At 37.7% G+C, this 41,298-nt stretch carries 35 protein-coding genes; 26 read left to right on the top strand and 9 right to left on the bottom strand.

Annotated features, from left to right (window positions below):
* Positions 1–101 precede the first annotated feature (101 nt).
* Both BM179_RS23435 and BM179_RS23430 read right to left on the bottom strand, forming a co-directional pair.
* Positions 102–1,229 carry a DUF4932 domain-containing protein gene (locus BM179_RS23435; protein ID WP_092019610.1) on the bottom strand — a complete coding sequence of 376 codons (1,128 nt, stop codon included), beginning with the start codon at positions 1,227–1,229 and terminating at the stop codon, positions 102–104.
* Between the two features lie 149 nt (positions 1,230–1,378).
* Entirely contained in the window at positions 1,379–2,467 is a 1,089-nt protein-coding gene (locus BM179_RS23430; protein ID WP_092019609.1) for a helix-turn-helix domain-containing protein, read from the bottom strand.
* A gap of 340 nt (positions 2,468–2,807) precedes the next feature.
* Between BM179_RS23430 and BM179_RS23425 the strand changes: the two genes are divergently transcribed.
* Positions 2,808–3,650 carry a hypothetical protein gene (locus BM179_RS23425; protein ID WP_143095306.1) on the top strand — a complete coding sequence of 281 codons (843 nt, stop codon included), beginning with the start codon at positions 2,808–2,810 and terminating at the stop codon, positions 3,648–3,650.
* 41 nt (positions 3,651–3,691) lie between these two features.
* Positions 3,692–7,045 (top strand): trifunctional glycoside hydrolase family 18/polysaccharide deacetylase/glycosyltransferase family 2 protein, encoded by a 3,354-nt coding sequence (locus tag BM179_RS23420; protein WP_092019607.1) that lies wholly within the window; start codon positions 3,692–3,694, stop codon positions 7,043–7,045.
* Between the two features lie 7 nt (positions 7,046–7,052).
* Here the strand turns inward: BM179_RS23420 and BM179_RS23415 are convergent, their stop codons facing one another.
* Positions 7,053–7,691 (bottom strand): class I SAM-dependent methyltransferase, encoded by a 639-nt coding sequence (locus BM179_RS23415; RefSeq protein ID WP_092019606.1) that lies wholly within the window; start codon positions 7,689–7,691, stop codon positions 7,053–7,055.
* A 484-nt stretch (positions 7,692–8,175) separates the two neighbouring features.
* Entirely contained in the window at positions 8,176–9,660 is a 1,485-nt protein-coding gene (locus BM179_RS23410) for a serine hydrolase domain-containing protein (RefSeq protein WP_092019605.1), read from the bottom strand.
* Positions 9,661–10,062: 402 nt separating this feature from the next.
* Between BM179_RS23410 and BM179_RS23405 the strand changes: the two genes are divergently transcribed.
* The 18 genes from BM179_RS23405 to BM179_RS23315 all read left to right on the top strand — a co-directional run bounded on the left by BM179_RS23405 (position 10,063) and on the right by BM179_RS23315 (position 33,124).
* A complete protein-coding gene (locus BM179_RS23405; protein WP_092019604.1) occupies positions 10,063–12,516 on the top strand; it encodes a right-handed parallel beta-helix repeat-containing protein in 2,454 nt (817 codons plus the stop codon).
* Positions 12,517–12,684: 168 nt separating this feature from the next.
* Positions 12,685–13,365 (top strand): response regulator transcription factor, encoded by a 681-nt coding sequence (locus tag BM179_RS23400; protein ID WP_092019603.1) that lies wholly within the window; start codon positions 12,685–12,687, stop codon positions 13,363–13,365.
* Positions 13,362–14,729 carry a HAMP domain-containing sensor histidine kinase gene (locus tag BM179_RS23395; RefSeq protein ID WP_092019602.1) on the top strand — a complete coding sequence of 456 codons (1,368 nt, stop codon included), beginning with the start codon at positions 13,362–13,364 and terminating at the stop codon, positions 14,727–14,729. The genes BM179_RS23400 and BM179_RS23395 overlap by 4 nt, the downstream gene beginning before the upstream one ends.
* Before the next feature lie 172 nt (positions 14,730–14,901).
* Positions 14,902–15,642 carry an MgtC/SapB family protein gene (locus BM179_RS23390; protein WP_229633022.1) on the top strand — a complete coding sequence of 247 codons (741 nt, stop codon included), beginning with the start codon at positions 14,902–14,904 and terminating at the stop codon, positions 15,640–15,642.
* A gap of 143 nt (positions 15,643–15,785) precedes the next feature.
* Positions 15,786–16,892: an efflux RND transporter periplasmic adaptor subunit gene (locus BM179_RS23385; protein WP_092019600.1), complete on the top strand. Its 1,107-nt coding sequence runs from the start codon at positions 15,786–15,788 to the stop codon at positions 16,890–16,892.
* A gap of 23 nt (positions 16,893–16,915) precedes the next feature.
* Entirely contained in the window at positions 16,916–20,011 is a 3,096-nt protein-coding gene (locus BM179_RS23380; protein WP_177219498.1) for an efflux RND transporter permease subunit, read from the top strand.
* A 1-nt stretch (position 20,012) separates the two neighbouring features.
* The gene (locus BM179_RS23375) at positions 20,013–21,305 is read left to right on the top strand and encodes a TolC family protein (protein ID WP_092019598.1); all 1,293 of its coding nucleotides are present in this window, start codon (positions 20,013–20,015) and stop codon (positions 21,303–21,305) included.
* 13 nt (positions 21,306–21,318) lie between these two features.
* Complete coding sequence (locus tag BM179_RS23370; RefSeq protein WP_092019597.1) at positions 21,319–22,071, top strand: porin family protein; 753 nt, start codon at positions 21,319–21,321, stop codon at positions 22,069–22,071.
* A 176-nt stretch (positions 22,072–22,247) separates the two neighbouring features.
* Complete coding sequence (locus BM179_RS23365) at positions 22,248–22,943, top strand: DUF4386 domain-containing protein (RefSeq protein ID WP_092019596.1); 696 nt, start codon at positions 22,248–22,250, stop codon at positions 22,941–22,943.
* A gap of 30 nt (positions 22,944–22,973) precedes the next feature.
* A complete protein-coding gene (locus BM179_RS23360; protein ID WP_218159280.1) occupies positions 22,974–23,405 on the top strand; it encodes a DUF6326 family protein in 432 nt (143 codons plus the stop codon).
* 113 nt (positions 23,406–23,518) lie between these two features.
* A complete protein-coding gene (locus BM179_RS23355; protein ID WP_092019595.1) occupies positions 23,519–24,328 on the top strand; it encodes a CPBP family intramembrane glutamic endopeptidase in 810 nt (269 codons plus the stop codon).
* A 1,251-nt stretch (positions 24,329–25,579) separates the two neighbouring features.
* A complete protein-coding gene (locus BM179_RS23345) occupies positions 25,580–25,768 on the top strand; it encodes a hypothetical protein (protein ID WP_092019593.1) in 189 nt (62 codons plus the stop codon).
* 298 nt (positions 25,769–26,066) lie between these two features.
* Entirely contained in the window at positions 26,067–27,209 is a 1,143-nt protein-coding gene (locus BM179_RS23340) for a helix-turn-helix domain-containing protein (protein ID WP_092019592.1), read from the top strand.
* A gap of 217 nt (positions 27,210–27,426) precedes the next feature.
* Entirely contained in the window at positions 27,427–27,951 is a 525-nt protein-coding gene (locus tag BM179_RS23335; RefSeq protein WP_092019591.1) for an RNA polymerase sigma factor, read from the top strand.
* Positions 27,944–28,774 carry a HEAT repeat domain-containing protein gene (locus BM179_RS23330; protein WP_092019590.1) on the top strand — a complete coding sequence of 277 codons (831 nt, stop codon included), beginning with the start codon at positions 27,944–27,946 and terminating at the stop codon, positions 28,772–28,774. Before BM179_RS23335 ends, BM179_RS23330 begins: the two co-directional genes overlap by 8 nt.
* 14 nt (positions 28,775–28,788) lie before the next feature.
* Positions 28,789–29,646, top strand: a complete 858-nt coding sequence (locus tag BM179_RS23325; RefSeq protein WP_092019589.1) for a hypothetical protein — start codon at positions 28,789–28,791, stop codon at positions 29,644–29,646.
* 56 nt (positions 29,647–29,702) lie between these two features.
* Complete coding sequence (locus tag BM179_RS23320; protein ID WP_092019588.1) at positions 29,703–30,527, top strand: DUF4097 family beta strand repeat-containing protein; 825 nt, start codon at positions 29,703–29,705, stop codon at positions 30,525–30,527.
* 176 nt (positions 30,528–30,703) lie between these two features.
* The gene (locus BM179_RS23315; RefSeq protein ID WP_092019650.1) at positions 30,704–33,124 is read left to right on the top strand and encodes a TonB-dependent receptor domain-containing protein; all 2,421 of its coding nucleotides are present in this window, start codon (positions 30,704–30,706) and stop codon (positions 33,122–33,124) included.
* Between the two features lie 99 nt (positions 33,125–33,223).
* Here BM179_RS23315 and BM179_RS23310 read toward each other — a convergent pair whose 3' ends face one another.
* Positions 33,224–33,613 carry a rhodanese-like domain-containing protein gene (locus tag BM179_RS23310; RefSeq protein ID WP_092019587.1) on the bottom strand — a complete coding sequence of 130 codons (390 nt, stop codon included), beginning with the start codon at positions 33,611–33,613 and terminating at the stop codon, positions 33,224–33,226.
* Positions 33,614–33,691: 78 nt separating this feature from the next.
* Between BM179_RS23310 and BM179_RS23305 the strand changes: the two genes are divergently transcribed.
* The 4 genes from BM179_RS23305 (at position 33,692) to BM179_RS23290 (ending at position 36,762) form a co-directional block, all read left to right on the top strand.
* Entirely contained in the window at positions 33,692–34,648 is a 957-nt protein-coding gene (locus BM179_RS23305) for a LysR family transcriptional regulator (protein WP_229633021.1), read from the top strand.
* A complete protein-coding gene (locus BM179_RS23300; protein ID WP_092019586.1) occupies positions 34,645–35,115 on the top strand; it encodes a GNAT family N-acetyltransferase in 471 nt (156 codons plus the stop codon). Before BM179_RS23305 ends, BM179_RS23300 begins: the two co-directional genes overlap by 4 nt.
* Before the next feature lie 219 nt (positions 35,116–35,334).
* Positions 35,335–36,087: a glucose 1-dehydrogenase gene (locus tag BM179_RS23295; protein WP_092019585.1), complete on the top strand. Its 753-nt coding sequence runs from the start codon at positions 35,335–35,337 to the stop codon at positions 36,085–36,087.
* Positions 36,088–36,180: 93 nt separating this feature from the next.
* On the top strand, positions 36,181–36,762 hold the full coding sequence (locus tag BM179_RS23290; RefSeq protein WP_092019584.1) for a TetR/AcrR family transcriptional regulator: 582 nt from the start codon (positions 36,181–36,183) through the stop codon (positions 36,760–36,762).
* A gap of 215 nt (positions 36,763–36,977) precedes the next feature.
* Here the strand turns inward: BM179_RS23290 and BM179_RS23285 are convergent, their stop codons facing one another.
* On the bottom strand, positions 36,978–37,838 hold the full coding sequence (locus BM179_RS23285) for a glycosyltransferase family 2 protein (RefSeq protein WP_092019583.1): 861 nt from the start codon (positions 37,836–37,838) through the stop codon (positions 36,978–36,980).
* Between the two features lie 570 nt (positions 37,839–38,408).
* Between BM179_RS23285 and BM179_RS23280 the strand changes: the two genes are divergently transcribed.
* Positions 38,409–38,858: a thioredoxin family protein gene (locus BM179_RS23280; RefSeq protein WP_092019582.1), complete on the top strand. Its 450-nt coding sequence runs from the start codon at positions 38,409–38,411 to the stop codon at positions 38,856–38,858.
* A gap of 53 nt (positions 38,859–38,911) precedes the next feature.
* Positions 38,912–39,292: a ribosomal maturation YjgA family protein gene (locus tag BM179_RS23275; protein ID WP_092019581.1), complete on the top strand. Its 381-nt coding sequence runs from the start codon at positions 38,912–38,914 to the stop codon at positions 39,290–39,292.
* Positions 39,293–39,301: 9 nt separating this feature from the next.
* Here BM179_RS23275 and BM179_RS23270 read toward each other — a convergent pair whose 3' ends face one another.
* The 3 genes from BM179_RS23270 to BM179_RS25460 form a co-directional block, all read right to left on the bottom strand.
* Positions 39,302–39,679, bottom strand: a complete 378-nt coding sequence (locus BM179_RS23270; RefSeq protein WP_092019580.1) for a YciI family protein — start codon at positions 39,677–39,679, stop codon at positions 39,302–39,304.
* A gap of 290 nt (positions 39,680–39,969) precedes the next feature.
* Positions 39,970–40,734, bottom strand: a complete 765-nt coding sequence (locus tag BM179_RS23265) for an SH3 domain-containing protein (protein ID WP_092019579.1) — start codon at positions 40,732–40,734, stop codon at positions 39,970–39,972.
* A gap of 8 nt (positions 40,735–40,742) precedes the next feature.
* On the bottom strand, positions 40,743–41,298 hold a 556-nt coding region (locus BM179_RS25460), incomplete at its 5' end, for a hypothetical protein (protein WP_218159279.1).

The following is a 41,298-nucleotide window of genomic DNA, read 5'->3' as shown; positions in this document are numbered from 1 at the left end:
TATGATCCTATGTGGTTACAATGAATGGAATACAAAAAACCAAACAATCCAAACCCATCCCATACTATGTGCCCTATGATCCTATGTGGTTACAAACTTCATTATTCAGAAACCTTTTTAAACAACTTTCTCATAGCGTTCTCTACCGTTTGCGTATAAGAATAAAGTTTTGACTTATTGTACATTTCAAACTCCTCAAGAATAACAGGCAGATATACAAATTTGCGGTCTTCTATATAATTGATTTTTAAACGCTCTGCCTCAGAAATATTACCGAGATTTCGGGCAATCATCACCTCTCCTGCCCGGACAAAGTGTTCATACAAACATGCCTTCCACCCGGTATAACCCTGATTTGACATTGCACTTTTTATAGGCTCAAAAAGTTTTTCGGTTTTAGCAATCAGTTCTTCCGGCACTTTGTCTACAGCCTGATTAACAAAAGAATGCCCAAACTCATGGGTACTTAATTCAAGCAGGTGTGTCCTGTCATTAAAACCCATATCTAAGTCTGTATCATCCGCAAAATGCTGAAGACCGAAAGTACCGAAAACATGAAATGCTCTTGTGGTATCAGCTAAGCTATACTTAACGCCAAAACCCATTCCTGCCGGAATAGTCAGACTGGGAATTAAGAAATAATAGTCCATACTTTGTCCGTAAAAATTTTCCATTGCAGGAATAAATCGTTTGTCAGGCAGAGAATTTTTTACCTGTGCTATCGCATTTTCATACTTTTTCTGATACCGGCTGAAGTATTTATCAAAATCTACTTCCCTGTATAATTTATTCATGGCATCAATAAAAAGAGAAACATTATATCTGGCTTCAACCGGATCATTGGCAGGAGAAAAACGCAGATAATACTTCTCATCTACTTGATTTGATAGCCTGGCATAAGGAAAATCCTCAAGCTGGATGAGCAGGCTTATTAAATAGTCCAGCCAGATATTCTCGGCAAAGCCTACTATAACTGATAGAGGTTTGCTGTTCTTATAGGTTTTATATTGCTGGTACAAACTAAGTCCATAGGCATATCGTTTCTTTTTTTCTATAGAATACGTTAAATCGGTCTCAGATTGATTTCCTTCATAACCTAAGAAATAGACAAACCCTAATAATTCCACATTTCTGTTGAGTTGCACCTGAATCGAATGCTTACCGGATTGCTGACAAAAAGTAAGTGGGGTCCAGAATAACGCCACCACGAAGAATAGTTTCTTTTGCATGAGTAAAAGGTTAAACTTATTGATAAAATGCAAAACAAGCTATTCCAATAACCTCATGCGCCTGAGAACGCTTTTTCGGAAGTCCGAAATCATGTTTCCGGACATTCTTTTTACGATAAAGCCTAAAATTCATCAGCCGGAAAGACGCACTATTTTTGCGTCATCATGTAATGTGAAGGAGATTTTCCGGTATGTTGTTTAAATACCTGATTGAAGGTGGATTTTGAATTAAATCCAGACTCTAATGCCAAAGCCAGAAGCGTCTTGTGCTGTTCTTTAGGGTCGTTTAGTTTGCGGATCACTTCTTCAACTCTAAAACCATTGATAAAATTATTAAAATTGGAATTACATTTCGTATTGATCAGATATGACACATACCTGGGTGGTAAACGCAACTTCCCGGCTACTTCTTCTAAAGTGAGCTTCGATTGGGTATATATCGCATCTTCTTTAAAAATAACCATGAGGCGTTCTAACTGATGTTCATCATCATAATGAGCAAATTCTGGTTTTTCAGAAGGTTTTATCCCGGCTAACACAGGCAAGGTGAAAAAAGCAGCATCTATATATCCGATGTAACCAAAAACAAAAAGGAACACTGTCAAAACAGCTTCAATGGTAGCAAACACGGGCAGATTTAACACCACACCTGCGGCCCATAATAGCGTTAAAGCCAGTAAGAAAATACACAGTCCGTAAAGTCTCAGATATTGTGAAAGATTTAAACGGGAAGACTGCTCTGTCCATAATTGGTGAAAATGCAACAATTTGCGGGCATAAATCCAGACAACGATAGCCATACTGATAATCGGCAGGATTTCTGTAACAAAAAACCAGATAGGAATATCAAGCAAAAACGGCAGGTTTTTACCGGTAAAATAATGATAAAGACTCCAACCATTACGTACTGTTATTTCGATCAAAGCCGGCAGGTAAAAAAAACAGTACTTCCTTTTAAACATATAGTCAGGAGTAGTTGTAAACCGGGCAAAAAACCATAAAGAAGGCGGAAGTATTAAATATGTCTGGAAATTCCAAAAGGGAAAAGCATCTGCTGATTTATGGTATTGTACCTGAATGCCCCAGGCATTGAGTAGCTCAAGCGCAAGGGTATAAAAAATGAGTCCTAAAAAGAAATTAGACCACTGCCGTTTAAAACCTTTTACAATCAGGGCGAAACTCAGAAATATTCCTTGCCCGAAGGCCAGTAAAAACATTACAGCTTTCCAATTTTCCATTTGGTTCAATTTGGGAATGGCTATTAAGAGGGTAGTCAGGAAATGTAAAAATACGTCGAAAATTTATAATCCCCATTTTGAATCAGGAGAAAGATATATAAACATTTCCTTTAAATCATCAACGCTCTAAAAGCTTAGGATAACAGCCGGCAACTATGCAGAGTTCCTCATTTTCTGTTTTCAATTTCATTAATTCTTCCTTATAATTTCCTCCAAACTATTGATAACTGAAAGCAAAACAATAAACTACTTAAGAAGAAATAACCCGATTAAACCATCCGCGCCGGAATGAATCCAAATGCATGATTCCTCTTTAATAACGCCCATAATTTTCTTAAAAATGTTATTAGTCTCGTATTTGAAAACCATCATGCTTCTGTATGCTGGTTTAGCGTCCAATGGAGAATTACTCTCTGGTCATATCCAATCAGATTCGACAGAAACTCCTCAGTCCACCCTGCAAGTAGGAACCAGCTATATGAATATTGTCAATTACCGGGGAAGAACCTTTGGCATTAATCAATATGGCTTCATGCCGATGGCAAAATATATTTCTAAAACCGGATTTGTATTGAATGCCACAGGATATTACTGGAGTGGAATGGATAATAAACTAGCCAAGCTTGACCTGGGCATCGGTTATGAGAAAGAAATCGTCAAAAATCTGTATGCTTCCTTTAATTATGAACGATGGCTTTGGAATGAAAATAATGTAGAAGAACAAAATCCGCTGAAAAACTACCTGGCTGCCGATATGACCTATGATTTCGGCTATTGGAATGTTTCCGGAACCTATGAATATATGTGGGGCGACCAGCATCTCTCTCAATTAACCTTTCAGATAGCCGGAGATATTCCCCTCTACTCAAATGAAGCCGAAACTTCCGAACTGAAGTTTCAGCCCGGATTTACTTTTATTATGGCTAATCAGTCTTCTCTTTCAGTAATTAGCGCACCAAATTACCTGAGTAATAAAAAAGGTAAAAAAACAGCAACTACCCTTATTAATGACCCGTTTCAGGTACAGGATTACGAGCTCTCTGCCCCTCTGTATCTTAAATGGAACAATACTGAAATTACCGGCGCATACAGGTATGCTTTCCCTTTAAACGGCTCTCCTGATGAACATTTGAAACCTTTTGGATATTTCACCCTTGATTTCGTTTACAATATAAAGTGGTAGTACCAGACATAATCTCTCTTTGACTTCAGAATTTTAAAGATATGCCTTCCACAACACAAATATTTCAAAGTCAGAACGCCAAACGCTGGAGAAGTTTTCTGTTGGTTCTCATTACATTAGTATTGCTTACCGTATTTTCTTTTTCGGTCTTACTGATGGCTATTTTTGATAAATCCGAGATTTCTTTACCTCATTTGATTAATAAAAATGAGCTTTACAAGAAATTACTTTCTCCGGACAAACCCGTTTCAGTGTTGGAGTCGGCAGAAAGCCACTTATATCATCTGGCCTGTCAGAAAACAAAGCCTTCACAAATTTTACGTGATTCAAAACATCAGTTATTTAAAGAAAAAAGTCACCAGATCAGAGCCGGATTTTATGTCAACTGGGACATTCAGTCATTTTATTCTCTCAGAGATAATATCGATAAAATGAATATGGTATTGCCTGAATGGTTTTTTGTTTCTGATAAAAATGAGGTGGCAATAGACATTGATGCCAAAGCATATCGCATCATGAAATCTAAGCATATTAAAATTATTCCTATGATCTCCAATTTCTGGAAAAACGGATGGAGAGGAGAAAACGTCCATAGAATAATTTCTTCTGCAGCCAATCGCAAAGTATTTATCAATAGTGTTTTAGCTGCTTTAGACAAATATGATTTTCAGGGAGTTAATGTAGATTTTGAGGATTTGAAAGAATCATCGGATGAAAATTTATCATTATTTCAAAAAGAAATATATCAGGCTCTCCATGCCAAAGGTTATCTTGTTACCCAGGATATTGCCCCGTTTAATCCTGATTATAATCTCAGAGAACTGTCTCAAAACAATGACTTCCTTTTCATAATGGCCTATGACCAGCATTATGAATCAAGTACTCCCGGACCAATTGCAGAGCATAAATGGGTAGAATCAGCCATAGAATATGTGGCTTCTCAGGTACCTTCCGAAAAGTTGGTTCTATGTCTCGCCGCTTATGGATACGATTGGTTTAACGGAGGCATTGGTACAGACATTACTTATCAGGAAGCCATTACTACTGCCAAAGAATCAGAGGGAAAAATAAAGTTTGATAATCATAACTACAATTTAAACTTCGACTATTACGACGACAACAATTTAAAACATCAGGTATATTTTACAGATGCCGGCACCTGTTATAATGCAATGAGAGCCTCCGCAGACTATGCCCTTTCAGGAACAGCTTTATGGCGTTTAGGATCTGAAGACCACCGGATATGGAGTTTTTATAAACAATCGCTCGATTTAAACCTTGCCAGATTTACGCCTGCTTTTCTCGAAAATATGGAGATTGTTCATCCAAGTAATAATTTTGATTACATCGGAGAAGGAGAAGTACTTGATGTACTAAGTTCCCCGAAAAAAGGAATAATCAGCGTAAAATTAGATTCAACCGATAAACTGATCGCAGAACAAACTTATCAGGAACTACCCACTTCCTATGTAATTAAGAAGTATGGAAAAGCCAGTCCCAAACAGTTACTGCTCACATTTGACGATGGCCCGGATAACCGTTATACCCCGGCTATTTTAGATATTCTTGAGAAAGAAAATGTCCCTGCTGCCTTTTTTATAGTAGGTATGGCTGCTCAGAATAATATCCCGATTCTTAAGCGTATATATGATGATGGCTTCGAAATCGGGAATCATACTTTTACTCATCCTAACCTGGCAGAAGTTTCTCAGGAAAGAGTCCGGATTGAATTGAATACTACCCGAAGACTAATTGAAAGTGTAACCGGACACTCGACCGTACTGTTCCGTGCACCCTACAATGCCGACTCAGAACCACAAACCATTCAGGAATTATCGCCGGTTGCTATGGGAAGAGGCGATAATTATATTACCGTCGGAGAAAGTATAGACCCGACAGACTGGAAAGAAAACATTACTGCTGAGCAGATTTTTAATAAGATTATCAGTGAGAAAAATAATGGAAACATCATTCTCCTGCATGATGCCGGAGGCAATCGTTCTGCTACGGTAAAAGCTTTGCCAAAAATCATTAACTATTTTAAATCTCAGGGATATCAGTTTATCAGTGTCTCTCAGCTGCTTGGCAAAAGAAAAGAGGATATTATGCCTGCAATTAAAAACGGGGAGGATTTCTGGTTTTCAAGATTCAACTGGTTTACCGCAACCGGAGTTTACTGGATTGAGCAATCCCTTGCCATTATCTTTTTCACTGCTATATTACTGTCGATAGGAAGAATGCTTTTCGTCGCTTTTTTTGCCATTATTCAGAAAAAGAAAGAGATAAATTCCCCACAACGGGCACCTGGTATAAAGCCTAAAGTGAGCATTATTGTGCCCGCTTATAATGAAAATATCAATGTCGTCAGAACCATCAGTAATTTATTAAAAACCCGTTATGATGACTTTGAAATCGTTTTTGTAAATGACGGCTCGAAAGATAATACCCTGGAACTGGTTCAGAATTCTTTCAGCAATAACCCTCTTGTCAAAATATTAACCAAGGCAAATGGCGGAAAAGCCTCGGCCTTAAACTTTGGTATCCAACAGGCAAGCGGTGCCATAATGGTCTGTATCGATGCCGATACCCAGCTTAAAACTGATGCAATTCCTCTTATGATTGCTTATTTTGAGGATGAAGAAGTAGGAGCCGTTGCCGGAAATGTGAAGGTAGGAAATGAAATGAACTGGCTCACTAAATGGCAGTCTATTGAATATATTACAGCACAGAATTTTGACAAAAGAGCCTTCGATTTTCTCAATTGTATTTGTGTTATTCCGGGTGCAATCGGTGCTTTCAGAAAAGAAGTAATGATTGACGCCGGATTATTTACCACCGATACCCTTGCCGAAGACTGCGACATTACCATCAGAATTCTGAAACAGGGATATACCGTACGCTATTGCTCTGAAGCGAAAGCATTTACCGAAGTACCGGAAAGCGTCAATATGTTTTTAAAACAGCGTTTCCGCTGGACATTCGGCATTATACAGTCATTCTGGAAACACAGACATGCCTGTTTCAATCCGAAATACAGAAATCTTGGTATCGTCGCCTTACCCAATCTTCTCATTTTTCAGATTATCATTCCATTACTGGGTCCGGTTGCCGATATGGTAATGTTAGTTTCATTACTGGCAGGAAGCTGGAAAACCATACTTGTCTATTATCTCATTTTCTTAATAGTTGATACCATAGGTTCGGCACTGGCTTTTAGCTTTGAGAATGAAAATATGAATCGGTTGAAATTGTTATTCCCGCAAAGATTTGCCTACAGACAGTTGATGTACTGGGTCTTAATCAAAGCCATTGTCAAGGCTATTAAAGGAGAACTCATGAACTGGGGCTCTTTAAAAAGAACAGGAAATGTAAAACTGGAAGAAGTGGGAACTTAACAGCTATTCATGACAAATGTCCCTTCCAGCATTTTAAAAACCAGAATTTAAACGGAGGACTGTTTACTCCCTTATTAACAGGTTCATCTATCTCAAAAAATTCCATCAAACCATAGGCCCCGAATTCCTTTTGAATAGCTTCTTCATCATAAAAGAACAACCTGGGTCCGCCCTGTATTTCAAAATGATTTTCACCAATTTGTTTACCCATCCCGTAATTAGGTGAATTAGTGGAAATTACAGAGAAAATCATGTAACCATCACTTTGCAACTGATTGTAACAATCTCTGATCAGCTTTTTCCGCTCCTCAAAATCCAGCAAATAAATCAATCCATAACAGAAAACACTTTCGTACAACTCCGGGTCAAAAGGCATATCGGTTACAGAACCATGATATATTTTCATTACAGCGCCAAAATGTTTTTCTGCAAGTTTTATAGCAGTTTCTGAAATCTCAATACCTGTTACTTTAATGCCATTATCTACAAACAATTTTGCATTTCTTCCATATCCGATCCCCGGAATCAATACATTCTTAATATGCTGTTTTTTAAAAAAATCATTAGCCATAATAGCTGATTCCGTAGGTTCTAACCCCCACATCTCCTGTCTTTCAGCAAAAGCATTCTCCCATATATCTGTCATCTCTAATTGTATTTTTCAAATTCCCCTGTTGCAATATCATCAGCAAAATTAAGAAAACAATTACAAAACGCAACGCCGTTGCATAAACAAAGAAATAGCAGGACCCAACCCAAAAACTTAAAAGCAAGCCCATTTTCCTCAGTAGAGATGTAATGATCTAAAGCTATCCTCGAAAATCTATATCTTCCTTTTTTTCTATATCTTCTTTTTTTTCTATATCTTCCTTTTTTCTATATCTTCCTTTTTTCTATATCTTCCTTTTTTCTATATCTTCTTTTTTTCTATATCTTCTTTTTTTCTATATCTTCTTTTTTTCTATATCTTCTTTTTTTCTATATCTTCTTTTTTTCTATATCTTCTTTTTTTCTATATCTTCTTTTTTTCTATATCTTCTTTTTTTCTATATCTTCTTTTTTTCTATATCTTCTTTTTTTCTATATCTTCTTTTTTTCTATGTGTTCTATATGCCTATGTGGTTGCAAATCTAATCCTCAAGCTTCTTTAAATGCTCAACCGCATTAGTATTTGACGGATTAAGTTCCAGAGAGCGTTTATAATTTTTAATGGACAGGGCTTTATCGCCCAGACTTTCATATACTTCAGCCAGACTATCATAAGTATTTGAGCTTTCCGGAAACAGACTTACATTTAGCTTAAATATCACCAAAGCTTTGTCTTTATTGCCCTTGCCCAACAGTGTGTAACCAAATACATTTAACTCATCTTCGGACAATCTAAACCTGTTGTCTTTCGCTTTTAATTCATTAGCTATTTCTTCGGCAAATTGAAATCCCCGCTGGTTTAACATTTCAAGCAGAAGATTGACAGATCTTGAAAAGCCAAAACCTTCTGCAGAGCGTTCCGGAGCCGAAAAGTGTACTTCATTATAAATAGTATTTGCTATTTCAGACAAAGCATATTCTGCGCTTTCGCCATTTTGGTTCGCAAGCGTTATCACTGCAAAATCAGCTTCAGGATAAAGAACGCTGTAAGAAGAAAAACCAAAAGTACCCCCTGATGTCCAAATCCGCCTTTTTTCATCAAAATTTGTCTTTAAATACCAGTTTAAACCTATTCCAAAGTTCTCATAATTCCCCCAGAAAAGGGTATGACTAAGCACTACTCGTTTATCCTTTTCCTTAAGGTGATAATTAACATATTTCATCATATCGGCCAGACTTGATTTCAATACCCCGGCACTTCCTGCATCTTTCGGAATTTCTGGCATAAGAATGCCTTTTTCATTATATCCCTTTACGCAAAAACCCTTTTCTGATGTTGGAACGGAAATATAAGTATGCTTCATATTCAAAGGGCCGGTTACATATTTTTGTAACAGGTCAGCATAACTCATCCCATAAATATTTTCGAGTAAAAAACCCAGTAACTGAGCCGCGGTGTTAGAATGTGCAGGATTTAATCCAGGTTCTCTGCTTAATTTTACGGTATGAAGATCCTGCAGAAATTGGGATCGTGTATAACCATCATGTATTTTCTTCAGTTCAAAAAGCTGAGATTCCCGCTCTTTCGTTTGAAACGGCGGCATATTTTCAGGAAGATTGTCCGGAAGTCCGGATGTCAGATTGGCCAAATGAATCAATTGAACAGGTTTACCATTAAATTCAAGATTGGGGTAACTGCCTTTAAGATATTTTCGGATATCATCCTTCAGATTAACCTTTTCGTCAACCACTGCCTGTGCCAGCAACATACTGGTGAAAGTCTTGGTAATTGACCCTATTTCGTAAAGGCTGGTTGTAACAGGAAGACTGTTTTTATCTTTTTGGGTACTGCCAAAATAATAAAGGTGAAATTTGTCTTTTCTAATGACTCCCACGGACAATCCAACCCACGGTCTGCCAGCCAGATAGGTTGTCGCTGCATGATTTACAATCGAATCAATATTCTGGGTGTAAGAGATCCGGGGCAGACAAATAGAGAAAATGAATATTAACAACCGCTTTTTCATAGATAGATGGTATTTCCGGATTACGCATAACTTAAATTACATTAACGGACATATGTTTCAGGAATTATTGAGCCATTTTCCATACAAATGCAATAGTAACAGTTTAAATCCAATTGCGTTTTCATTTCTAAAGAATTGGGATATAACCCCGCAAATACGTTATGAATGGTTAAAAGCTTTTTATCAGTTTTGAGGCTTTTCTGTTAATTTTTGGTAAAAATCTTCAGAAGGAATCCGGTTAATCTTGCTGAAATCGGAAAGATAAATGTGAAAATCTCTTTCTGTTCAGGGGTATTATCTTCATCAAAATGTCTTTTTCAACAGTATCTTATTTATCAGAAAGGCACACCCTTTACAAATCTATTAACTTATTGAAAATAAATATTTTATCATTGAATAATAATGACTCAAAGCGTTCAAAAAATATTATCTGCGATCTTTATTCTGGCTTTTTCTTTCTCCTCTTCAGGACAAAATATCTATGTGTCTCCGGATGGGAACGATAAAAATAATGGGACGAGAGAGAAACCCCTGGCGAGTTTTGCTAAAGCCAAAGGATTAGCTCAGAAAGCACCGGTTGATAAATCGGTAAACGTGGTTTTTAAAGATGGAATCTACTACTTACCTGAAACGATCCTTTTTACGCCTGAAGACAGTAGAGATCCGGCTTCACCAATTACTTATCGGGCTGAACATGAAGGCAAGGCTGTTTTAAGTGGCGGCTTGTCATTGAAACTCGATTGGAAACCCTGGCAAAAAGGAATTTTCAAGGCAAAGGTTCCGGATAATATTACGATTGACCAGTTATATATCAACGGTACACGCCAACGAATGGCCAGGTTTCCTAATGCAGTAACTGGCAAAAATGTATTTGACACCTGGGCATTAAATCATAATGCCAAAGCAGATTCTCTGACTGATCCGTTAGTGAAAAACCGGATAAAAGGCTGGAAAAATCCTGAAGATGGCTATATCCATGCTATGCACAGTTATTTGTGGGGAGATATGCACTGGAAAATACAGGGACGAAATCAGGACGGTACACTTAAATATGAGGGCGGCTGGCAGAATAACCGCCCCTCTGAAATGCACCCGCTCTATAGAATGGTTGAAAATGTTTTTGAGGAATTAGATGTAGCAGGCGAATGGTTTTACAATACCCGGGAGCATACACTTTATTATTTACCGGCATCTGGAACTGATTTAAAAACGGCAAAAGTGGAGGTTGTAAGATTAAGGCATCTGGTTGAATTTAATGGTTCAAAAGAAAAACCTGTACAAGGCATAACCCTCAAAGGTTTTGTATTCAGGCATACCGCCCGCACTTTTATGGATAATAAAGAACCGCTTTTACGTTCAGACTGGACAGTGTACCGGGGAGGAGCAGTGTTTTTTAACGGGGCAGAAAATTGTACCATCAGCGATTGTGAATTTGATCAGGTTGGTGGAAATACCATTTTTGTCAACAATTATAATCGCAGAATTACCATCAGGGGTTGCTATATTCACCATAGCGGAGCAAATGGAATTGCTTTTGTCGGTGATCCGGCTACTGTCAGAAATCCGCTCTTCAGGTATGGAAACCAGGATTTTAAAAATTTAGATAAAACACCGGGACCAAAAGGTGATAATTTCCCGGAAGATTGCCTTGTAGAAGACTGTCTGATAACAATGACCGGAAGGGACGAAAAGCAAACCGCCCCGATTCACATCTCCGTTTCGCATAAAATCCGGGTTAATCATTGTTCTATCTATGATGTTCCCCGGGCAGGAATCAACATCAATGAAGGTACATTTGGTGGTCATATTGTTGAGAATTGCGACATCTTTAACACCGTTTTAGAAACAGGCGATCACGGGAGTTTTAATTCATGGGGACGGGACCGTTTCTGGACACCGGAAATCAATGAGACAGTTGCTGAAGTAGCCAAAGAACCAACACTACCGTTCCTGGATATCATTGAACCAAATATTTTAAGAAACAACCGCTGGCGTTGTGACCATGGATGGGATATTGACCTCGACGATGGCTCAACGAGTTATAGAATTTATAATAATTTACTGTTGAAAGGTGGTCTGAAAATGCGGGAAGGATATGACAGAATTGCCTCCAACAACATCATTGTCAACAATAGCCTCCACCCGCATGTCTGGTATCAGCATAGCGGTGATGTTTTTAAAAACAATATCATATTTATGGCATACCGACCGGCAGTTATGAATAAATCCATTGCTCAGAATGGCAAATGGGGAAAAGAACTGGATTATAACTTTTTTGTATCAGATCAGGAAAACAAGAATCGCTTTAACCAAAATGATTGTGACAAAAATTCACTTAACGGAGACCCGCTTTTTGCAGATGCCGACAAGGGCGACTTCAGTGTAAAAGATGCTTCTCCGGCTTTGCAGACAGGTTTCAGTAATTTTGACTTAATGCACTTCGGTGTAACTAAACCAGCCTTAAAAGCCCTTGCAAAAACTCCTGTAATTGATAAAATAACAATAAATACTGAAACCATTAATTATGCCCGAGGAATTGTTTATACCTGGCTTGGTGCCCTATTAAAAGAACCTGTCGGAGAAGAACTTTCTGCTTATGGAGTTGGCTACGACGAAGCCGGTGTGGCACTTGTTAATTTTGCAAATGGCAGCCAGGCAGCAAAACTGGGTTTTAAAAACGGAGATTTAATTCAAAAAATCAATGGAATGAAACTGAAAAATATCTTTGAGTTGAAAGAATACCTCAGGAATAAAACAGGTGATAAAAAGTCATTTATTTTTGAAGTTATCAGAAACCAGAAAATAGCAGTCTTTACTGTAAACGAAAGTTTGCCACCACTTTCAGAAGTAAAATAATAAAGCTGGTACAAGGCAGTGAAACGCCGGAATATGTGAGAAATGCATCCTCTCTATTCCGGCGTTTTCTTTTTCCTATTGAATCTCTCCTGTCAGAAGCAAATTCTCAATAAAGTTTTCCTGATTCCGATAAAGCTCAGTCCGAATTGAAGATGTACCTTTGCTGTAATGAAAATTCTGATTATAGAAGACGACCTTAGAGTAGCTGAACTCCTCCAGAGAGGATTGGCAGAGCATGGTTTTACCACTACATTAGCATATGACGGGCTTTCAGGAAAAAAATTAGCATTAAGTAATGTATATGATCTCATTATTTCAGACATTATATTACCTAAAATGGATGGACTGGATCTGTGTAAGGAAATCCGCCAGACGATCCCCGACACCCCTATTATTTTGCTTACTGCACTTGGCACAACTGACGATAAAGTAGAAGGTTTTGATGCCGGAGCGGATGATTATCTGGTAAAACCGTTTGAAATGCGCGAATTACTGGTTCGTATCCGGGTTTTACTGAAAAGAAGTCATAAAAAAGAACAAAGTACTGGCTTTATCTTAAAATTTGCAGACCTTGAAATTAACCTGTACACCAAAATCGTAAAGCGAAATAATGCCGAAATAAACCTTACCCCAAAAGAATTTAAACTCCTGGAATATATGATGCAAAACCCTGAAAGAGTTTTATCAAGAGGTGAAATTGCTGAAAAGGTTTGGGATACTCACTTCGACACCGGGACTAATTTCATTGATGTTTACATTAATTATCTGCGTAAAAAAATTGATAAAGACTTCGACAAAAAACTCATTCATACCAAATCAGGAATGGGATTTATTCTGAAAGCTGAATGAAAATCAGGACGCGGCTCACCATATTGTTTACCTTTATTACAGCAACTATCTTACTGCTGTTTGCCTCGGTAATTTATTACAGCGCAAAAAAAAACCGTGAAAAAGATTTTTACACATCCCTGAAAAAAGAGGCCATAACTAAAGCAAATCTGTTTCTGAATGCAGAAGTAGAAGTAAAAACCCTTCAGGAAATTTACCATAATAACCGTAAAATATTAAACGAGGTGGAAGTGGCAATTTACGACACCTCCTTTCACCTGCTTTACCATGATGCTGTGGATCTTGACTTTGTAAAAGAAACAAGACCCATGATTGACGAAATTTATAAAAAGGGGGAAGTCAGATTTTACCAGAAAGACTGGCAGGTAATAGGCTTAAAATTTCCGTATAAAAACAAAAAATATCTTATCACGGCAGCCGCTTACGATCAATACGGATACGATAAACTCAACAGCTTATTAAGAACAAGTTCTTTCGTCTTCGTAATTTCTATTTTGTTTATCTATCTGGCCGGGCATTTCTTTTCTAAGAAAGCATTTGAACCGGTTACCCAAATGACCGACAAGGTGAAAAAAATTTCCGCTACCAATCTTGATCTCCGGTTAAATACAAACAAAAACAATGATGAACTTACCGATTTGGCAAATACCTTTAATGAAATGCTGAATCGTTTGGAAAATTCCTTTGATGCTCAGAAACATTTCGTTTCCAATATTTCCCATGAACTGCGGACGCCTCTTACTGCCATGTTTGCAGAACTGCAATTGACAGCTGAAAAAGAGCGAAGCAATGAGCAATATAAAAAGGCCATTGAGCACATTATTTCTGATACCCAAAAATTAATTCATCTCTCAAATAACTTACTGGATTTAGCAAAGGCAAATTATGATTCAGCCGAAATCGCTTTCAAAAACCTGCGCCTTGATGAAGTGCTGATTGAGGCAAGAAACGATGTTTTGCACAACAACAGCTCATTTAAAATCAACATTATTTTTGAAAAGGATTTCGAAGATGATGCTGATATTTCTGTAAATGGCAATGAATATCTTTTAAAAGTTGCATTTGCCAATCTGATGGAAAACAGCTGTAAATATTCAAATGACAAACAAAGTACCGTTGCGGTTTCATTCGACAAAGAAGGAATTATACTCCGTTTTTCTGATAATGGCATTGGCATTGCGGCCGATGATCTGAAAAGTATCTTTGTTCCTTTTTATCGTGGCGAAAACAAAACGTTTACAGAAGGCAATGGCATAGGACTTTCTCTTAGCCAAAAAATAGTTTTGCTGCACCATGGAAATATTTCAGTCACCTCCCAGACAAATATTGGAACCATTTTCACCATTCAGTTACCGCATCTCTGATTTCTTCATTCTAATAAAATTCTAATTTTTTTATAAAAGGTCTGTAACAGCTTCCCGAAGGAAGCTGCCTTACTTTTGTGCCATCATTGAAAAACATATAAAACATGGATGCAGGTCCCCTTTGTAACATCCGCAAATTTTTGCATTAACCTGCACAGTTCTTTAAGGCTGTGTGGCAGATTGCTTGTTTGCACAAACAGAAAGAACAATGAATATCTTAGATTTCACCACTCGTCTCGGATTGGCACTCTTCCTGGGTGCCGCCATTGGCATTGAACGCCAGTGGCGACAAAAAAGTGCAGGACTCCGTACCAATACCCTTGTATCACTTGGTTCAGCTGCTTTTGTACTGCTGTCTATAAAAATCGGCGGTGATGCCGTTGGCCGTGTAGCCTCTTATGTGGTAAGTGGCATTGGTTTTCTTGGGGCGGGTGTCATTATGAAAGATGGCATGAGTGTTCAGGGATTGAATACTGCCGCAACAATCTGGTGCTCTGCTGCCATCGGCTCATTCTCTGCAATGGGATTAACTGCCGAGGCAACCATCGTCAGCATTGCTGTTATGCTCACCCATCTGGTTCTTCGTCCCTTTGGCAATAAGCTGAGCAAACTGCCTTTTACCAAATCAGATGCTGCACAAACAGAATACCTTTTCACCATCAAATGCAAGGAAAAAGTCGAAAATCATATCAGAGTATTATTGATGCAGCACCTCGGCAATGACGATAGACTATTAATGCGCTCATTAACCAGTATTGAAAATGGAGATCCCTGCAATACTATTATTACCGCAGAAATCACCACCAGTTCTCCTCAGGACAATTTAATAGAAAAAGTGGCCAGCCGACTGACCATTGAACATGATGTAATGAAAGTAAAATGGGAAGTCGTCGGACTACAGACAGATGTGTAAAACAGCCAAAAAACATATTATCTGCTTTACAGTCGTTTCAACAAACTTTCTCCCGGGAAGTATCTTTTACTGATCTGCTTAACCTTAACCCAATTGATAAATTCAGGTTTATCAAAAATTCAGAATAATTAAAAACCCTTAAAATGAAGCAAGCAATTATTGGCATTTTCATAGCATGGATCGCTTTTTCCTGCGACAAACCAAAGCAGGAGCAGGAAACTGTCGGTTACAGTTTACAGGGAGATACTATTTTTATCCCTCCTAACTCGGCTTTTAAGGCAAAGCTGAAAACAGCTCTTGTACAAAAGGAACCTTATCACTGGCAAATGCTTAGCCCGGGAACGGTAAAAGTTATCCCAACTCAATATGCAGAGATAGCTTCACCGTTCGCCGGAAGACTTACCAGATCTTATTTAAGACTGGGTATGAAGACAACACCGGAAACACCTTTATTTGAAATTAGTTCTCCCGACTTTATGGCAGCTCAAAAGGTTTTTTTTCAGGAAAAGTCACAATTGGAGCAGGCCCGGAAAACGCTGAAACGCCAGAAAGATTTACTGGACAACGGCGTTGGCACCCAAAAAGATTTTGAAGAAGCACAAACTGCCTATGAGATAGAAAAGACTGAATATAACAATGCAGCGACCGGCATTAAACTTTTCAAAGCAGATCCTGATAAAATGGTACTGGGACAGCCATTGGTAGTTCGCTCGCCCATTGCCGGAGAAGTGATAGAAAACAAAGCGGTACTGGGGCAATTCATAAAAGATGATGCCTCAAGTATAGCGACCATCGCAGAATTGTCCAAAATCTGGATTGCAGGACAAATAAAAGAAAAAGACCTCCGCTTTATTCATAAGCTGGATGAATGTCATATCGAAATGGCCGCATTTCCTGAAAAAATCATTAAAGCTAAAGTCTTTCACATCGATGAAATTGTTGACGAGGAGACAAGAAGCGTAAGGGTGCTGATAGAAGCCGGCAATGCGGATCATACCTTAAAACCAGGAATGTATGTTACCGTTAATTTCACTGATAAACCCGTCAATCTGATACTCATTCCTTCCAAAGCAATATTTCAAATGAGTGATGCCAGTTTTGTTTTTGTTAAAGTAGCCGAAAATAAATACCTGAAACGGAAAATAGAAATAGCTGATACACAGGAAAATAAAATTGTAGTTAAATCAGGACTGGAAGCTGGTGAAACAATCATTACAGAAGGAGGCTTTCTGTTGTCCGGAGCTAAGTAATAAATTTTTAAAAGTAATTATTGATGAAGAAATTAATATTCACGGCCGTAAACAAACGCTGGCTCTTTATAGCACTATTTTTACTGCTGGCCGTTTTCGGATATTACTCCTGGAAACAATTGTCTATCGAGGCTTATCCGGATATTGCAGATGTTACTTCACAGGTGGTCACACAGGTACCCGGTCTGGCGGCAGAAGAAATAGAACAGCAAATAACGATTCCGATAGAGCGGGCATTAAATGGCATACCCGGAATGCATGTAATGCGCAGCAAAAGTACTTTTGGCCTGTCAATTATCACACTCGTTTTTGAAGATGGTGTGGAAGATTACTGGGCCAGGCAACGCATTACCGAACGTCTCAATGATGTTGATTTACCATATAATGCCGAACCGGGTCTGGACCCTCTCACCTCTCCCATCGGTGAAATTTACCGCTATATAGTTGAAAGTAAAAACCAAGATTTAAGGGATATTACCGATTGGCAGAAATGGACTATTATTCCAAGAATCAAGCAGATCAGCGGGGTGGCAGATGTTACCAATTTCGGTGGAATTACCACACAATATCAAATAGAACTTGACCCGGGAAAGCTGGAACAATACAAACTTTCATTGACTGAAGTACAAACTGCCATCAATAATAACAATGCCAATGCAGGTGGAAGCGTGCTTACCAGAGGAGATTTAGGCTATGTGGTCCGGGGAATCGGATTAGTGAAAACATTAGAGACTCTGGGAAATATTGTGGTAAAATCTGTCAATGGCATTCCCGTTTTTTTAAAGGATATAGGGCAATTAAAATATGGAAATTTAGAACGAAAAGGCATTCTGGGTTATACTGATAAAGGGGTCAGCTACTCTGAAGCTGATGAAGGTATTGTATTGTTGTTAAAAGGGCAAAACCCGTCAAAAGTTTTAGCAGACATTCATGCTGCGGTAGATGATTTAAACAAAAACATTTTACCGGAAGGCATCAGTATCCGGCCTTATCTGGACAGAACAAACCTGGTTCATACAACACTCAATACGGTTTCTCACACTTTATTGGAAGGCATGAGTCTGGTCATTGTTATACTGATTATTTTTCTCGGAAACTGGCGTGGAGCTTTAATTGTAGCCATTACAATTCCACTGGCATTGCTGATTGCATTTATACTGATGCACTTTACCAATATTCCTGCTAACCTGCTTTCATTGGGAGCAATCGACTTTGGTATCATCGTGGACGGCGCTATTGTAATGATGGAAACCATTTTGAAAAAACGGGAAGATAACCCCGAAGAAGAATTACAGGCTGATTCAATCGGGCAAAGAGCATTGGAGGTAGCAAAACCGATTTTATTCTCAACTATTATTATCATCACGGCTTATCTGCCTTTATTTTCTTTTGAGAGAGTAGAAAAAAAGTTATTTACGCCAATGGCATTTACTGTCGGTTATGCATTACTGGGTGCGTTAATGGTAGCATTATTGTTAATCCCGGGGCTGGCGTATATAATATATCGTAAACCTGGAAAGTTGTATCACAATCACTGGCTGGAAAAAATAACAGACTCTTACAACAAGCGCATCAGAAAAATAATGCAAAAACCCAAAATTGTATTATCCCCGTTGGTGATTGTTGTAATTGGCGCAGTGATTTTCTCCTTCACAACAGGAAAAGATTTCTTACCTCCGTTGGATGAAGGTTCTATCTGGCTGCAAGTCCAGTTACCCCCGGGAGTTTCCCTGCAAAAATCAAAAGAAATGAGTGATACACTTCGCCAACGCACGATGAAGTATGATGAAATAACATATGTGATGGTACAGGCAGGAAGAAATGATGACGGCACCGATCCCTGGACTGCTTCACATTTTGAGTGTTCCGTAGGTTTAAAACCATATAGTGAATGGAAAAACGGAAGAACCAAAACAGACCTGATAAACGATTTATCAAAAGAATATGCAGGAATGCCTGGTTATACCGTTGGTTTCAGTCAGCCTATGATAGACGGGGTGATGGATAAAATTGCAGGGGCACACAGCGAGCTGGTAGTAAAAATATACGGGGATGATTTTAAAGAAACGAGGCGTATTGCAGAAGAAGTTTTAAGTACCCTGAAAACCATTAAAGGTTCTGCTGATTTAGCCATTGATCAGGAACCACCCTTACCTCAATTACAAATCATTGCCGATCGGGATGCCATTGCCAGGTATGGTTTAAATGTAAATGATTTGAGTGAACTCATTGAAGTAGCTATTGGCGGAAAAGCTGTTTCACAGGTTTTTTCAGGCAATAAAGTATATGATGTTATTTGTCGTTATAACGAAGAGAGCCGAAACACTACAGATAAAATTGCCAACCTGATGCTCACTTCTCAAACAGGGGTAAAAATTCCTTTGTCGCAGATTGCTGCTGTAAAAACAGCTACCGGAGAAAGTACTATTACAAGAGAATTAAACAAGCGGCATTTAACAGTAAAATTAAATCTGCGTGGAAATGACCTGGTAACATTTTTAAAGGAAGCACAAACTCAGATTGAAAGTAAGGTAAAATACGACCATGAAAAATACAGTATCAACTGGGGAGGACAATTCGAAAACCAAAACAGAGCTTACGCAAAATTGACAATAATTGTCCCTATCGCATTAGCTATTATGTTCTTGCTGCTCTATACCGCATTCGGAACATTTCGTCAGGCAGGTTTATTAATGAGTATCGTTCCTCTGGCTTTATTTGGCGGAATGCTGGCACTCAACGTTCGGGGAATGACGCTCAATGTTTCTTCAGCGGTTGGTTTTATTGCCTTATTTGGTGTAGCCATACAAAATGGTGTAATTCTGATATCGCACATGAATCATTTGCGGAAACAGGGAGATGATTTACTAAAAGCAGTGATCGAAGGCTCAAAACACCGTTTTCGGCCGGTATTGATGACCGCAACAGTTGCCGCATTAGGTTTGTTACCCGCTTCATTAACAACAGGCATTGGTAGTGATGTTCAAAGACCTTTGGCCACAGTCATTGTTTATGGACTTTTAGTAGCAACTGTCATTACCTTGTTTGTATTACCTGCATTATATTTTTTAATGGAGAAAAAATTCGGAAACGATCTAAAAACGACAACACCTTCGTAGAATGATGAAATATTGTTACACAAAGCTTCTTTTTGTTTTTCTGCTATGGCTGATAAGCACAAAAACATTTTCGCAGGTTGATACCTCTTTCAGGCAAAAAAAGATAAAATTCTCTGATTACCTTTCATTAGTCGGTAAAAATAATCTTTCATATATCGCACAGAAATTCAATGTAAACATTGCAGAAGCGGGGCTTGAAACAGCAAAAATTTTCCCTGACCCTCAATTAGATTTTGGCTGGTTTGACAATGGTCAGCGCCGAATGAATATGGGCTATGGTTTTAATTCAGGAATAAGCTGGACGCTGGAATTAGGTGGAAAACGAAAAGCAAGAATTGATCTGGCAAAAAGCGAAACGGAACTCAATAAGTTTCTATTACAGGATTATTTCCGTAACCTCAGAGCAAATGCCACATTAGATTATCTGGCAGCTTTGCAAAACAGATTGCTGCTGGAGGTAACCCTGAATTCATATAAATCCATGAACGATCTGGCAAAATCTGATAGTATTCGCTCTAAACTGGGTGCAATAACAAAGGTTGATGCTAAACAAAGTAAACTGGAAGCCGGAACTATGTTGAATAATGTCTTTCTAATGGAAGCACAATGGAAAGCCTCCCTGGCCAACCTCTCTCAACAATTGGGTGCCAGACAGACAGACAGTCTGTTTGCTCCACTGGGAGATTTTTCAGGATTTAACAGAAATTTCAGTTTAACTGAACTGATCCTAACCGCTAAAAACAACCGGGCTGATCTGCTGGCAGCTTTGCAAAACAAATATGTCTCGCAAAATTTAATAAAACTGGCCAAAGCCAACAGAGTCATGGATTTGGCGCTGGGTACAGGGATCACTTATGCCTCATACGACAGAAATATTATTGCGCCGACTCCCTCATTCACACAAATAAATGCAGGTATTTCCATCCCGCTTAAATTTTCAAATAATCATCCGGGAGAACTGAAAGCCGCTTATTACAACAGCTTACAGATTGAAGTACAATACCAGCAGATAGAACTACAAATACAAAATGAGGTAAAACAGGCCTATTATCATTATTCATCAGCCCAAAAACAGGTACAGCAATTTCATACAGGTTTACTCGATGAAGCAAAAGCCATTCTGGATGGAAAAACTTACAGCTATCAGCGGGGAGAAATCAATTTATTAGAAGTACTGATCGCACAAAGAACTTACAACGAGGTGCAACAGAATTACTATCAGACGCTTTATAATTACTCCGCAGCATTGGTTGAGTTGGAAAGAGCTGCCGGAATTTGGGACATCAATTTTTAACAGTAAAATCAGCATGAAAAACTACATTTTTACAGTATTGATCTCAGTTATAATATTTCCGGCTGTTTTTGCTCAAAAACAGCCGGAAATTAAAACAGATACCTGCGAAAATTTCAGGGAACAGTTATTCAAAAACGGTAAGGTGAATTTTGGTTTAAAAGCGGGGTTTAATTACTCTGATCTTTACGGCGGCGAGATTGGCTATATTTTTGCCGAAAAACATACCTCCTGGCTGCCTTCATTCCACATTGGAGTTACTGTTAATTCAAAAATCGGAAAATATTTCTGGCTCAAACATGAGCTGTTGCTTATTCAGAAAGGTGCAGGTGTAACTCTTTCCGACAGCATTAACGGCAATTATGCCTCACAACTTAAAATGCTGTCTTTAGATTTATTTCCCTTAAGTCCGGTTTTTCATTACAAAGCCTTACAATTATATGCCGGCCCATACATAAGTGCGCTCGTAGATGCACAGATAAAACGTAAGGACATCAACGGAAAAGAATTTAACGACCATTCTGTTTTCGGAGACGGTATGCAGTTTGAAAATAAAACAAAATACCTGCAAAAGTTCGACTTTGGCATCAATGTCGGGATTGAATATGAATTTACTTCAGGTTTATCAATTGGGGCAAAATATACACAGGGCTTTACAGACCTCTTTCAATATGCCAATAGCCATACTTTTAATGACCCCCTGAAAGAAATCAGCATTTATAACCGCTCCCTTTTGTTCTCCGTAGGATATTCATTCCACAAGAAATGAATGACTCTGGTCTAAAGAGAAATTACCCCGAAACTATCAGAATGCCGTTAAACCCCTGAAATAAAGTAAGGTCTGAACATTTATCCTTAAAAACAGCCAGCTATAAATTTTGTCTAACATAGAACAAGCTAATGTTATAAATTTAAGTGACTAATACCTTAGAACTTATATTTAACATGAATTCAAATAAAAAGACCGCAAGGATAGCTGGCTTGCTATATCTGGTTGTCGTTTTGAGCGGCATATTTAGTCTGGCATATGTTCCCGGAAAATTATTCGTACATAATGATGCTTCTGCAACCTTCCATAATATTACAACCTCTGAAACACTTTTCAGATTTGGTATTCTGGGGAGTGTAATCTGTTATACCTTTTTTCTGATCTTACCTCTTGTTCTGTATAAACTGCTCAGGTCTGTTGATAAAACATTTGCGCAATCAATGGTAGTATTGGCAGTTGTAAGTGTTCCTGTCTCTTTTATCAATCTACTTAACAAATTTGCGGTTCTGACATTGATAAGCAAAGCCGGATATCTCAAAGTATTTGAGGCTGATAAATTACAGGCTCAGGTACTATTACATCTTCAGGCTTATAATAACGGGAATCAGATTGCCTCAATATTCTGGGGTTTGTGGCTGTTTCCTTTTGGTTATCTGGTATTCAAATCAGGAATTTTACCTAAAATACTTGGTATTCTCTTAATGGCAGGGTGCTTTGGTTATCTGATAGCTTTTACGGGAAAATTACTTATTCCCGGCTATAATGAAATGGCCATTTCTGACTTTGTTACTTTACCAGCCAGCCTGGGTGAAATTGGTACCTGCCTGTGGCTCCTGATTATGGGAGCAAAAGAAAAACAAGTATCGGCATAAATCCTCATCGCAATTCTAAAACCAAACATCATGATTTCGAATAAGAACAAACTGGAAGATTTCGGGATAAATATTAAAATTAAATTGTCGGCATTATGGATTGCTGTAATGTTTTGTTATGTATATGGAGATTACTTTATTCTGTTTGTTCCCGGTCATATTAAAGATATGATGGACGGAAACTCAGGGGTAGGAAATACATCTCCGGTCTCTATACTATCATTTGCATTAATGATGACATTCCCAATCCTAATGATTGTTTTGTCCTTAGTCTTAACACCTCAGATAAACCGCTGGGCGAACATCTCTGTCGGAATTATTTTTACGCTTATTATGGCATTGATTGTTTTCACATCTAAAGGCAAATGGATGCTCTTCTACATCTATTTGGGCTGTGTCGAAATTATTCTTACCAGTCTGATCGTCTGGCTTGCCTGGAAATGGCCCGGACAGGCAGATTAAGATGAATAACAGAAATAGCAAATAGCTAACAAACGCGGGTAATGATAAAAAGAATTCTAAACACTACAGGACGCCAGGGAAATTGTTAGAACCTGTCCTTGAATCTATTAATTATGATATCTGAAAAACAAAATATGAGCAGAACATGGTATTATACATTAGCCCGTGTAATATTCTTTTATTTATGCAGCGTAGCAATATTTATTGTTATGTCGGGATTGACAAAAAATATGTCATCTGAAATAGCAGACCTGTTATCAATACTTTCATCGGCAATTTTAACACTCTTATTAGTTTTAATATTTACCCGTTGGGAAAAGCTCAGCTTAAATGATACAGGAATTATTCCCGGTAAGAAAACTGCTTCCCGTTTTTTAGTTGGTTATACCATTGGTTTATTACTGGCAGCCGGGCAAGCATTAACAGTATTAAGTTTTGGACATATACAGTTATCTCTGGTTGCGGAACTTAAAGTCATGGACATACTTTTACCATTATTCTTATACTTGCTGATAGGGTGCAGGGAAGAATTAGTTTTTCGCTCATATGCTCTGAGAAGTCTAAATTATACAATAGGCCCAGCGTTAGCGTTAACGATTATAACTATAATTTTTATTCTTGAACATGTGGCTGCCGGAATACCATGGAAAATGGCAGTAATAGGTTCTGCTATGGGCGGGATTTTATTTGGCATAGCTTCATTAAAAACAAAGGGATTAGCATTGCCACTGGGCCTTCATAGTGCATGGAACTTCGGTCAATGGTCGTTAGGTTTTAAAAATAAACCCGGCATTTGGGAAGCCGTTGTTGAAAAAGGTTATGAGTTGAAAATGGAGAATATAGGATTGATGGCATTTATATTGGTAATGGTTTTAGCTATTTCCGGCATTTCTATTTTTTACAAAAGAGACAACTGGTTATAACTAAGCTTTAGCCTGGTCAATACTATTGAGCAATAGAACTTTATACCGGTGTTACGCTACTAGCATGAGTCAACTAAAACATTCCGAACAATAATTTTCGGATAATTACACAATGGAGAAACTAATATTTGCAAAACATTCTCATTAACATTAATAGGAACTACCGTCTTTACATTAAATCTATTGACTATCCATGCCAATTGGAACAATCGGTAAAATCAATAAACAAAAACCTGCTAACAGCCGGGTCTGAACCTTTGAGGTAACAGCGCTAAAAGAATAAGCCCTATTCCGGTTCCTTTTAAAATTCCATCTGTAAAATCTGAAATTTCTGAGTAGTACGAAATGATAAATGTAGCGGAGATAATAAGCAAACCTATGAATAAAAGAATTTTGAAACTTAGATTTTGTCTTTGCATTTTGCCTGAACCTTATTATTGTGAAGTAAATGGTTTTTCGTATCAGATAGCAATTCGTTTTGCAGTTTTATCTCTCCTCAGGCTTGATCTTAAGGTTTGGAGAATTCACATACCCCTGCAAATCATTTCGATTCCTTATACAGACGCAATTATAGTTCATGAGTCACACTGATAAGATGATTCTGATAAAAAATAATCAAAATGATATACCCAGGTGACTAACATAATTGTCCCGCTGCTATCAAACATTCATGAATCAGTCCATTCTCACAACTTTTTCATAACTCTGTTTCCCATACAGCTTATTATTTACGCTCTTCTGATGAGAATCTTTCGTTACGGCATTTCAAATCCGTACTTTCCTATACGAATAGCCTTCTGCCTTTCCAGGTAATCTGTATAGTGGTCTAATGTGTTATTATCTAAGTCTCTATATTTCCAGGGTAATGTTTTCTTTAAAATTCATTGTCCCTGTCTTTTTTCTATTAATATGCCTCAATACTTTATTTTTTATTTGAAAATATAAATCCAGAGAAGATTGCAATAAACAAATGATAGTTTTGAACCAATGATACTTGTCAGTTTTAATTATGACATTTATCAGTTTATCCCGAAAAAGAAGATTATACTTTCGCCAGATATAGTCTGAAAATATTTAAAAGGGATAATACTCAAATAGAAAGTTTTTTGTTACTAAATGACGGTAACTTCATGTGCTCAATACTTTCGTTATCATAATCTGTGGCAGCGAAAGAGGATAAAGATTATTTACTCCTATTTGTGATTATCCTTTTTGAAAGAAAATTAACCATCAAAAAAATTATCCGACAGAGTGAATAAAACAATACAACAAAAAATTATTCGGGCAAAAGCAATTATTGAATCACGAAAACAAGAAGTTATATCAGCCCCAAAAGACGCAACAAAAAAAAGAAAAGCTGTTAATACCTTTAAAAAAAAGAAAAAATCAGCTCTTTTATCAAGACTGAATAATAAAACAACACCTCTCTCATCTCAATAATCTTACTTTTACTAATATCTTTACTACGTTTTCCACAGAACGTTTTAATGAATAAGCATCCCGCCAGATGCTTTTTTTATGAGAAAAAACAAAACTAAATACCTTTCACACATAATTAACACACCAAAGCTGATAACATTGGCAAATAACCTCCCTGCAATTGCAGGGAGGTTATTTGTCTGTATAGTAAGGTCAACACCTACCTGTTTTTTCAAATTTTATGTCAATATTTAATGCCAATTTTGTATAATTCCCAAAACTACCGTCCCCTGCTTAGAAATATTACCTGAAACAAACCATGATTCTTCTATTAAACACGTACATTATTCTCCAATGCGGCCTGTATTTTTACTTTTTCTGCATTCGGGGTAAAAACAATTTCAACTATTTTTTATGTGCCTTCCTTCTGATTAATATCATTCAGCGTCTATATTCCATTGCATTTAACTATGACAGACAAATCATTAAGGTTTCATGGATATTACAGATTATCCCACACCTTACTTCTCTGATCATGCCATACATCGTATTTAACTTTATTTCCCTCATTTATGAAAGAAAGCTCAGTTCCAAAAAATATCTGATGCTGATTCCCCCTCTCCTTTTTCTATTTGTTCGTACCCTCTTTGAGTTAAATGACAATCTGAGTAATCTTCTTCCGGAAAGAGCAGTTTTTGCCATAAAAAGTCATTCGTTTCCTATATTTAAGACTATCTCGTACATTTACATGATTACGGTTGCCATTAAAAACAAGAACCGGCCAACTGTATTTTCTGCAACTACCCCTATCTCTCTTATCCACACCTGTATTATTTCATTTCTGATTTATCTGTTAGCTCTCACGCTGTTTTCTCCGGCAGAGATGTATTCGTCTTATTTATTTTCAGAGAAATATGTGACGCAAATCAGAACTTTCCATATCTATTTTGCGCCATTATGTCTGACAGGAATATTGCTTTTTTCAAGCTTTTTAATCCTTCAGGAAATGTATTCTATGGCTGAAATGACCCAAAAGACAATGCCGGAAAAGGAAATTTCCGAAGATGAAAACTATTCAAAAAGAGGAAAATGCCCTATCAATGAGGAATCCAGATCTGAATATCTGACTAAATTAAAGGACTCTATGCTCATCGAAAAACAGTTTCTGGATATGAATATTACATTGAGCAGCCTTGCATCGAAACTGGAGATTTCAACCCATCAGCTATCTTATCTGATTAATTCGGAATTTGATAAAAACTTCAATCAGTTTATTAATCAGTACAGAATAGAAGCTGCAAAGAAAATCCTTGAAAATCCGGATAACAATGAGTTAACCATGCTGGCTGTCGCAATAGATTCCGGTTTCAAAACAGAATCTGTATTTTATTCCGCCTTCAAAAAAGAAACCGGATTTACCCCGAATCAATATAAACAACACCTGAATAATCAACGGTCTTAGATTTAGCGTCAGGCAAAAGAGTAGATTTAACCACATAGAAGCATAATGCACATAGTGGGGATGGAGTGAAGCTCTGTTGCCTTCTTAAATTCCTCTGCATTGTCTTTTTCGAAAAAAAATCAGAAATTTCTGTAACCTTTCTCTTTTACCGGAGTTTCCAGTTCAAATTACACTAAAACCTGGCGATTACTTGGACCATCTTTCTGACAACACACTCATGCTTAAGGTAAAAGCTGGTGACCTCGACAAAATGGGGTTGCTCTTTGAACGATACCATCGTTCATTGTATGGTTTCCTTTTTCACATGACCAACCAGAAAGAAGCCAGTGAAGATATGGTTCAGAATGTTTTTTACAGAATGCTCAAATATCGCAACTCCTTCTCAGGAGACGGAGCCTTCAGAACATGGATGTATCATCTGGCACGGAACGTTTTGAAAGATTATGTAAAAAGCAATAACCGGTCAGCCTTTCAGTATGATCTGAAAGAAATTGAGGAAAGAATTTCCGGTGGATCGACGGCAGATCAATTATTGGAAAAAGAACAGGAGCTACAGGCCTTGGAAACGGCATTAGCCGGATTAAGTGCAGAGAATAAAGAATTACTGGTGTTAAGCCGGTATCAGGAATTAAGTTATCAGGAAATCGCACAGATACTGGATACTACCGAAGGTGCCATCAAAGTCAGAGTACATCGGGCTATGAATCAGTTAAAAAGTATTTATTTAAAGATCAATGTATAAAGCAAGTCTTATGAAATGTGAATACGATAAAGAACGACTTATTTATTTGTTGAATAATCCAATCAACGAAACAGAACGTACGGCCCTGGAAAAACACATAGAGGGCTGTCCGGATTGTCAGAACGAATTTGAAGCATCTCAAAAGATCTGGACATTATTGGGAGAAATTCCGCAACCGGCTCCTTCTGACCATATTCAGGCAGATTTCCGGAAAATGCTGGCAAATTATAAAGAAACGGTAACAGAAAAACATAATTTCATCGAAAGCCTTCTGGCAAAATTCAAACAATTATGGACTTTACAGCCCTCTTTACAGCTGGCTTATAGTATAGTTTTATTAGTAACAGGGCTTTTCGCCGGGTATTTTATCAATCATTCAAAAGAACCAGTACTAAACGGAGAAATCAGCGCACTTTCAATGGAAGTACAGGATATGAAAAAAATGATGATGATGTCTCTGCTGGAAAATCCCTCCGCCTCTGAACGTATGCGGGCAATCAGTTATTCAGAAGAAATTACTGACGTGAACAGTCAGGTAATTGAAGCGCTGCTGACAACCCTGAATAATGATGAAAATGTAAATGTACGCTTAATGACACTGGAAGCATTGGTAAAGCTTTCAGGAAATCCTATGGTGCGGGAAGGTCTTGTACAAAGTATCACCCGTCAGGAATCCCCCCTTGTTCAGTCTGCTATTGCTGACGTAATGGTAAAACTGCAAGAGAAAAAATCTATCAAACCCCTTCAGAAACTGCTGAGAAAAAACGACCTCAATGAGATGGTCAAAGACAAAATCAGACAGAGTTTAAACAAGCTTATCTAAACAACATAACAACCATGAAAAAAATTGTAATCCCCTTTCTGGTGGGGCTGATGTTTTCCTGTGCCCAATCCTCATCAACCGCTCAGGAATATAATGAACATATCCGTAAAGAGTTTACGGTTTCAAAAGATGCTGCAACTGTTGCAGTGTATAATATTGAAGGCTCTATCAACGTAGAAGGCTATGCCGGCAATACCGTTGTACTTGAAGTCGATAAAACCATTTCTGCAAAAACAAATGAGGTCCTGGAAATTGGCAAGAAAGAGTTTCAACTATCCTTTGAACAAAAAGGAGACAGTATCGTTGCTTACATTTCAGAACCATTCGATTCCCGGCCGAACCGAAACTGGCGTAAAGACAGAGAACATAAGATAGACTATCACTTCAAGCTTAACTTTGTCCTGAAAGTGCCATATAATACCAATCTGGCTGTTTCAACTGTCAATAATGGTTCTGTTAGCGTTAAAGATGTAAGTGGAGATCTTCAGGTTAACAATGTAAATGGTGGTATTACACTGGTTAATGCCAAAGGCACAACAAAGGCTAATACAGTGAATGGTAATCTTACAATCAATTACCTTTCCAACCCACCTGAAAAATCTTCTTATCATACAATAAACGGAGACATCAAGGTGAGTTATACCCCAAATTTATCTGCTGATCTGCAATTCAAAAGTATGAACGGAGAATTCTATACAGATTTCCCGGATGTAGAAATGCTTCCGGCCAGAATTACTAAAAATAAGGAAACCAAAGGGGATGGAACGCTTTATAAATTGAATAAAACGACTGCCATCAGGGTAGGATCAGGTGGAAAAACGTATCAGTTTGAAACCTTAAATGGAAATGTATATATTAAAAAACAGTCCTGAACACTTCAGGAAAGGAAAATAGACGTACTGATTATTAAAAACTAAATTACAAAGATATGAAAATGTCAAAAGTAGCAGGTTTTCTGCTGATATCTGTATTGCTTAACAGCAGAGGTTTTGCGCAGTCAGAATCAAAAGAGCAGATCAATGTACCACTAAGCGATCCCGGGAAATCTTATACGCTGAATGTCAGCCTGGTAAATGGCTCTATCAATGTAGTAAGCTATGCCGGAAAAGAAATCCTGATAGAGGCACAATTAGGCACAGCTTCCAGAAAAAGTGAGAATAAGGCCGCTCCAAATGGCATGAGACGCATCACTCCTGAAAACGGAATGGATGTGACAGCAGAGGAGAAGAATAATCGCATTGAAATACATACGGATTCATGGAAAAGAACCATTAACCTGAGTCTGAAAGTACCTCAGGGCGGAAATTATAAACTTCATACTGTTAACAATGGTGAGATTACCGTGGAAAATCTCAGCGGAGCTTTGGAAATAAACAACGTAAACGGAGCCATTAAACTGAATAATATTTCCGGGTCAGTGGTAGCCAATACAGTAAACGGTGATATTATAACAACCTTTAAATCTGTTGAAGGGAATACACCTATGGCTTTCTCAACCTTGAATGGAAATGTTGATATTACCTTCCCTCAAAGTTTAAAAACGAATGTTAAACTCAAGTCTGACAATGGTGAAATATTCAGTGACTTTGATATTGATATCAGCAAAAACCAGTCAAAAATAAATAAATCCGGTGACAAAGGGATGTACAAGCTTCAGATTGAAGACTGGGTATATGGTAAAATCAATGGTGGCGGTGCTGAGATTCTGATGAAGAATATGGAAGGTAATATTTATCTGAGAAAAGCCAGATAAGGCTTAATGATCTGCTTCAATAATTCAGGGGCCGGAAAAACTTTCTCTTCTCCGGCCTGTAATTTCCTCTCTGTTTTATACTGTATTTACCTCTTCCGCAATTAAAGTTGAAAAGAAATGCAACATCTGCGCATTCCTGAGTGACTTTAAACCGTATCGAAAAAGCTATGATTTTCATGAAAAATTTACTACTCGTAATCCTATTCACGAGCATGACGGGCTACGTCTCAGCTCAGACGTTTACCCTTAAAGGTCTGATAAAAAACCAGATGAATGAAGGTGTTCCCTTTGCTACTATCGCTGTACTCCGGACCATAGACTCTACTTTATTAAAAGCAGACATTGCTGCCGAAAACGGCGGATTTAAACTGGCAGGTATTCCCAAAGGCAAATATTATCTTCGTATAACTGCCGTAGGTTATAAAACATTTAAATCCCCGGTCGTAGAAATTATCGACAATGACATTGAATTTGAAGCTTTTACCTTACAATCCACAGACCAGCAATTAGCAGAGGTAAAAGTAGTTGCTTCTAAACCTCTGATAGAAGTGAAGCAGGATAAAATTATTTTCAACGTGGAAAGCAGTATTAATGCTACCGGATCAAATGCCCTTGAATTACTACAAAAATCCCCGGGAGTACAGGTCGATAAAGACGAAAATATTCTTGTAAAAGGTAAAACAGGCGTAAGAATTTATATAGATGGAAGGCCTTCTCCTATGAGCGGAAAAGATCTGGCTTCAACACTTAAAAGCATGAACTCTGCCGACATAGAAGCCATTGAGATTATTACAAATCCTTCAGCCAAATATGATGCAGCAGGAGACCTGGGTATTATTAATATCCGTCTGAAAAAGAACCGGAAAATCGGAACTAATGGAAATATAACCCTGGGCGCTAATTTTGGTATTACTCCTAAATATAATACCTCATTGAATCTCAATCACCGGGATAAGAAGTTTAACCTGTTCGGAAATTACAGTTATAGTCAGGGAGCCTGGCATAATACCACGTTCGACGATCAGATATTGAACAATATCATGTATAATAAAACCTGGCATGGCTTATGGCGGGATACAGCACAAAGTATCAAAGTCGGGGCAGATTATTTTATCAATTCAAAAAGTACGATTGGCTTTAGCGCAAACGGAAGAATCAGCGATCACAACGGAGGCGGTGAAAGTGTTACATTGATTGGCAAAAGATACAGTTCCATTCCAGATTCTGTAACCTTATTTTCCCGGACTTCAAATCCTGAACAAAACAAGAACCTGAATTTCAACCTGAACTATCGTTATGCAGATACTACAGGCCATGAACTTAACATTGATGCCGATTATGGTACATTTACCTCAAATGGTGTCAATACCCAGCCAAACAGATACGTGTTCAATTCTCCGGAAATACCTTCCATTGACCGGAACTATGTGAGCAAAACACCTACAGATATTACCATTCGATCCTTTAAACTCGATTATGAACAGCCCTTTAAAAAAGGAAAACTTGGCTATGGATTTAAGTTATCAGATGTAAAATCAGACAATACTTTTGATTTTTTCAATGTCCTGAATGATACTGAGATCAGGGATATTGACCGCAGCAACAGATTTACGTATACGGAGAGAGTTTACGCTGCTTATCTCAATTACAATGTAACCCTGAACAAAAAATGGGATTTGCAGGTAGGACTCAGAGGAGAAAATACTAAATCACTGGGAAATCTGATCAGCTATAAACATAACGACCTGGATAAAGTGGACACCACTTATTTCAACCTGTTTCCGAGTGGAACACTCTCATTCAAGCCTTCAGAGAATCATTCATTTAACCTTAATTACAGTCGCCGTATCAACCGGCCGAGTTATCAGAACCTGAACCCTTTTGAGTATAGAATTGATGAATTGGTTTATTCCAAAGGAAACCCTTTCCTTCGTCCGGAGTATGCTAACAGCTTCAAGCTTACACATGTATATAAATCCAAACTGACGACTTCCCTGGGATATTGGAGAACCAAATTTCCGGTAGTAGGCTTAAGGATTCCATATGATAGCAGCAGAACCTATTTCATTGCCCGTAACTTAGACTATTCTGAAGGTTTTAGTCTCGATATGAGCATCAGTACACCGATCACAAAATGGTGGGAGATCTATTTCAACGTAAGCGCCTATCATAATCTTTGGAGAGCTGATCTGGAAAACGGTCTGGTAATCAACAATACAACGGCCGCTTTCAATTTTAATGGTCAGAGTACTTTTAAAATCAAAAATAACTGGACCATAGAACTATCCGGCTGGTATAATTCTCCGTACAGAAGAATTGATTACAATGCTGCGATGGGTATGATGGACATCGGGGTTCAGAAGAAATTCCTGAACGATAATGCTTCTTTAAAGGTATCTTACAGTGATATTCTGAATACTGCCAGAGGAGGTTTTCATTCTCAGTATGCAGGTATTGAAACGAATTTACGCTTCAAATTTGAGGGGCAGCAGTTAAAAATCAACTTCAATTACCGTTTTGGCAGTAAGGAAATTAAAGCCAACAGAAACCGTAAGTCGGGCTCTGAAGATGAATTAAACAGAATAAAAGGGAGCTGATATTCTGATTTACCTCTGTTTTCATGGATAAGTATCAGGTCATGGCACAAGGCTATGACCTGATACAATTTAAGATTCCCTTTCACCCAAAGGTTATTCCTAATCACAATTACAGGAAATTCCTTGTTTCCCAAATACACCAGTCGTTTCATAACCATCCTTTTTCCACCAATCAAGCCCTCCTATTAATTCCTTCACCTGAACCCCGAGTTTTGCCAATTTATACGCTCCTTTCGTTGAACCGTTACATCCGATGCCATCACAGTAAACCACATAAGTATAGGAATTATCAAGTTTTGCCACTGATTCCTCATTAATGGTTTTATGGTGAAAATTCCGTGCAACCGGAATATGTTCATTTGCAAAAGCTTCAGGGGAACGAACATCCAGTATGATAATTTTTTCATTCTTTAAAATAGCCTGATGAGCATCCCAGGAATCAATTTCATAAGACAACTTATCTTCGTAGTGTTTAATCTGTGCATTCATATCTATGATTTTTAAATGATTAATGGCACAAAACTAAGGTTCCGGGAAATCTGATAAAAACGAAAAGATTTGATGATTATGATGAAATATTTTCATATCCGGGCTTCAGTAATATTCGATAACTTTGGCAAAAATCTAAACACAATGGAGATACGGCATTTAAAATTAATCAAGGCAATTGTTGAAGAAGGAAGTATTACCAAAGCGATCGACAAACTAAATCTTACCCAGTCAGCACTCAGCCATCAGCTAAAAGAAGCTGAGTATCAATTAGGTACTAAAATTTTCGATCGCGTAAATAAAAAACTGGTTCTTACCCGTGCCGGGGAAAAGCTTTACCATATTTCCAACGAAATATTAGATAAACTGAGTGAGACAGAAAATCAGATCAAACAGTTGATTTACGGAGAATTCGGGGAAATCCGGATCAGTACGGAATGTTATTCCGGCTATCACTGGCTACCCTCATTAATGAAACAATTTCATGCCATTTACCCGAATGTCGAACTTAAAATTGTCATGGAAGCAACCCATTATCCTCTTCAAAAACTCCTTGAAAATGATATTGATATTGCCATCACAAGCGATCCGGTCAAAAATGATAAAATAGAATACATCGAACTTTTTCAGGACGAAATGCTGGCTTTAATTCCCGAAGGTCATGAATGGAAAAAAAAGAAATATATTGCAGCCGAGGATTTTGCCGACCAGAATTTAATTATACATTCATTGCCACTGGAAACTGTTACTGTTCATCAGTTTTTATTACAACCGGCAAAGATCAGCCCCAAAAAGATCATCGTTTTACCACTCACAGAAGCTGCCGTAGAAATGGTAAAAGCTGATATGGGAATAATTGTTATGGCAAAATGGGCCTTAAAACCTTATTTGAAAAACACAGGATTAAAAACAGTCAAAATTGGCAAAACAGGCTTAAAAAGAAAACATTTCCTGGCCATATTAAAACACAAAAAACAAGCTGATTTCTTTTATCAGTTTGTTGAATTTCTGCAACGTGAAATACAGCTAAAATGAAATACCTGATCAGGAAATGCGAAGAGAGAGATCTCGAAAATCTGATATCTTTATGCGCAAAACATGCCGCATATGAGCAGGCAGCACATAGTCAAACCGGAAAAGCTGAAGCATTAAAACATCTGCTTTTCAAAGAAAACCCTCCGCTATTCTGCTGGATCATAGATATTGATCGCCAGGCAGCGGGATACTTTTCCTATACTTTCGATTACTCAACCTGGGATGCACAAAATTTTCTGTACCTCGACTGTCTCTATATAGAAGCAAATTTCCGGGGTTTGGGAATTGGTGAAGAAGTATTTAAAAAATTACGCCGGATTGCCGAACAGGAAAATTGTATTAATATTCAATGGCAAACCCCTTCTTCCAACGAAGCAGCCATCAGATTTTATCATAGAATGGGAGCTCAGTCTTTCCAAAAGCAAAGATTTTGCTTAAGAATTGCCGCAAAGGATGAAAGGCCCTGAAAACATTCCTCCTGCCGGAGTAAGGCATATCCAGCCGATTAGTTATTAAATTCCTGCCATTCTCCTCTCCTCTTTCTTTAAATCTTTCAGTCTGAACCTTAGTCTCATATCTTATTTCTATCTGCTGTAAAAAATATTTTAATTTTTATTTGGAACAACCATTCCAATATTATTACCTTTACGGAACAATCGTTCCATATAAAATTAAACAAACACAAAATGAACACTTTACAAAATAAAATAGCCGTTGTAACTGGTGGAAACAGCGGTATCGGATATGCAGCTGCAAAAGAATTTATAGCACAAGGTGCAGAAGTAGTAATCACTGGTCGTAATAAGCAGACGCTTGATGAAGCAGCTAAAGAATTAGGGGCTGTAGGAATCATCTCAGATCAGGGAAATTTGCAGGATATCACTAAACTTGCTGAAGAAGTAGCCAGGAAATTCGGTAAAATTGATGTCCTTTTTCTGAATGCAGGTGTTGCAGCCTTCATGCCTGTGGATTCAGCCAGCGAAGAGCACTATGACAGCATCATGAATATTAATGTAAAAGGTGTATTCTTTACTATCCAAAAATTCATTCCTCTTCTGAATGAAGGTGCATCCATCATACTCAATACTTCCGTTAATGCCAGTTTAGGAGCTCCCGCATCAGGTGTTTATAGTGCCAGCAAAGGTGCTTTGCTTTCGCTTAACAGAGTGCTTGCAGCGGAACTTGCTCCCCGCAAAATCAGAATAAATGCTATCTCTCCGGGTCCGGTCAGTACTCCTATTTATGGTAAATTAGGTTTACATCAGGAGGCACTGGATGGTTTTGCAGAAGTTCTTGGCAAAAAGGTTTTATTGAACAGATTCGGTCAGGCAGAAGAAATTGCCAAAGCAGTAAGATTCCTGGCTTCGGATGATTCCTCCTTTGTAACCGGAACAGAGTTGACAGTAGATGGCGGGATTACAGTAAACACGCTTTCTTAATTTTTTTATCCAAATTTGGAATAATCGTTCCTGAATAATAGCTTTGCAGAAGAACTCTGCAAAGCTATTTACTATTATTAATCATTTATTACGATGGCAAGGGCAAAAGAATTTGACGAGAAGACTGTGCTGGACAAAGCCGTGACGCTTTTCTGGCATAAAGGGTACAATGGCACTTCGGCACAGGACCTGGTGGAAGGACTGGGAATCAGTCGTTCGAGCATGTACGACACATTTGGAGATAAACGTACTTTATTTATCAAAGCCTTAAAACTTTACGAAGAAAAAAATACGAAGGATCTCATCAGTATGGCGGATCAGTCTGCAGATCCCAGAGAAACGATCAGGCAAATCCTTGAAAATCTGGTAAAAGAAGATCTGAACGATCAGTTGGCAAAGGGTTGCTTTATGGTAAATACAGCGATAGAATTGGCTCCTCACGACAAAGAAGTTGCTGATATTGTGAATAGTAATATGGCAGATGTGGTGGATGCTTTTTATCGTACGATCTGCAAAGGGCAGGAAAGCGGACAACTTTCTCCTGAGATTGATGCAAAAGCCATTGCCAGATTTTTGTACAATAATGTTACCGGTATAAGAGTGTCATCCCGTTCCGGTAAAGATAAAAAAGCTATGGATGATATTATTAAAGTAATACTCTCGGTTTTACAGTAATTCTCCTGCTTTATGTATTCAAAACAGGAGAATTATGATAAGAAATCATCGGAAGTATATGAGACTTCTTTTATTTTTCAGACAGGCATTCCTGTTCAATAATGTCTGAAATGTGTCTGTTGGTGTGTTAATTAAAGTAAAATCTTTCCGATAGTTACAATTTATTATGTCCTTATAAAAACTTAATCCACTATTTATCTCAACAAAACGGTCTTTTAAGACTTTGATGTTTTAGTATCGTGTGGTGCAAGTGGTTTGAAATATTCAAATATTCTTTTGATTTCTTTTACAATACGGATACTTACCATTTTAAAGAAACTGCCATCTTTATCTAGGGTTCTTGTACCTGTCCAAACCCTGGCGTCTCTGTCTTTAACCTGAACTACTTTCCCCATAGGCATCAGATCGAAGGTCAGACGGCCATCCTCTCCTCTTACATTTGTCATTACATATCCTACTTTTAAAGCATCTGCGGTTCTGTATCCCATCGTCATGCCAAGCGTATTGAGATAAGGTCGCTTAACCTGTCTGATTTCAGCCATAACATCCTTCAGGGTTTCATAGATCGATAATTTCCAGCGGGGAGTTACATCATTTGCAATAAAAGAATAACGCCCATACACACACGCAACGTCTTCAGGACGAAGTGCTTTTACCATTTTTTCAATCCACAGCGGAGGATATATACAATCCGCATCGGCAGAAAGAATATATTTCCCTTTAGCCTGTTCCAATCCCATTTGTCTGGCTGGTCCGCAGCCCTGAATCGTCTGGATACAACTGCGGATATTCAACTTATCTAAAACCTCCTGTGTACGGTCTGTTGAATTATTATTAACCACCAAAATTTCGAACGGAATCTCAGTAACAGAATCCGCCAGAGAACCTATTGTCGGGAGTAAATTCACTTCTTCATTCCAGGCTGCAATAACCACACTTACCTCCGGGTTTTCTGACTGCTTAAATTGCGCCAGTTTTTGATTGATTTGTGAATACTCACGCTCAGGAACATCATCAACATTCTTATATGAATAAGTATGCTGGCTAATCCATGATGGGTTTTTAAAAAAACTCATATAATCTTTTTGGTTGGTGGTTTGAAAGCAATTTAACGATATTTTGCTAAATATTAAATAGCAAAACGACAAGTTTAAGTCAGGAGCAGTTAAACAAAAAGCGTTCCAGAAATCAGTTATCCCTTATTTTCTAATAACAACTCTTAAAAATAACGATAATTCATTAATATTCCTAACAAGGAAAAACTCATTAGCATACTGATAATCAACAACCTACAAATCATTTCAATTTCTAAAACTACTCATTTATACGATAAATTATTAATGTGTTAAATGCTCCGGAAATGATACTCCTCCACTCTTCAAATGGGAGAAAGATATTGCATACCATCCGCGTATTTCAGGACAGAAAACATCCTGATAAGAACCTATGATATTTCTTCATGCTTTTATAAAGAGACTCGTTTTAAAACCTCAGCATCTTATCGTATTTTTAAACCAAATTTTCAATTTGAACTTTAAGAATCAGAATCCGTGTCTTATTGGTAAAATAAATGACCACGGATTTAAAAAAATGAAATAAAACATTCTTGGATTCTGTTATTTTCTATAAAGTAACATTCTGTATATATGAAGTTTTTCGTGTTTATTGCCTTATTCTCAGCATTATTCTCTTTTTCGGCTGAATGGAAACTGGACTTTGAAAAAGCCAAAACGGAGGCCGCTCAATCTCATAAATTTGTTTTGCTGAATTTTTCGGGTTCAGATTGGTGCATTCCTTGTATAAAATTGAAAAAAGACATTTTCGAATCTGAGGATTTTACCCGATTTGCCTCTGAAAAACTGATTTTAGTAAGAGCTGATTTTCCTCGTTTGAAAAAGAACCAACTGGACCTTTGGCAAATTTCTCATAACGAAGCCCTTGCTGAAAAATACAACCAGCAAGGCAAATTTCCACTTACTCTCCTGCTGGACTCCAATGGGAAAATCCTGAAAGAATGGGAAGGATATCCCTCAAACTTATCTGTTAAAACATTCATACATGACATCAATACCATCTTTGAAGCAAAAAGCAAATAGTTCACCGAAGTGGGCTAAGGCTTTATTATGGCATTCTACTTCCGGAAATTAACATGAAAAAATCAAGGATTCTCTATATCTGTCTGATTGGTTTTATTATTCTCTGCGGACTCCTTTCAAGAAGAGTTTCTATGATTCCATTATTTACCGGAGATTTGTTGTATGCATTGATGATGTATTTCATTATCCGGTTTTTATGGCTTCATTCTTCCATCAGATTTGTTGCTTTTATCAGTTTACTGATTTGCTGGTTAATTGAATTTGGTCAGCTTTCTCAGGCAGGCTGGCTTGTTTCTATTCGGCAAAACCTGCTTGGCAGATTAATTTTAGGACAGGGATTTCTTTGGAGTGATTTGATTGCCTACCTCGCCGGAGTAATATCCGGGATTCTGATTGATCGGCTTATTCATTTAAAAGCCAATGGAATTAATTAAAACTTGTCATTATTTAGGATAGACAAAACCTGTCGTTATTTCTTTGGTTTTGATCGGCCGGACCTCTATCCTTGCAGAACTGACATACTCAAATTCAGGATTTCTTTTGGCAATCTCAATCGCTTCGTCAAGGTCTTTCGCTAAGATATGGTAGTATCCCACCTGAACTTCTTTACTTTCATTTAGCGGGGTTTCGATCCAGGTTGTATCATTTTTGCTGAGTACCCTGCCTTCACGAATCAAAGGCTGAGCGGCAATAAGCTGGCCTTTTTGCGTCAGTATCTCAATATAATCTTTACATTTCTGCAAAAACGCCTGATGAGATTCCGGTGATAAAATGGACTTAGGATCACCTTCATTACGAATAAGAAACATAAATTCAGCCATTTTTATATCTTGTTTGAAATTGTTTCAACCATAAAACCTTAACCGATTAAATATAAGAATAAAAGGGTGCAAACTGACAATTTGGGGAGATCAAAAAACAATTCATTTGTAGTTGTAAACCAAATAACAAGAATCATTCTGAGTCAAGCCAGGCAAGCCCTTATCTGTTTATTGTTCCCGGAAGATATTTTGGATGTTGCTTGCACTTTGCTCATTTATGCGGACACAAATGAGGGGGAGTATTGATATACCAAAAAGAAAAGCAAGCCTTCCGACCTGCTTTTGTGTATCTATTCAACATCTGTTTTCTTTATCCAGCCTTCGATAGTTTTGCTGCCATAATAGCGAATTTTGAGCCAGTCGTCTTTGGTTTCTAAAATCTCTACTTCATCACCTTTTAGGAGGTACATTTTACTTTGTTGATTAGGAATCGTATAAATAAAGGCTTTCAATTGAGTGACTTTACTTTCCTTATGCTCCATAAAGTCTAAATATCTTTGCCAATCTTCTTTATTTTTCCTGAGTGAAATCAATACATAATCAGGTATTTTATCTACTTTTTTATACACATCAGGGTTTATATTAAAGTGTAATGTAAGTGTGGTGGGAGGAAGCCCCTCTGGTAATTCATCATTGATTGCCCATTGGCAATATCTAATTACTCTATATAAGTTCCCAAACTTGTCATAGCCAATTTGATTACCACTTTTATCATTTTCTACTAAATAGTTATAAAAAAACACATATTTCCCAGTTGGTTTTAAGTCTTTTATATGTTTGGGTAGTGGTGTTTTATTGGGTGACGTATCCCAAAAACCATAATAGGTAAATGGTATGCCATCAGTGCTCGGTAATTGACTATCTTTCCAAAATGATATCTCTAATTGTTTATTTTTTTTAAAATAACTATAAGATTCAAATGTTGTATCGCGACTTCCTTCAATGGGTGAAAACTTCCAGATCCCTTCAAATAAATCAAAACCCGTAGTTTTTTGCGCAAGTACTACATTGTTGCAAAATAGTATAAGTAAGGAAACTAAATATAAGTTTTTCATCGTATATGTTATTTAATTACGCTATATGCTTTTTTGGTTAATTCTGTTCTTACCTCTATTCCAATATATCCACCATTAACTTCTTTTGATACCCTCCTTATACTACCATCCGTCATTTCATTTGCCAAACTATTTGCCTTCGCACTTTTCCAAAAAGCCAAAGAAGATTGCATAGCAAAGTCTAAATCTGTGACTAAAAGCTCACGTGTTGCTTCACAAGCATCTGAATCGCAGGTAAAATCCTTTTTGTTATCTGGAAATGTTGTATTCCATTTGGTTTGTAAATCTTCATATTTCTCTCTGCCTGTCAAATGCAAAAACGCTCGCCCTCTAAAACGCCCACCCTCACCATTGTTGGGTGTACCATTGCCCATTCGGCAGGAATAAGTATAATCGAAAAGTTTGATAGAACATTTGTATTTATCCTTTACCACCAAATCAGATGTTATTTTGGTTAGTTTAGGAATACATGGGGTGGGTTCATCTCCATTGCATTCATCTAAATTTGATTCATAACCGACGAACAGATCACAATATTTTACCTTTCCGAATATTACTTTTATT

Origin of the sequence: Pseudarcicella hirudinis, assembly GCF_900115665.1 — a bacterium.
Classification (GTDB): domain Bacteria; phylum Bacteroidota; class Bacteroidia; order Cytophagales; family Spirosomataceae; genus Pseudarcicella; species Pseudarcicella hirudinis.
Note: the sequence above shows the minus strand (reverse complement) of the source record. Positions and strands in the feature narration are given on the sequence as shown.

Bases quoted from the DNA above. Each gene is read 5' to 3' on its own strand.
- BM179_RS23355 (WP_092019595.1), top strand. From the start codon at position 23,519: ATGATATCTGAAAAACAAAATATGAGCAGAACATGGTATTATACATTA.
- BM179_RS23360 (WP_218159280.1), top strand. From the start codon at position 22,974: ATGATTTCGAATAAGAACAAACTGGAAGATTTCGGGATAAATATTAAA.
- BM179_RS23305 (WP_229633021.1), top strand. From the start codon at position 33,692: ATGATGAAATATTTTCATATCCGGGCTTCAGTAATATTCGATAACTTT.
- BM179_RS23325 (WP_092019589.1), top strand. From the start codon at position 28,789: ATGAAAAAAATTGTAATCCCCTTTCTGGTGGGGCTGATGTTTTCCTGT.
- BM179_RS23280 (WP_092019582.1), top strand. From the start codon at position 38,409: ATGAAGTTTTTCGTGTTTATTGCCTTATTCTCAGCATTATTCTCTTTT.
- BM179_RS23330 (WP_092019590.1), top strand. From the start codon at position 27,944: ATGTATAAAGCAAGTCTTATGAAATGTGAATACGATAAAGAACGACTT.
- BM179_RS23320 (WP_092019588.1), top strand. From the start codon at position 29,703: ATGAAAATGTCAAAAGTAGCAGGTTTTCTGCTGATATCTGTATTGCTT.
- BM179_RS23300 (WP_092019586.1), top strand. From the start codon at position 34,645: ATGAAATACCTGATCAGGAAATGCGAAGAGAGAGATCTCGAAAATCTG.
- BM179_RS23275 (WP_092019581.1), top strand. From the start codon at position 38,912: ATGAAAAAATCAAGGATTCTCTATATCTGTCTGATTGGTTTTATTATT.
- BM179_RS23435 (WP_092019610.1), bottom strand. From the start codon at position 1,229: ATGCAAAAGAAACTATTCTTCGTGGTGGCGTTATTCTGGACCCCACTT.
- BM179_RS23375 (WP_092019598.1), top strand. From the start codon at position 20,013: ATGATGAAATATTGTTACACAAAGCTTCTTTTTGTTTTTCTGCTATGG.
- BM179_RS23285 (WP_092019583.1), bottom strand. From the start codon at position 37,838: ATGAGTTTTTTTAAAAACCCATCATGGATTAGCCAGCATACTTATTCA.
- BM179_RS23400 (WP_092019603.1), top strand. From the start codon at position 12,685: ATGAAAATTCTGATTATAGAAGACGACCTTAGAGTAGCTGAACTCCTC.
- BM179_RS23380 (WP_177219498.1), top strand. From the start codon at position 16,916: ATGAAGAAATTAATATTCACGGCCGTAAACAAACGCTGGCTCTTTATA.
- BM179_RS23270 (WP_092019580.1), bottom strand. From the start codon at position 39,679: ATGGCTGAATTTATGTTTCTTATTCGTAATGAAGGTGATCCTAAGTCC.
- BM179_RS23415 (WP_092019606.1), bottom strand. From the start codon at position 7,691: ATGACAGATATATGGGAGAATGCTTTTGCTGAAAGACAGGAGATGTGG.
- BM179_RS23430 (WP_092019609.1), bottom strand. From the start codon at position 2,467: ATGGAAAATTGGAAAGCTGTAATGTTTTTACTGGCCTTCGGGCAAGGA.
- BM179_RS23370 (WP_092019597.1), top strand. From the start codon at position 21,319: ATGAAAAACTACATTTTTACAGTATTGATCTCAGTTATAATATTTCCG.
- BM179_RS23315 (WP_092019650.1), top strand. From the start codon at position 30,704: ATGAAAAATTTACTACTCGTAATCCTATTCACGAGCATGACGGGCTAC.
- BM179_RS23295 (WP_092019585.1), top strand. From the start codon at position 35,335: ATGAACACTTTACAAAATAAAATAGCCGTTGTAACTGGTGGAAACAGC.
- BM179_RS23365 (WP_092019596.1), top strand. From the start codon at position 22,248: ATGAATTCAAATAAAAAGACCGCAAGGATAGCTGGCTTGCTATATCTG.
- BM179_RS23310 (WP_092019587.1), bottom strand. From the start codon at position 33,613: ATGAATGCACAGATTAAACACTACGAAGATAAGTTGTCTTATGAAATT.
- BM179_RS23265 (WP_092019579.1), bottom strand. From the start codon at position 40,734: ATGAAAAACTTATATTTAGTTTCCTTACTTATACTATTTTGCAACAAT.
- BM179_RS23290 (WP_092019584.1), top strand. From the start codon at position 36,181: ATGGCAAGGGCAAAAGAATTTGACGAGAAGACTGTGCTGGACAAAGCC.
- BM179_RS23410 (WP_092019605.1), bottom strand. From the start codon at position 9,660: ATGAAAAAGCGGTTGTTAATATTCATTTTCTCTATTTGTCTGCCCCGG.
- BM179_RS23420 (WP_092019607.1), top strand. From the start codon at position 3,692: ATGCCTTCCACAACACAAATATTTCAAAGTCAGAACGCCAAACGCTGG.
- BM179_RS23425 (WP_143095306.1), top strand. From the start codon at position 2,808: ATGTTATTAGTCTCGTATTTGAAAACCATCATGCTTCTGTATGCTGGT.
- BM179_RS23405 (WP_092019604.1), top strand. From the start codon at position 10,063: ATGACTCAAAGCGTTCAAAAAATATTATCTGCGATCTTTATTCTGGCT.
- BM179_RS23385 (WP_092019600.1), top strand. From the start codon at position 15,786: ATGAAGCAAGCAATTATTGGCATTTTCATAGCATGGATCGCTTTTTCC.
- BM179_RS23340 (WP_092019592.1), top strand. From the start codon at position 26,067: ATGATTCTTCTATTAAACACGTACATTATTCTCCAATGCGGCCTGTAT.
- BM179_RS23335 (WP_092019591.1), top strand. From the start codon at position 27,427: ATGCTTAAGGTAAAAGCTGGTGACCTCGACAAAATGGGGTTGCTCTTT.
- BM179_RS23395 (WP_092019602.1), top strand. From the start codon at position 13,362: ATGAAAATCAGGACGCGGCTCACCATATTGTTTACCTTTATTACAGCA.